Below are 55048 nucleotides of genomic sequence, written 5' to 3'. Positions count from 1 at the left end.
TCCTGATACCGGCGCGGCTGGCCTCCACGCGGCTGCCCGACAAGCCGCTGGCCGACATCGCCGGGCTGCCCATGGTGGTGCGCGTGGCGCAACGCGCGGCGCAAAGCCAGGCCACGCGCGTCATCGTGGCGGCGGACGATGCCCGCATCCTCGCGGCCTGCCAGGCGCATGGCGTGCAGGCCCTGCTCACGCGGCCCGACCATCCCAGTGGCAGCGACCGCCTGGCCGAGGCCTGCGAACAGTTGGGCCTGGCAGGTGACGACATCGTGGTGAACGTGCAGGGCGACGAGCCGCTGATCGACCCCGCGCTGATCGATGCCGTGGCCGCCCTGCTGCCGGCCCGCACGGACGCCAGCATGGGGACCGCCGCCCATGCCATCGGCACGCTGGCCGACTACACCAACCCCCATGTCGTGAAGGTCGTGCTCGATGCACGCGGTCTCGCGCACTACTTCAGCCGGGCGCCCATTCCGCATGCACGCGACCATGCCGGCGCTGCCTGGTGGACGCAGGGGCCCGATGGCGCGGCCACCGGCGTGCCGCCAGGGTATGCGCCGCTGCGCCACATCGGCCTCTACAGCTACCGCGCCGCATTCCTTCGGCAGTTTCCGGCCCTGCCGCCCGCGCCCACTGAAGCGGTCGAGGCACTGGAGCAGTTGCGGGCGCTGTGGCACGGCCACCGCATCGCCGTGCATGTGACCGCTTCGGCACCAGGCCCCGGCGTGGACACCCCCCAGGATCTGGAACGCGTGCGAGCGCTGTTTTCCTAGCGTTTTCAGAGTCCCCGCCGTGTCAGGAAAGCGCGTGGACCCGCGTGCTATCCTTGCCCGCGATCAGAGCGCCGCATCCCGGGCCGGAGGCAAGCCCGTGGACAGTGGCGCCAGCCGAATTCAACACTTAGAGGACATCCATGAGACTGATTCTTTTGGGCGCACCCGGCGCCGGAAAGGGCACGCAGGCCGCATTCATTTGCCAGAAATACGGTATTCCGCAAATCTCCACCGGTGACATGCTGCGCGCCGCCGTCAAGGCAGGCACGCCGCTGGGGCAGCAGGCCAAGGCCGTCATGGATGCGGGGGCGCTGGTCAGCGACGACCTCATCATCAATCTCGTGAAAGAGCGCATTGCACAGCCCGACTGCACGTCCGGCTTCCTGTTCGACGGATTTCCTCGCACCATCCCGCAGGCCGACGCCATGAAGGCCGCGGGCGTCAAACTCGACTATGTGCTCGAGATCGACGTGCCCTTCGATGCCATCATCGAACGCATGAGCGGCCGCCGCTCTCACCCGGCCAGCGGTCGCACGTACCACGTCAAGTTCAACCCGCCCAAGGTGGAAGGCAAGGACGACGTGACCGGCGAAGACCTCATCCAGCGCGAAGACGACAAGGAGGCCACCGTCAAGAAGCGCCTGGATGTGTACAGCGCCCAGACCCGTCCGCTGGTGGAGTACTACTCCAGCTGGGCCAAGGCCGATCCGGCCGGCGCTCCCAAATACCGCGCCATCAGCGGCACGGGCAGCGTGGAAGAGATCACCCAGCGTGCGCTGGCCGCACTGGCCGGCTGATTGCCGACTGAACCCGCACGGCACCTCGGCCGTGCCTGGAACGCCCCGCCCTCTGCGGGGCGTTGCCATTTCAGGGGCGCCGAGGCCGGGCGAGCAGATCGAGCAGCAGGCTGATGCGGGCCTTCACCGGGCTCAACCCCTCCGAGTGGGGCAAGGCGTCCCCCGGCTTGGGCAGCACCCGGCCCAGCGGGCAGCGGGTGGCCACGCGCACGTCCACACCGCTCTCGTGCGCGCGCTCCAGCGCTTTGGCCAGGGCATGGTGCAGCGTGCCGTTGCCCGTCGCCGCCACCACGAGGCCATCCACGCCGTCGAGCACCAGCAGGTCGACGATACGGCCGTCGGCACCGACATGGTTCATGAGCACCTCCACCCGCGGCCACAGGTAAGTGTTGGCGATGTGGTGAAGCGCATCCAATCGCGGAACCGAAGGGGCCGGCCAGCCATGGGTGAGACGAACCGCGCCCTCCTCCACCCAGCCCAGCGGCCCGGCGTCTCCTGAACTGAAGGCATCCACGCGATAGGGGTGCACTTTCTGCACGTTGCGCGCGGTGTGGATCGTGCCTGCCACCACCGCCAGCACCCCGCGCGCCCTGGGCGTGGCCGCTACCGCCACCGCATCGAGCAGATTCTGCGGACCGTCCGGCGCGATCGCCGTTGCCGGCCGCATGGCGCAGGCCAGCACCACGGGGCGTTCGGCAGTGTCCAGGACCGAGTCCAGGAACCACGCCGTCTCCTCCAGCGTGTCGGTGCCGTGCGTGACCACCACCCCGCGCACATCGGGATCGGCCAGCAACTGCGTGCATCGGTGGGCCAGTTGCCGCCATACGGCGAAATCCATGTCCTTGCTGTCGATCTGCGCGATCTGCTCGGCTTCGATCCGGCCACGGGCCGCCTGCGCCAATCCAGGAATCGCCTCCAGCAACTGCCCTACGCTCACCTGCCCGGCGGTATAGCCGATGTTGTCTCCGGCCTTGGCGGCCTTGCCCGCGATGGTTCCGCCGGTGCCCAGCACCACGATTTTTCCTGTGCCCACTTGCACGCTCCAAAAAACTGGTTAAAAATACAGTGACTGGATTAAAAAACAGGCCTCTACCTGCCTATCCGTTCAGCACCGGAGTCACTCATGTTCGACAGTCCCAAGCTCACCGCCCGCCAGCAGCAGATCCTCGATCTGATCCAGACCGCCATCTCCCGCACCGGCGCGCCCCCCACCCGGGCGGAAATCGCCGCCGAGTTCGGCTTCAAGTCCGCCAATGCGGCCGAAGAGCACCTGCAAGCCCTGGCCCGCAAGGGCGTCATCGAACTGGTCAGCGGCACATCGCGCGGCATCCGGCTGCGCAGCGACACGGTGCGCTCCATCAATGCCGCCCGCGGCACCCAGTTCAACCTGCCCATTCCGGGCCTGTCGCAGCTGTCGCTTCCCCTGGTGGGGCGGGTGGCGGCAGGGTCGCCCATTCTCGCGCAGGAACACGTCGACCAAACCTACAGCGTGGAGGGCAGCCTGTTCCAGCACAAGCCGGATTACCTGCTCAAGGTGCGCGGCATGTCCATGCGCGATGCGGGCATCATGGACGGCGACCTGCTCGCCGTGCAATCCACCCGCGAGGCGCGCAACGGCCAGATCATCGTGGCCCGGCTGGGCGACGACGTCACCGTCAAGCGCCTGCGCCGCACGGCCACCGCCATCGAGCTGCTGCCCGAAAACCCCGACTACCCCGTCATCACCGTGCATCCGGGCGAGCCTTTCGAAATCGAAGGGCTCGCAGTGGGCCTGATCCGCAACACCATGCTGATGTAGCCCGCTGCACACCGCCGCAGGTGGCGGGCGTCTGGCGGCCAGGGGCAAGAAGCCCTGGTCAGCCAACCCTGCGGCAGTGTGTTTTTCCTCGGCAATCCTGCCTGTGTTCAACCCCCTCGCACTTCGCTGGAGTTTTCACATGGGATTTGCCCTGCTCGCTTTTTCTTCCTTTTCGCAACCGCTGAATGCTTTGGCACGGTGGCTGCGCGCGCCCGCCTGCCGCCCTCCGCGCCAGGACCGCAGGGCCGTCGCAGGCCAGCCAGGCGGCGGCGCCAGCGGCAGAGGCACGGTGCATGCCGTTACCCCGGGCCTCCATGCCGACGCCATCGGCCCGTCCGCCACACGGCCGGCTGCCATCGAACCGCTGCCATGCACCGCCTTGGAAATTGCGGCGGCAGAGGGCCTGCCGTGTCCTCCAGCGCTCGCGCCCCTGCCACGGCGCTTCGTGGTGGTTCGGCCGCGGCAGGCACCGCCCGACCAGCCCTTTTCAGCATGTCCCCCCACACTGGCGGTAACCCCGTCTGTACGGTCATGGCCCAGCACCAGCGCCAATGACAGTGGGGCATTTGCGGGTTGCAGCCGTCCCAGGCCTGCTGCGCGCCCGCTGCGGGTGCTGGATCGCCGCGGCCCCGGTGCGGCGGCGCGCGTGCTGATCTCCGGCCGCATGGCCGATGTGTGCGCGGAACTGGACCGCCTCGTGCGGGCCGAGGCGGCCTTGCAGGCGCCGCATTGAGGCTGCACATCCCAGCCGCAATCAAAGCCCGGCAACCCTGAAGCACCCGGAGGTGCCTGGTGGGTGCCTGGTGGGTGCTCGGGGGAAGCCGCTCCGCGATGAATGGGGCTGAGCAGGGTTGGGCAAGTCTTCCACCATGGGTCCCCGTGCCCCGCCGCCCACCGTGCCGATGTCGATGCGAAGCGCCGCGCAGCCTGGCTGCCGGCCTCAACTGTTGAGTTGCGCCCAGAGCTTGTCCAACCGCTTCACGCTCACCGGCTGCGGGGTTCGCAGTTCCTGGGCGAAAAAGCTCACCCGCAACTCTTCCAGCAGCCAGCGCAGCTCCTGCATGCGCGCATCCACCGCGCCCTTGCGTTCGGCCACCAGGCGCCAGTAGCGCTGCTCCTGCGGGCGCAGTTCAGCCAGCTTGGTGGCGTCGCGCGCCGGATCGGCGCGGTATTTGTCCAGCCGCAGCGTGATCGCCTTGAGGTAGCGGGCAAAGTGCGCCAGTTGCGCCCACGGTGCCGCAGCCAGGAACGCCTTGGGCATGAGGCGCTGCAACTGCTGCTGCGCGTCCTGCACGGCTTCGGGTGCGTTCTTGGTGTCCTTGATCTTGCGCGCCGCGGCGGCGTACTCCAGCAAGATCGTGCCGGCGAGCCGCGCGACCTCGTTGGCGATCAGGGTCAGCCGGCCGCGTCCCTCGTCCACCCGGCGCTTGAACGCGGCCTCATCGGTGGGCAACGGGTCGAGCAGGAAGGCCCGGTCCAGCGCCACGTCGATGATCTGGCTGCGCAGTTCTTCCTGCGTGCCCAGCGGCATGTAGGCCACGGCCATCTTCTGCAGGTCGGGAATGTTCTTTTCCAGGTACTTGAGCGCGTCCTTGATCTGCAGCGCGAACAGACGGCGCAGGCCCGCACGGTGCCGGGCGGCGGCCAGTTCGGGCTCGTCGAACACCTCGATGGTGACGGCATCGCCACCGTCGATGAGCGCGGGAAAGCCGATCAGCGTCTGGCCGCCCTTGCGGATCTCCATCAGCTCGGGCAGCTCGCCAAAGGTCCATGCGGTGTGGCACTGGCCGGCGGGCGCCTGCCGGGCCGAAGCGGTCGGCGCCGTTACCGCCGCAGGGCCGCGGCCCCCCGCTGCAGCGGGAGGCGCTTCATTTTTGATAGCAGAATGCCCTAGTACTTCTTGCGCTGGAGCCTGTTTTTCTTCAAAACCCTTGGCATCGCCGCCCAGCTTGAGCCCCGCCAGGGCCTGGAAGGCGCCGCGCGCCTTCGCACCCCATTCGGCCTTGAGGGCACCCAGGTTGCGCCCATGACCGAGCTGGCGCCCGTGTTCATCCACCACGCGGAAGTTCATGAACAGGTGCGGGCTCAGCATGTCGAGCTTGAAATCGGCCCGCTTGACGTCGAGCGAGGTCTCATCGCGCACCTGCTTGAGCAGCACCTCGACCAGGCTGCCGTGGCCGAAGCGTTCGGGCGTGCCGAGCAGCCCGGCCAGCCGGGCGGCGCTATCGGGCAGCGGCACGAACCGGCTGCGGGGGCGCTGCGGCAGGCTCTTGAGCAGGGCCTGGATCTTGGGCTGCAGCATGCCGGGCACCAGCCATTCGCAGCGCTCGTCGCTCACCTGGTTGAGCACGAACAGCGGCACGGTAACCGTGATGCCGTCGCGCGCATCGCCCGGCTCGTGCAGGTAGCTCGCCGCGCAATCCACGCCGCCCAGCCGCACCGTGCGCGGGAAGGCATTGCCGGTGATGCCCGCGGCCTCGTGGCGCATGAGTTCTTCGCGCGTCAGCTTGAGCAGGTCTGGGTTCGACGCGCTCGCCTCGCGGTACCACGCCTCGAAGCTGTGCCCGCTGCACACGTCGGCCGGCAACTGCTGGTCGTAGAAGGCATAGATCAGCTCGTCGTCCACCAGCACGTCCTGTCGGCGCGACTTGTGTTCGAGCTCTTCGACCTTGGCGATGAGCTTGTGGTTGGCGGCCAGAAAAGGCAGACGGGTTTCCCACTGCCCGCCGATGAGCGCCTCGCGGATGAAGATGTCGCGCGCCGCGTACGGGTCCACCTTGCCGAAGTTCACCCGCCGGTTGTTGTAGATGACGATGCCGTACAGCGTGGCGCGCTCCAGCGCGTTGACCTCGGCCGCCTTCTTTTCCCAATGCGGGTCGAGCAGCTGCTTCTTGAGCAGGTGCCCGCCCAGTTGCTCGATCCACTGCGGCTCGATGGCCGCGATGCCCCGGCCGAAGAGGCGTGTGGTCTCCACCAGCTCGGCCGCGACGATCCAGCGCCCGGGCTTCTTGGACAGGTGCGCGCCCGGGTGCTTGTAGAACTTGATGCCGCGTGCGCCCAGGTACCAGTCGTCCTCGTCGCTCTTGACGCCGATGTTGCCCAACAACCCGGCCAGCATGGACAGGTGGATCTGCTCGTAGCTGGCAGGGCGGTCGTTGATGCGCCAGCGGTGTTCGGTCACCACGGTCAGCAATTGCGTGTGGATGTCGCGCCACTCGCGCAGTCGGCGCACGCTGATGAAGTTCTGGCGCAGCAGCGATTCGTACTGGCGGTTGCTGAGCTTGTGGGTGGGCGCAGCCGCTGCGGCCTCGGTGGCCGTCGGCGGAGCCACGGCCGCCGCGGCCATGCGCTGTGCCACGGGCAGCACGGCCTGCGAGGGCGCGCCCTTGCGCGCGGCCTGCTTTTGCATGCGCGCCGACGGCAGGGTGGGCGCGCCACCGCGCGCTTCGTTGATCCACTTCCACAGCTTGAGGTAGCCGCTGAATTCGCTCTTTTCGTCGTCGAACTTGGCGTGGGCCTGATCAGCCTGCTGCTGTGCATCCATGGGGCGGTCGCGCACGTCCTGCACGCTCAGGGCGCTGGCGATGATGAGCACCTCGTCCAGCGCCTGGCGCTCGCGCGCCTCCAGGATCATGCGGCCCACGCGCGGGTCGAGCGGCAGGCGCGACAGCTCCTGGCCCATCGGCGTGAGTTCGTTGGAGTCGTCCACCGCGCCCAGCTCGCCCAGCAACTGGTAGCCGTCAGCGATCGCACGGCCCGAAGGCGCCTCGATGAATGGGAACTGCGCCACGTCGCCCAGGTGCAGCGACTTCATGCGCAGGATGACGCCGGCCAGCGAGGACCGCAAAATTTCTGGGTCGGTGAACCGGGGCCGGCCGTTGAAGTCGGCCTCGTCGTAAAGCCGGATGCAGATGCCGTTGGCCACGCGGCCGCAGCGGCCCGCGCGCTGGTTGGCGGCGGCCTGGCTGACGGGCTCGACCATCAGCTGTTCCACCTTGCTGCGGAAGCTGTAGCGCTTCACGCGCGCGGTGCCGGCGTCAATCACGTAGCGGACGCCGGGCACGGTGAGCGAGGTCTCGGCCACGTTGGTGGCCAGCACGATGCGCCGGCCCGTGTGCCCGTCGAAGATGCGGTCCTGCTCGGCCTGCGACAGCCGCGCGAACAGGGGCAGCACCTCGGCGTTGCGCATCACCGGCTGGTGCGCCAGGTGCTTGCGCAGGTGGTCGGCGGCCTCGCGGATCTCGCGCTCGCCGGGCAGGAAGACGAGGATGTCGCCGCCCGCGTTGCCGGCCCACAGCTCGTCCACGCCGTCGGCGATGGCTTCGTTCAGGCCGTAGTCGCGCGACTCTTCGAATGGACGCCAGCGTTGCTCGACCGGAAAGGTCCGGCCCGACACATAGATGATCGGCGCGGGAATCAGCTCCGCGCCCTGCGGCCCGGCTGCCTGCGCCGCATCGCCCTGCGGCCCCTCGCCGGACCTGGAGCGGCCGGTCAGGCGCCGCGGCAGCGCGAAGTGCTTGGCAAAGCGGTCGGCATCGATGGTGGCCGAGGTGACGACCACCTTCAGGTCGGGCCGGCGCGGCAGGATCTGCCGCAGGTAGCCCAGCAGGAAGTCGATGTTCAGGCTGCGCTCGTGCGCTTCGTCGATGATGAGCGTGTCGTAGGCCTTGAGCAGCGGGTCGGTCTGGGTCTCCGCCAGCAGGATGCCGTCCGTCATGAGCTTGACCGAGGCGTCGCGCGACAGCCGGTCCTGGAACCGCACCTTGTAGCCCACCACGTCGCCCAGCGGGGTCTGCAGCTCTTCGGCGATGCGCTTGGCCACGCTGCTGGCGGCGATGCGGCGCGGCTGCGTGTGGCCGATGAGCTGGCCTTTCTGTCCCGGCGCGGCGTTGCATTTGCCGCGCCCCAGTGCCAGCGCGATCTTGGGCAGTTGCGTGGTCTTGCCCGAGCCGGTCTCCCCGCACACGATGATGACCTGGTGCTCCCGCATCGCCGCCATGATTTCGTCGCGCCGCGCCGAGACGGGCAGCGACGGCGGGAAGGTGATGCGCAACGGCGCGCTGGGCGCCCCGGCGGTGGAGGAAGAAGGGGAAGAAGAGGAAGGCGCGGATTCGGTCATGAAGGGCTGCATTATCCGAGCCCGCCGTTGGCCCTGCACAACAAGGGCCGCCAGGGGCCGCGGCACGCCTTGCCATGCCCGCGAAGCCGCTTCGATAATCGCGCCTTCGCTTCACCAGCGCCGCAACGAGCACCCTTGCGGCGCACCTTTCAGGAGCTGTCTTTCCATGCCTTATTTGTTCACCCCCCCTCACTGAACACGGTTCCTCGCCCCGGCTGAACCGTGTCGCTCACACACCGTTCAGCCAAGGTGGCTGCGCTCCCCCGCCCCATTCGAATGGGGGGTGCGCCGCACGAAAGCCCTGGCTTGCTCAGCCGGGGCTTTTTGCTTTTCAGGAATCGCACATGAGTGCTCAGAAACGTTCCCGCGCCTTCCAGCAAGGCCGGGTCAAGGCCTTGCGCCGCATGAAGCAGCCGATGGTGCTGCACCTCGAAGCCAGCGCACCGCCGCGCAACCCGGTGGCCCGCGCGCTGGCGGCGCGCGGCACCAGCGCCGCGGCAGGCAAGCACATCCGCAGCCAGGGCGCGCAGCGCCGCGCCGACCGCATGGCGCTGCAGCGTGCCGTGCGCCGCGGCGAGGACGGCTGATTCGCCGGTGCTTACCGGGCACCAGGCCGGCAGGGCACCGTGGACCGGACCCTTTCGTGGAAAAATGACGCGACCGGGTCCGGCCCACACCCCCTCTCCTCCTCGCTGCCCTTCGCAGCCGCACACATGCCCGCCACAGCCCTCGCCACTCCCGCCCTTGCCGAACACGCCACCCAGGCCAGAGCCACCGGGCCTGCCGACCGGCGCCGGCACGTCGTGGTGATCGGGGCCGGCATCGTGGGCACGGTGTGCGCGATCGAGATGCTGCGCTCCGGCCGCCAGGTCACGCTGCTCAACCCCCATGCCCCCGCCGGCGAAGAAGCCACGAGCTACGGCAATGCGGGCTGGCTGTCTTCCCATTCCATTCTTCCGCCCGCAGGGCCCGGCATGTGGAAGCAGGTGCCTGGCTACCTGCTGGACCCGCAAGGCCCGCTCACCGTGCGCTGGGGCTACCTGCCCCGCGCCCTGCCGTGGCTGTGGCGCTTCTTGCGCTCGGGCCGCACGCCCGCGCACGTGGCCCGCACCGCGCATGCCCTGCGCCAGTTGCTGCGCGATGCGCCGGCGCTGCATGCCCGGCTGGCCGGCGAAGCCGGCGTCCCGCATCTGGTGGCCCAGCGCGGCCTGCTGCACGCCTACCGCTCGCAGGCGGACTTCGAGGCGGATGCGCTGGGCTGGCGGCTTCGCGGCGAGGAAGGCATCGCGTTCGAGACGGTGGAAGGCGCCAGCCTGCGCGCACAGGAGCCCGACCTGGCCCCGGCTTACGGCTTCGGCGTGCGCGTGGCCGAAGCCGGCCACTGCGCCAACCCCGGCGCCTACCTCGCTGCCCTGGTGGCCCATGCGCAATCCCTCGGCGCGCGCTGGGTCACGGGCCAGGCCACCGGGCTGCACATCGAGGCAGGCCGCCTGCACGCCGTGTGGACCGACCAGGGCGACCTGCCCTGCCAGGGTGCGGTCATCGCGGCGGGCGCCTATTCGCGGCCGCTGGCGCTAGCCGCCGGCGACCGTGTGTGGCTGGACACCGAGCGCGGGTACCACGCGATGCTGGACGTGCAGGCCCGCGCCGGGGAGCCCGCGCCCGCCGGCCCCCGCACCTCCACGATGGTGATGGACCGTAAGCTCATCGTGCACCAGATGGCGCACGGCCTGCGGGTGGCGGGCCAGGTGGAGATCGCCGGCCTAAACGCCGCACCCGACTGGCGCCGCGCCCGCATCCTGCTGGGACACCTATTCGATCTGTACCCTTCGCTGCCCCGCGCCGCGCTGGAGGACGGCGCCCGCTTCTGGATGGGCCGGCGTCCGAGCACCAGCGACGGACTGCCCTGCATCGGACCCGCCAGCGCCTGCGCGGACGTCATCCATGCCTATGGCCACGGCCATGTGGGCCTGGGCGCTTCGGCCCGCACGGGACGGGTGGTGTCCCAATGCATGGACGGGCAGCCTCCGGAGATCGACCTGGCGCCGTTCCGTCCGCAGCGATGGCGACGATAATTCGGCCGCAGCGGAAAACGCCCCGCCCTCCCCACGCAACCTGCGCCGCTCCGCAGGGTGCAGTCCCCGCTCTCTTCACCCTTTCGCCATGTCCGCCGTCTTCAACTTCACTTTCGTCCCCTGGTTCCGCTCGGTGGCGCCGTACATCCACAAGTTCCGCCACCAGACCTTCGTGATCGGGCTCACGGGCGAGGCCATCGCGGCCGGCAAGCTCCAGGCCATCGCGCAGGACCTGGCCATGATCCAGGCGATGGGCGTGAAGATCGTGCTCGTGCACGGCTTTCGCCCGCAGGTGAACGAGCAGCTCGCGGCCAAGGGGCATGCCGAGAAGTATTCGCACGGCATCCGCGTCACCGATTCGGTGGCGCTCGACTGCGCGCAGGAGGCCGCGGGCCAGTTGCGCTACGAGATCGAGGCCGCCTTCAGCCAGGGCCTGCCCAACACGCCGATGGCGGGCTCCACGGTGCGCGTGATCTCCGGCAACTTTCTGACGGCGCGGCCCGTGGGCATCGTGGACGGGGTGGATTTCCAGCATTCGGGCCTGGTGCGCAAAGTGGATGTGGCGGGCATCCGGCGCTCACTCGACATGGACGCGCTGGTGCTGCTGTCGCCCTTCGGCTTCTCGCCCACCGGCGAGGCCTTCAACCTGACGATGGAAGAGGTCGCGACCTCCGTGGCGATCGCGCTCAAGGCCGACAAGCTGGTCTTCGTGTGCGAAGTGCCCGGCATCCGCATGAACCCCGACGAGCCCGAGAGCGACGACAACCCCATCGACACGGAGCTGCCGCTGGCCCAGGCCCGGCAGATGCTGGCCCGCGTGCCGCCCAGCCAGCGGCCGACAGACACCGCGTTCTATCTGCAGCACTGCGTGAAGGCCTGCCAGAACGGCGTGGAGCGCAGCCACATCATTCCTTTCGCGGTGGACGGTGCGCTGCTGCTGGAGATCTACGTGCACGACGGCATCGGCACCATGGTGGTCGATGAGAAGCTGGAAGAACTGCGCGAGGCGACGCCGGACGACGTGGGCGGCATCCTGCAGCTGATCGAGCCGTTCGAGAAGGACGGCACGCTCGTCAAGCGCGACCGCACCGAGATCGAACGCGACATCGCCAACTACACCATCATCGAACACGACGGCGTGATCTTCGGCTGCGCGGCGCTCTACCCCTATCCGGAGGGCAGCACGGCCGAGATGGCGGCCGTGACGGTGTCGCCGCACAGCCAGGGCACGGGCGACGGCGAAAAGCTGCTCAAGCGCATCGAGCAGCGGGCGCGAGGCATGGGCCTGACCAGCCTGTTCGTGCTCACCACGCGCACCATGCACTGGTTCATCAAGCGCGGTTTCCAGCCCGTGGACCCCGAGTGGCTGCCCGAGGCCCGCAAGCGCAAGTACAACTGGGACCGCCGCAGCCAGGTGCTCGTGAAGAAACTGTAGGCGGCGGCCCGGCCTGCGGCCACACCGCTCAGGCAGCGACCGCCCGGGCCACTTGGCGCGCCACCTCGGCAATGGTGGCATCGCGCTTTTCCGGCGTGGCGGTGGTCTGGGTGATGTAGCAGGTGACCACGATGGGCGCACCGCCGCCGGGCGGCCACAGCACGCCGATGTCGTTGGACGAACCCTGGTTGCCCGTGCCCGTCTTGTCGCCCACCCGCCAGCCCGGCACGCCGGCACGCAGCCGCTTGTCGCCCGTCTTCGTGGCCACGATCCATTCGACCAGCTGGGCACGCGAGGCCGGGCTCAGCGCATCGCCCAAGGCCACCTTGCGCAGCGACTGCAGCATGGCCTGCGGCGTGGTGGTGTCGCGCGGATCGCCCGCGATGGCCTCGTTCAGCGTGGGCTCGGTGCGGTCCAGCCGCGTCACCGTGTCGCCCAGGCTCCGCGCGAAGGCGGTGAAGCCCTGCGGGCCGCCGTGGCGCGCCAGCAGCAGGTTGGCCGCGGTGTTGTCGCTCAGCGTGACGGTGCCTTCGCACAGCTCGCCGACCGTGATGCCGACGTCGCCCACCCGCTTTTCCGTCACCGGCGAATAGGCGACGAGCGCCGACGCGTCGAAATGCACCCGGCGGTCCAACGCCTCCTGGCCCCGGTCGACCCGCTCCAGCATCCAGGCAGCCAGCAGCAGCTTGAAGGTGCTGGCCATGGGAAAGCGCTCGTCCTGGCGCCAGCCCAGCGACAGCCCGGAGCCGGTGTCGAGCATGGCGACCCCGAGCCGCGCCTTGGGGTGGCCGTCCAGTGCCGATTCGAGCCGCTGCATGGCGGCCTGCCAGGCCACCTCCCGCCCGTTGCGCTGGCCCGCAGGCGCGGCGGCATGGGCCGGGCCGGCCCACAAGGCGGCCGTCGAAGCGGCGGCCACGGCGGCGAAGAGATCAAAGGAAAACTGGCGTCTTTGCATGGAATGAACCTGTCGTTGAAAGCAAGAAGACCCGAACGATAGAGACATGTCGGCCAGAGCACCATCGACAATAATCGGGAAGAGCCCCAAGAAAAACTGCTTGCCACTTGCCCGCCTGATTCCGACGCCATGCACTTGCCCCTCAATGCCCTGCGCGCCTTCGAGGTCTCGGCGCGCCACCTCAATCTCACCCGTGCGGCCCAGGAGCTGTGCGTGACCCAGACCGCGGTGAGCCAGCACATCCGCAACCTCGAAGAGCGCCTGGGCAAACCGCTGTTCCGGCGCCTGCCGCGTGGGCTGGCATTGACGGACGAAGGCCTGGCCCTGCTGCCGGTGCTGGCCGATGCGTTCGGCCGCATTGCCGGTGCCCTGGAACAGTTCAGCGACACCCGCCCCCGCGAAGTGCTCACCGTCGGCGCCGTGGGCACCTTCGCCGTGGGGTGGCTGCTGCCGCGGCTGCGCGAGTTTCAGCAGGCGTGCCCCTTCGTGGACCTGCGCCTGCTCACGCACAACAACCGGGTGGACATCGCGGGCGAGGGACTGGACTGCGCCATCCGGTTCGGGGACGGCGCCTGGCATGGCACCGAGGCCGACCGCCTGCTGGAAGCGCCGCTGTCCGCCATGTGCGCGCCCTCCATCGCCCCGCGGCTGCGGGCGCCGGCCGACCTGGCGCACGAATCGCTGCTGCGTTCGTACCGCGCGGACGAGTGGGCCGCCTGGTTCAGCGCGGCCGGTGTGCCCTGCCCGCTCGTGCGGGGCACGGTGTTCGACTCCTCCCTGGCCTTGGCCGAGGCCGCCGCGCAGGGCGCGGGCGTGGCGCTGCTGCCGGTGCGGCTTTTTCAAAGGGAGTTGCAACAGGGGCGGCTCGTGCAGCCCTTTGGCACGCACATCGCATTGGGTGCCTACTGGCTCACGCGCTTGAAATCCCGCCCGCCCAGTGCTGCGCTGCAGGCCTTTCGCGGCTGGCTGCTGGCCGGCTGCGGCAGTGCATCGAGCAACCCGGCCTGATCGGCCGCCCGCGCCCCGGCCGTTCCAGATGCCCCGCTATCATCGCCACCCCATGCCCGAGATCCTCACCGCCGCCCTCTACCATTTCGTCGATCTGCCCGACTGCGCCACACTGCAGCCACCACTGCAATCCGTGTGCGAGGCCCATGGCGTGCGGGGCCTGCTGCTGCTGGCGCCCGAGGGGATCAACGGCACGATCGCAGGGGAGCCCGCAGGCGTGCGGGCCGTGCTGGCCTGGCTTCGTGCCGATGCGCGGCTGGCCGGCCTGCGCCACAAGGAGGCGCTGGGCGACCGCATGCCGTTCTACCGCATGCGGGTGCGGCTCAAGCGCGAGATCGTCACCCTGGGCGTGACCGGACTGGACCCGGCGCGCAATGCCGGCACGCACGTGCCGCCGGCGCAATGGAACGCCCTGATCGACGACCCCGAGGTGGTGGTGATCGACGTGCGCAACGACTATGAAGTGGGCATCGGCAGCTTCGCCCGGGCCATCAACCCGCGCACACGCAGCTTCACGGAGTTTCCGGCCTGGGTGGAGCAGCAGCGCGCGCCGGGCGGCGTGCTGGCACACCGGCCCAAGGTGGCCATGTTCTGCACGGGCGGCATCCGGTGCGAGAAGTCCACCGCCCTGCTCAAGTCGCAGGGCTTCGACGAGGTGTTCCACCTGGACGGCGGCATCCTGCAGTACCTGGAAGACGTGCCCGCCGAAGACAGCCGCTGGCACGGCGATTGTTTCGTGTTCGACGAACGCGTGTCGGTGGGCCACGGCCTGTCCACGGGCCGGCACCAGTTGTGCCGGTCCTGCCGCATGCCGCTGGGCGAGGCCGAACTCGCATCGCCCCAGTACCGCCCCGGCGTGAGCTGCCCCTATTGCCATGGCACGCGCACGCCCGAGCAGGAGCGCGCCCTGGCCGAGCGCGAGCAACAGATGGAGCTCGCGCGGCAGCGCGGGCAGGACCACATCGGTGCGCGCCTGGGCTCCTCCGGTGTGGCGCAGTCCGATGGTCAACCCTCGGACGCGCCCAGCGGCCTGCCCGTGCTGTATTCCTTTCGCCGCTGCCCCTACGCCATGCGGGCCCGCATGGCGATCGCGGCCAGCGGGCAGGCCTGTGAATTGCGCGAGGTGGTGCTGCGCGACAAGCCGCAAGCCCTGCGGGACGCATCGCCCAAAGCCACGGTGCCCGTGCTGGTGCTGCCCGATGGCCAGGTGCTGGAACAAAGCCTGGAGATCATGCGCTGGGCGCTCGCTCGCCACGATCCACAGGGCTGGATGGCCGAAGATGCCGCAACGGCCCGGGACGCCGATGCGCTCATCGCGGCCTGCGACGGCACCTTCAAACAGGCCCTGGACCGCTGCAAGTACCCGAACCGCTGTCCGCAGCAAACCGGCACGGGGGACGGCGTGGAGGACGCGCCAACGCCCCAGGCCACCGCCACCGCGTTCCTGACCCAGTGGGACGAGAGGCTGGCGCAACACGCCTTCCTGTGCGGCCCGCGGCCCACGCTGGCCGACGTGGCCATCATGCCGTTCGTGCGCCAGTTCGCAGGCATCGACGCCACGGACTGGCAGGCGGGCCCCTGGCCCCATGTGCGAAAGTGGCTGGCAGCATGGGAGGCCAGCACGGCGTTCACGCAGGTGATGGACAAGATGGCGCCCTGGGCGCCCGGAACCCGGGGCCCGGTGTTTCCCGCCCAGGAGCCCATGGCAGCGCCGGCACCGATCTGACGGATTTGCAACGCCCAAGAAAAAGGCGCCTGTTCAAGGCGCCTTTTTCATTCAACGGGGTTCAGGCGGGTTTCAAGCCGCAGCCAGCGGGCGGCGATTGGCGCCCCCTCGCCCGCCGCGGGCCAGCAGCACCAGCAGCACGACGGCCATGAGCACGAAGCAGATGAACGACCAGTTGGCGATGGCGCCTCCGAGGAAGGTCCAGTCCACCGCGGCGCAGTCGCCCGAACCGCGGAAGATCATGGGGATCGCGCGGCCGATGGGGAAGTGCTCGATCATTCCGTAGAAGTCGCGACCGCAGGTGGCGATCTCGGGCGGGTACCACTGCAGCCAGCTTTGCCGCGCCGCCACGAAGGCGCCGAATCCCGACGACAGCAGCGCCAGGACGGCCCACGACATCCACCAGCCCCGGGTGCCCCGGGCGCTGGCCAGGGCCGCAAACACGGCGACGCCGATGAGCGCATAGCGCTGCACGATGCACATCGGGCAGGGCTCGAGCCCCACGACATGCTGCAGGTACATGCCAAAAGCCAGCATGGCCACGCAGGCCGCCGCGATGAGGCCCAGCACGCGGCGGGGCGCGGCATCCAACCAGTTCAACACCATTGTTCTTGTCCTTGAAGGCCGCGGTCGGCAGCCCTCGAAGGCTGCATCAGATACCGGCGGCGTGGTCCAGAAAAACGCGGGCGCGGCGCGGTGTGACCACCAGCGTTTCACCCTCCCTGAAACCCATCTCCCGGTACTGCTGCGCAGGAATCTGCGCTTCGATCACCGAGTCGGGGCTCGCATTGTCCGCTGGTTTGTGGTCGGCATCAGGAATAAGTTCCAGGCGCGCGATCGGCCCCACGACGATGGCACGGCTGAGCTGCGCGACGATGCCGCGCGGGCGCCCGTCGGCGTCCACGCCCTCGCCGGGCGAGTAGCGCTGCACGTCCAGGTCGTGCGGACGCACATAGGCAAAGGCGCTGGCGTTCTGGGCTCCCGCATGCTCGGGCGAATCGATGGCCATGCCCTCCACGTGCACCAGCCCTTCGTGGGCGCGGCCGCGAAACAGGTTCACGTCGCCCAGGAATCCATACACGAACGGGCTGGCTGGCTGGTCCCACACCTCCTGGGGCGAGCCGCTCTGCTCGATCCGGCCCTGGTTGATGACCACCACGCGGTCGGCCACTTCCAGGGCTTCCTCCTGGTCATGGGTCACGAAGATGCTGGTCACGTGCAGTTCGTCGTGCAGGCGGCGCAGCCACCGGCGCAGCTCTTTGCGCACCTTGGCATCGAGCGCGCCGAAGGGCTCGTCCAGCAGCAGCACCTTGGGCTCCACCGCCAGGGCGCGCGCAAGGGCGATGCGCTGGCGCTGGCCGCCGGACAGTTGCGACGGATAGCGGTCGGCCAGCCAGTCGAGCTGCACGAGCTTGAGCAGGTCGGTCACCTTCTGCTTGATCTGCGCATCGCTCGGGCGCTCGCCGCGCGGCTTCACGCGCAGGCCGAAGGCGACGTTCTCGAACACCGTCATGTGCCGGAACAGCGCGTAGTGCTGGAAGACGAAGCCCACGCCGCGGTCGCGCACGTGCACGTCGGTGGTGTCCTCGCCCGAGAAGTGGATGGTGCCCACGTCGGGCGTCTCCAGCCCCGCGATGATGCGCAGCAGCGTGGTCTTGCCACAGCCCGAGGGGCCGAGCAGCGCGATGAGTTCGCCGGACTGGATGTCCAGGCTCACGTCGCGCAGTGCCTGGAAGCTGCCGAACTGCTTGCTGATGTTGCGGATTTCAATGCTCATGGTGTGCTTTCGTTCAGCGCGCGCCCACGGCGGCGGGTGCGGGGCGCTCGGGCGGCAGCGCGGCCGCGGCCTTGCGCTCCTGCTCGTTGCGCCATTCGGCGATGGACTTGATGACCAGCGTGACCAGTGCCAGCAGGGCCAGCAGCGAGGCCGCAGCGAACGCCGCCACGGACTGATATTCGTTGTAGAGGATCTCCACGTGCAGCGGAATGGTGTTGGTCTGCCCGCGGATGTGGCCCGAGACGACCGACACCGCGCCGAATTCGCCCATGGCGCGCGCATTGCACAGGATCACGCCGTACAGCAGGCCCCACTTGATGTTGGGCAGCGTCACGTACCGGAAGGTCTGCCAGCCGCTCGCGCCCAGCACGATGGCCGCCTGCTCCTCGTCGCTGCCCTGGGCCTGCATGAGCGGAATCAACTCGCGCGCGATGAACGGGAAGGTCACGAAGATCGTCGCCAGCACGATGCCCGGCACGGCGAAGATGATCTTGACGTCGTGCGCCGCCAGCCAGGGGCCGAACCAGCCGTTGGCGCCGAACATCAGCACGTACACCAGGCCGGCCACCACGGGCGAGACGGAAAACGGCAGGTCCACCAGCGTGGTCAGGAACGCCTTGCCCCGGAACTCGTACTTGGCGATGGCCCAGGCCGCCGCCACGCCGAACACCAGGTTCAACGGCACCGCGATGGCCGCGGTGATGAGGGTCAGCCGGATGGCGGCCCATGCATCGGGCTCCTTGAGCGCCGCCACGTAGGCACCGAGGCCCTTGCGCAGCGCCTCGGTGAACACGGCGGCCAGCGGCAGCACGAGGAACAGCAGCAGGAACGCGAGCGCGATGCCGATCAGCGTCCAGCGCACCCAGGGGGCCTCGGTCGTGCCAGCCTGGGCGCGGCGCACCACGTTGCGCCCCCCGGAGTTGGAAGCGGTGGAAGTCATGCCGGGGCTCCTGCGTGGCGACGCTGCCAGGCCTGCAATGCGTTGATGACGAGCAGCAGCGCGAAGGAGATCACCAGCATCACCACCGCGACCGCCGTGGCGCCCGCGTAGTCGTACTGCTCCAGCTTGCCGATGATGATGAGGGGCGTGATCTCGGAGATCATGGGCATGTTGCCCGCGATGAAGATGACCGAGCCGTATTCACCCACCGCCCGCGCGAACGCCATGGCAAAGCCCGTGAGCAGCGCCGGAGTGATCGCAGGCAGGATGACGCGCGTGAAGATCTGCCAGCGCGTGGCGCCCAGGCTGGTGGCGGCTTCTTCCAGCTCCTTCTCGGCATCTTCCAGCACCGGCTGCACCGTGCGCACCACGAAGGGCAGCCCGATGAAGATCAGCGCGATCACCACGCCGGCGGGCTTGAACGCCAACTGGATGCCCAACGGCTCCAGGTACCGTCCGACCCAGCCGTTGCCGGCCAGCAAGGCGGTGAGCGAAATGCCCGCCACCGCCGTGGGCAACGCGAACGGCAGGTCCACCAGGGCATCGACGATCTTCTTGCCCGGAAAGCGGTAGCGCACCAGCACCCAGGCGATCAGCAGGCCGAACACGAGGTTGACCACCGCCGCGATGAACGACGCGCCGAAGGTGAGCCGGTAGGACGCCAGCACGCGCGGCGCGCTGATGGCGGTCCAGAACTGGTCCCAGGTCAGCGTGAAGGTCTTGAAGACCAGCGCCGACAGCGGGATGAGCACGATGATGCTCAGGTAGAAGATGGTGTAGCCCAGCGTCAGGCCGAAGCCGGGCAGAACCCGCTTCGGGCTGCGCCGGGCCCCGCCCGTGGACGCCACGGCGGCGCCGGGCAAGGCAGAGGTCGCAGCGTTCATGTCTTACTTGGCGCCGGGGGTGTAGAGCTTGTCGAACTGGCCGCCGTCGTTGAAGTGCACCTTCTGTGCCTCGCCGAGGGAGCCGAAGTACTTGGCCACGGTGAACAGCTTGACGGGCTTGAACAGGTCGGCGTGCTTTTTCAGCACCGCTTCGGAACGCGGACGCAGCGCGTGGCGGGCCGCGATCTCCTGAGCCTCATCGGAGTAGAGGTAGTCCAGATAGGCCTTGGCCAGTTCGCCCGTGCCTTTCTTGGCGACGGTGCGCTCGACCACCGCGACGGGGTTTTCAGCCAGCACGCTGCTGGAGGGGTACACCGCATCGACCTTGCCCTTGCCGAATTCGCGCTCGATGGACAGCACCTCGGATTCGAACGTGATCAGCACATCGCCCGTGTTGCGCTGCAGGAAAATGCTGGTGGCATCGCGCCCGCCCTTGCCCAGCACGGGGACGTTCTTGAACACCTGGCCCACGAACTCAGCGGCCTGGGCGTCGGTGCCGCCCTTCTCGCGCACGCTGCCCCAGGCCGCCAGGTAGGCGTAGCGGCCGTTGCCGCCGGTCTTGGGGTTCACCACGACGACCTGCACGCCGGGCTTGGCGAGATCGTCCCAGTCCTTGATGTTCTTGGGGTTGCCCTTGCGCACCAGGAACAGCATGGTCGAGGTGGTAGGCGATGCATCGTTGGGAAAGCGCTTGGCCCAGTCCTTGGCGACCACGCCGTTGGTGGCTAGGAAGTCGATGTCGGTCGTGGTGTTCATGGTGACCACGTCGGCGTCGAGGCCGTCGTTCACCGCACGGGCCTGGGCGCTGGAGCCGCCATGGGCCTGGTCGATCTTCACGTCCTTGCCGGTGGTCTTCTTGTAATGGGCGGCGAAGGCGGGGTTGTAGTCCTTGTAGAACTCGCGGGCCACGTCATAGGAAGCGTTCAGCAGCGTGGACGTCTGTGCCGACGCGACGCCGCCAGCGATCAGGGCCAGCACGGCCAGAAGAGTCTTGAGTTTTGTCCGGGAAGTCATGTCTGCGCCCTCGTTACTGAAAAAGTGAAACCGATTGTGGGCGGCGGCGCTTAAAACTCAAAAGAATATATTCTTGTTAATTAATCGATTTCCAGAATATAGAACCCCGGCAAAACCAAGGGGTGGCATGGCGGATTTCAGCCAAAAATGCCTCCAGCGCAATGGGTACCAAGGCGTTTAGCTACAAAAACAATAGCAACCTTGTCAGGCGGCGGAGCGGGTCTCCGTGGCACCCTGGCCGAGGCCCCACTCCGCGCCATCCACCAGCGAATGCAGCAGTGCCCAGCCCAGGGGCCATTCGCCATGGCCCGAGTCCACGTTCACATGCCCCGCCTGCGGCAGGCGAACGAACTCGCTGCCCCAGGCCCGCGCGTAAGCGCCGGCCAGGCGGATGGGGCAGTAGGGATCGTTGCTGCTCGCCACCAGGATGCTGCGGTACGGCAGCGGCGCATAAGGCACGGGGGCGAAGTCGCTCAGCACCGCCCGGCGCTCCGGATCGGCCGGGGCGACCAGCAAGGCGCCCTGCACCCGCGCTGCGGCCGGCTCGCCCATGTGCGTCGCGGTGATGCAGCCCAGGCTGTGCGCCACCAGCACGACCGGGTGCGGCGCCTCCAGCACGGTGCGCTCCAGCGCCGCCACCCAGGGCGCCCGCGCGGGCGTGACCCAGTCGTCCTGCACCACGCGCCGTGCGCCGGGCAGCCGCTCCGCCCACAGGCTCTGCCAGTGGCCGGGTCCGGAATCGCGCCAGCCCGGGACGATGACCACCGAGACCGGGCTGCCCGCAGCGGTGCGTGCGGACGGGGCCGCCTGCGGCGCTGCGCCGTCGAGCCGGCCGACCGGCCGCCCGGATGCGGACGAAGACGTGGATGCGCTGCTGCTCATGGCCGGCGGGGCACGGTGGCCAGGGCATGGAACAAGGGAAGGATTCGAACCCCACAGGAGGTGCGGAACGACAGTGCAGTGGCCATGGAACAGGCTCCTCAACGGTGGATGCGGCCCATTCTGCGATTCCGCCCTTAAAACCCAAACGAATATATTCTTTTGAATTAATCGCGAATTGATCTTAAGAAGCGATCGATGCCGCGCTGCCGAGGCCCTCGGTATCGGATGCCGGCGTCGCCGTCGTCGCGCCTTGCAGCGTCTCGCCCAGAAAGTCCAGAAACCGCCGGACCGCGGGCGTCAGGCCGCGGCGGGAGGGAAACACCGCGTGCATCACACCGCGCTCCGGGGCCCAGTCAGGCAGCAGATGCACCAGCCGGCCACTGCGCAACTCGTCCTGGCACATGTAGTCGGGCAGCCAGCAGATGCCCACGCCGCCCTGCGCGGCCAACTTGAGCGTGAGCAGGTCATCGGCCACATAGCGCGGGCTGTGCTGCCACACCGCCTCCTGCCCTCCGGGGCCCACCAGCCGCAGCGAAGCACGGCCGTCGGCGGCCGACATGGCGATGCTGTCCATGCGTGACAGTTCCTCCAGCGTGTGTGGCGTGCCCTGGCGCGCCAGCTGCGCGGGGCTCGCGACCAGCAGCAGGTCGCCCTCGCCCAGCCGCTTGATGACCATGCTGCCGCTGTCGTCCAGCTTGGCCCGCACGCGCAGTGCCACGTCGACGCCCTCCTCCACCAGGTTGACCACGCGGTTGCTCACTTGGATCTCCACCCGCACGAGCGGGTACCGCGCCATGAACACCGGCATCATGTCGCCGAGCAGGGTCTGGGCGATCGTGACGGGGCACACCACGCGGATCGTGCCGCGCGGCTCGGCCTGGACGTGGGCCACCGTGTCGGCCGCCGCCTGCGCCGATTCGCGCATGGCCTGGCAGTGGCGCAGATAGGCCTCGCCCACCTCGGTGAGCGACAGCTTGCGCGTGGTGCGCTGCAGCAGCCGCACGCCCAGGTGTGCCTCCAGATCGGAGACGCGGCGCGACAGGCGCGACTTGGGGATGCCGAGCGCCCGGCCCGCGGCGGCGAACCCGCCGCGCTCGACCACCTCGGCGAAATACAGCATGTCGTTGAGATCTTGCACCGTCATCCCTCGCAGATTGTTCCACCTATAGAACAATCTATCGCAAAGTGGCCGGCTTATCAATCAATGCGCTCATCTGCACAATCTATCCAACGCTGCACACCGGGTGCGGCCCCCATCCTGAGGAGAACCTTCCATGCAACTGCTGCACATCGATTCCGCCATCACCGGCGAACAGTCCGTCTCGCGCCAACTCACCGCCCGCACCGTGGCGGCGTGGGTCGCCGCCCATCCCGGCACGCAAGTGCAGCACCTGGATCTGGTCGCCCAGGCACCGGCCCATTTCACGATGGAGGCCATGGCGCCGCGCACCAGCCAGACCGAAGACCTGAGTGAAACACAGCGCCGTGAAAACGCCGTGTCCGAACAGCTGGTGAGCCAGTTCCTGGAGGCCGATGTGATCGTGGTCGGCGCGCCGCTCTACAACTTCGGCGTTCCCACGCAGCTCAAGGCCTGGATCGACCGCATCGCCCAGCCGGGCCGCACGTTCACCTACACCGCCGCTGGCCCGCAGGGCCTGGCCAAGGGCAAGACGGTGATCGTCGCCTCCAGCCGCGGCGGTGTGTATTCGACGAGCGATGCCGGCCGCGCCATGGAACACCAGGAGAGCTACCTGCAGACCGTGTTCGCCTTCTTCGGCATCACCGACGTGCGCTTCGTGCGCGCCGAAGGCGTGGCCATGGGACCGGACGCCAAGTCCAAGGCCCTGGACAGCGCGGATTCCGACATCCGGGCACACGTGGCGCAATCCCGCCAGGAAGCCGTGGCCGAAGCCGCCTGATCCACCGGACAACTGCGCAGTCACCAGGAAGCCGGCCTTGCGCCGGCTTTTTTGCGTGCGCCGCAAGGCGCCTACAGCGCACGCGTCCAGGTCTCGCCCACCAGGGACTGGCCGTAGGCGGTGTAGGGTTCCGAGGCCACGAGCGTGAAGCCGCGCTGCGCATACAGGTGGCGGGCCGCGGCCAGGCAGCTGTTGGTCCACAGCGTCATCTCCGCGTAGCCCTGGCCCCGCGCGAAGGCGATGCACTCGTCCACCAGCCGGCCGCCCAGTCCCATGCCCCGCGCCTGGGGCGCCAGGATCAGCATGCGCAGCCGGGCGGTGGTGTCGGACTCGCGCACCACGAAGGCCGCCCCCAGGCGTTCGCCATCGACCTCGGCGATCCAGCACCGGTCGAACCCGGGCTGGAATTCGCGCACGAACCGCGCGGCGATCTCGGCCACCATGGCCTCGAACGCCTGATTCCAGCCGTATTCGCGCCAGTAGATTTCGCCATGCATCTGCACCACCCAGCCCATGTCACCGGGCACCGGGTCGCGCAGCACCACGAGGCGGGGGCGGCTGGGCGGCTCGGGAGACAGCAGCGTCTCCAGGCGCTGCATGGCGGCCAGCGCGTCGGCCTGCTGCGTGGGCGACAAGCGCGCCAGGATCGCCGCCGCCTCGTCGCGCGAGCGCTGCTGCAGCGGGGCGAACGCGGCGTGTCCGGCGTCGGTCAGGCGCAGCAGGCTCTGGCGCGCATCCTTTGCGCCCGGGCGGCGCTCCAGCCAGCCGGCCTTCTCGAACCGGCGCAGGATGCGGCTCAGATAGCCGGCGTCCAGGCCCAGGTCCCTGGCGATGTCGGTGGCGACGGGCTCGGTGCGGTGGGCCAGCTCGTAGAGCACGCGCACGTCGGTCAGGGACAGTTCGCTGCCCAGATAGGCGTCGAGCACGCCGATGCGGCGCGTGAAGAACCGGTTGAACTGCCGAAGCGCCTTGACCGCGGCCGCGGGGACGGGCACAGGCGCGGGAGCGACCTGGGGATCTGACGCCATTTTCATTTGCCTTCATCAAACAATTGGTTGACTTTAGCAATCAAAAACACGAAAGGCAAATAAAAAAGTCCGGCCGCCCATGGCGGGGCGGCCGGACTGGAGGCGCTGAAGACCAGCGGCTGGTCAGAGCTTGGCGTGCTGCTTGACCCAGGCCACGTACTTCTCGACCCAGCCCTGCAGGAACTGGCGGCTGGCCTCGCCGATGTTGCCGTCGTCATCGAACAGGCCATCCTTGGCTTGAACGAAGGCTTCGGGCTGGCCCAGCGTGGGCACGTCGAGGTAAGCCAGCACGTTGCGCAGGTGCTGCTGGGCCATGGCCGTGCCGATGGCGCCGATCGATACCCCGATCACGCCGGCCGGCTTGCCGCCCCAGGCGCTCTGCCCATAGGGGCGAGATGCGTGGTCCAGCGCGTTCTTGAGCACGCCGGGAATCGACCGGTTGTATTCGGGCGTGACGAACAGCAGGCCCTGCGACTGGGCGATCTCTGTCTTCAGGCGCAGCACGGCGGGAGCCGGATGGGCGTCGTCGTCCTGGTTGTACAGCGGCAGGTCGTCGATGCGCAGCTGCGTGAAGTGGAAGTCCGGCGGTGCGAGCCGGGCCAGCGCCGTGGCCAGCTTGCGGTTGAACGAGTCCTTGCGGAGACTGCCGACGATGACGGCGATCTGGTATTGGTCCATGAGCACTCCTTGTGAAACAGCCAAAAGACGGGACGGCGCGGGGCCGCAACGGGCCATGATAGACACGGCCTGCGGCGTTCCAGCGCTGCGCGCGGCGCCTTCAGGGCCCGCTTTCGAGGAACGCCAAAGCGCCATTTGCTATTATTTTTGTAGCTATATGCCCTAGTATTGATTGCGCTGGCGCCCTTTTCAAGCAAAACACCCCCGGCGCTGCAGCGCAGCATCCGGGGGTGCGGGGCCTGGCGCAAACGCGCGCTTGTCCTACCCGGCGCGGCGCTGGCCGGCGAGGCGGCGCACCACATGCACCAGCCGGTCGATCTCGTCGAACGTGTTGTAGAACGCGAGCGACGGCCGCACGGTGGTCTCCACGCCGAATCGCCGCAGGATGGGCTGCGCGCAGTGGTGTCCGGTGCGCACGGCGATGCCTTCGTCGTTCAGCGCCTTGCCCACTTCCTCGGTCGAGTAGCCGGCCAGCACGAACGACATCACGCTGGCCTTGTCGTCGGCCGTGCCGATCAGCCGCACGCCCGGGATGGCGCGCAACTGCTGCATGCCGTACACCAGCAGCTCGTGCTCGTAGCGCGCGATGTTCTCGATGCCCACGCGGTTCACGTAGTCGATCGCCGCGCCCAGGCCCACCGCGTCGGCAATGTTGCCCGTGCCGGCCTCGAACTTGTTCGGGATCGGCTGGAACACGGTCTTCTCGAACGTCACGTCGGCAATCATGTTGCCGCCACCCTGCCACGGGGGCATGTCTTCGAGCACTTCGCGCCTGCCCCAGACCACGCCGATGCCGGTCGGCCCGAACACCTTGTGGCCCGAGAACACGAAGAAGTCCGCGCCGATGTCCTGCACGTCCACCCGCATGTGCGAGACCGACTGCGCGCCATCGACCAGCGCCTTCGCGCCCGCACGGTGGGCCAGCGCCACGATCTCCTTGACCGGCACCACGGTGCCCAGCGCGTTGGAGACCTGTGTGACGGCGACGATCTTCGTGCGGTCGTTCAGGAGCTTCTGGTATTCATCGAGCAACACCTGGCCGGAGTCGTCCACCGGAATCACGCGCAGCCTCGCCCCCTTGGCGGCAGCGAGCTGCTGCCAGGGCACGATGTTGGCGTGGTGCTCCAGATGGCTGACGATGATCTCGTCGCCCTCGCCCACGTGCTGGCCGCCCCAGCTCTTGGCCACCAGGTTGATGGCCTCGGTGGTGCCGCGCACGAAGATCACCTCGTTCACGTCGGGCGCGTTGATGAACGTCTTCACGCGCTGGCGGGCGCCTTCGTAGGCGTCCGTGGCGCGGGCGGCGAGTTCATGCGCCGCGCGGTGGATGTTCGAGTTCTCGTGCGCGTAGAAGTGGCTGATGCGGTCGATCACCGCCTTCGGCTTGTGCGTGGTGGCCGCGTTGTCGAACCACACCAGCTGGCGGCCGTTCACGCGCTCGGACAGCACGGGAAAGTCGCGCCGGATGGCGTGCACGTCGAACGGCGGGTGCTGCCCCTGGCCCGCCAGCGGCACCGTACCGTGCGGCGCGGGCTTGGCAGGGGTGACATAGCCGCTGGGCAGCACCACCGCGTCGACGAAGTAGAACTTCGGATCGGACGACGGCGCAGCCGCCAGGCCGGCCGGTGCGGCCGGGGCCTGGCCCGCATGCGCTGCCTGCGGCTGCGCGAACGGCAGGCGCGCCAGTGCATCCAGCCGGTCGCCGGACGGCGGCGTGGGCACCGGCGCGCCCCGGAGCGATGGCTGTGCCTGGCGCTCGCCGACGAAGTAGTACGGCGAGGCCGCAGAGGCAGGCGCTACCGGATGGGCGGCGGCCTGCGACGCGCTCGCGCCCGAGGCCTCGGGCACGCCCAGCACCCCGCTGCCAAGGCGCGGCTCGTAGGCCGGCAGCGTGCTCACCACCGTGTCGGGCAGGCCGTTGGCCGCCGTGGCGTGCGGCAGCAGCGCGGGGGCGCGGTGGCCGAGCGACAGCACCTGCGTGGGCGAAGCCGGCAGCAGGTTGGTGCCGGGCACCTGGCCCTGCGGGATCGGCGTGCCGGGCACGCTGGGCCCGAAGCCGGCGGGGCTGGCCAGGGGCGAGCCGGGCGGTGCGATGTTGGCCGGCGCCTGCACGCCCGGCGGCACGGCGCCCAGGCCGGGCACGGACGAAGGCGGCACCGAAGGCAGGCCGCCCGCGGAGTGCACGCCCGCAGGCGATGCCGCCTCGCCCGGCAGCGCCGCGAACAGGGCATTGGCCATGCGCGCGATCAGCGCCGGGTCGATGGGGGCGCCGGACGCGTCGGCGCCCGGCGAGAAGGAAGCGAGGGTCATGGCCGCTCCTTGCGCTTCACTTGTAGGTGTCCGGGTAGTCGTGGTACTTGTTCACCTCGACATCGTCCAGCACGGCCAGCGCATCGCTGGTGAGCACGGCCAGCGAGCAGTACTGCGAGATCAGGTAGGACGCGATGGCGTGGTTGTTGATGCCCATGAAGCGCACCGACAGGCCCGGCCCCTGCTCGCCCGCCAGGCCCGGCTGGAACAGGCCCACCACGCCCTGGCGCTTGTCGCCCACGCGTAGCAGCAGGATCTTGCTCTTGCCGTCGGCCACCGGCACCTTGTCGGACGGAATGAGCGGAATGCCGCGCCACGTGATGAACTGCGAGCCGAACAGGCTCACCGTGGGCGGCGGCGTGCCGCGGCGCGTGGCCTCGCGGCCGAAAGCGGCAATGGCGAGCGGGTGGGTCAGGAAGAAGGCGGGCTCCTTCCACACCTTGGTGAGCAGCTCGTCCAGGTCGTCCGGCGTGGGGGCGCCGGTGAGCGGGAAGATGCGCTGCGCATCGGTCACCTGGGCCAGCAGGCCGTAGTCGGGGTTGTTGATGAGCTCGCTTTCCTGGTTTTCCTTGATCGTCTCGATCGTCAGGCGCAGCTGCTCCTTGATCTGGTCGTGCGGGCTGCTGTACAGGTCCGACACGCGGGTGTGCACGTCCAGCACCGTGCTCACGGCGTTCAGGAAGAATTCGCGCGGGTTTTCTTCGTAATCGACGAAGGTGCGCGGCAGTTGGTTTTCTTCTTCCTTGGCCGTGCAGGTGACGCGGATGGATTCCGGGTTCTTGACCTTGTTCAGGCGGTAGATGCCCGCCTCCACCGGCACCCATTGCAGCAGGTGCGTGAGCCAGCGGGGGCTGATGGTTTCGAGTTGGGGGACCGTCTTGGTCGCGTTGGCCAATTGCCGTGCGGCGTTGTCACCCAAGGCGGTCGTACCGCCCACAGTTGCAGACATGGAGAACTCCGTGCGTTGTTGAAGAAAGCCTGGGCAGTGTCAAAGCTTCCAGCGCATCGCTCAACAGGCTATAGCCGTCAATTGCAGTCCCCGCACGAGATTCGCATGGCCGATCGACTCGCCCCGCGTGACCAGCGCCGAGGGCCGCACACCCAGGGCGCCGGCCAGCTTTTCCACTGTGAGCAGCGAGGCGATGGCGGCGCCCCGCTCGATCTCCCCGACGTAGGAGCGGTTCAGGTCCGAATGCTCGGCCAGCCGTTCCTGCGACCAGCCTTGCGCCTCGCGCGACTGGCGCACCGCGACCCCGAAGTTCTTGATCAGTACAGACATGCGTTTCCCTGTTTCTTTTTGCTGATGCCTTGACAGCGCCGCGCCCTGTTTTCGGGCGCTGCGCCGCACCTACCCTTCTCGCGACACCGCCTGCGTGACGTTGCCGCCCGGCGGCACATCGTGGGTGACCCACACGTTGCCGCCGATGACTGCCCCACGCCCCAGAGTGACCCGGCCCAGCACGGTCGCGCCCGCATAGATGACCACGTCGTCCTCCACGATCGGATGGCGCGGCAAACCTTTTTGCAGAGTCCCGTCGGCATCCGTGGGAAAGCGCTTGGCGCCCAGCGTGACGGCCTGGTACAGGCGCACGCGCTCGCCAATCACCGCCGTCTCGCCGATCACGACGCCCGTGCCGTGGTCGATGAAAAAACCCGCGCCGATCTGCGCGCCCGGATGGATGTCGATGCCGGTCTGGCCGTGCGCCAGTTCGGCCACGATGCGCGCCAGCAGCGGCAGGCCCAGCGTGTAGAGGCGGTGCGCGATGCGGTGGTGGATCATGGCCAGCACGCCCGGATAGCACAGCAGCACCTCGTCCACGCTGCGCGCGGCGGGGTCGCCCTGGTAGGCGGCGAGCACATCGCTGTCCAGCAGGCGGCGAATGTCCGGCAGCGATGCGGCGAACGCCTGCGCGGCCTCCAGCGCCTGCGGCTCGATGGCCGTGCCGTCGCCCGTGCCCTGCTGGCGCGCGACGTAGCGCAGCTCCAGCCGGATCTGCGCCAGCAAGGTGTGCAGCGCCAGGTCGAGCGTGTGGCCCACGTACCAGTCCTCGCTTTCCTGGCGCAGGTCGTGCGGCCCCAGACGCATGGGAAAGAGCGCGCCCTTCAGCTGCTCCAGCGCCTGTGCCAGCGCATCGCGCGACGGAAATTCGCGCCCGCCGGGTTCCTGGGAGCGCTTTTGGGAATCGCGCCATTCGTGGCGGACGGCGTGCAGCGACTGCACGATGTGATCGATCTCGAAGACAGCCATCAAGGCCTCCTGCCTGGGATGAAAAAATGGCGGCCCGCAGCGGGCCGCTGGTGGGGCCGCGAGGCCGCCATCAGTCCTGCACCCAGGGCAGGCGGTGATGGCGCCAGCCATCCGACGCGCCGCGTTGCTGGCGATCGTCGATCTCGCCTTCGAAGCCCTCGGTCACATTGAAGACATTCTGCAGGCCCGCCTTGGCCGCAGCCTCGGCTGCCAGCACCGAGCGCTTGCCGCTGCGGCACAGCAGCAGCACGGGGGCATCGCGCGTGGCCGCCTTGGCGATGGCGGCCTCCAGTTCGCGCACGAAGCGGGGGTTGCGGGTGAGCGCCGTGCCCGTGGCCCAGGCCACGTGCAGGCTACCCGGCACATGGCCGACGAACTTGCGCTCCTCGCCCGACCGGACATCCACCAGCAGGGCCTGGCCCGAGGTGAACAGGTCCCACGCGACCGTGGGCGGCACGCCGCCGGCGTGGGCCAGGCCCGAGGCCTGGGCGTCGTTGTGGGCGGCTTGCAGTGCGGGGGGCAGTTCGGTGTCTTGCACAGCGGTGGACATGGATCGTTCCTTTGGACCTGTGTGAATGGGTGGCTGCAGCCGTCCGTTTGGTGGGGCCTGGCCGTCCAAGCCAATGTAGAACCGCTCCGGCGCGAATCCAACGAATAAAAAATCGGTTTCTCCATCGAAAAACATCTAAGCAGCCCGTTGACTCGTTGACGGCCCACCTCGGCGCCCCGCACCCATGAAAAAAGCCGCCAGCACCGGGAAGGCGCTGGCGGCTTGATCGAACGCGGGCCGATCAGAAGCCCGGCAGCACGGCGCCCTTGAATTCCGTCTGGATGTACTGGCGGATTTCTTCCGACTGGTAGGCCTTCACGAGCTTGGCGACCCAGGGCTTGTCCTTGTCGGCCTCGCGCACGGCGATCAGGTTGACGTAGGGGCTCTTGGCGCTTTCCTGCGCGATGGCGTCCTTGGCGGGGTTCAGGCCGGCGGACAGCGCGAAGTTGGTGTTGACCGCTGCGGCGTCCAGATCGTCCAGCGAGCGGGCCAGTTGCGCGGCATCGAGTTCGACGAACTTCAGCTTCTTGGGGTTGGCGACGACGTCCAGCGGCGTGGCCTTCAGGCCGGCCCCTTCCTTGAGCTTGATGAGGCCCTTGTCCTGCAGCACCAGCAGCACGCGGCCGCCGTTGGTCGGGTCGTTGGGAATGCCGAACTTAGCGCCTTCCTTCAGGTCTTCGAGCTTCTTGACCTTCTTGGAATACAGGCCGATCGGGAAGTTGACCGTGTAGCCCGCCGACACGAGCTTGTAGCCACGGTCCTTGACCTGCGCGTCCAGGTAGGGCTTGTGCTGGTAGCTGTTGGCATCCAGGTCGCCGGAAGCCAGCGCCGCATTGGGCTGCACGTAGTCGCTGAACTCGACGATCTGGAGCTTGAGGCCGTCCCTTTCAGCGACCTTCTTGACCTGCTCGAAGATCTGCGCGTGCGGGCCGGCGGTGACGCCGATCTTCAGCGGCTTGTCCTGGGCCAGAGCGCCGGTCTGGAAGCCGGCGGCCAGGGCCAGGGCGAGGGTCGATTGCAGCAGGAAACGCTTGTTCACGAAAAACACCTTTTGAGAAGAGATGTCCGCATCTTAGGGTTTGCCTTATAAAACCCATAAGAATACGTTTTCATTTCCTTACTACGGGTGGACATAAAAACAAGGGCAGATGGCGCTGCTATAAATCCTGCATGCCCTCCCATCCCACCTCTGCTCCGGATTTCGACTTGCCCACCGTGCGTGCGCTGGAAGAACGCGCTTTCAATGCCTGGCCCGCCCGCCAGACCGTTTTCCACCAGGGCTGGGTGTTCCGCCTGTCCGGCGGTTTCACCAAGCGGGCCAATTCGGTCAATGCGCTGGAGCCCGGAATGCCGTTCGACGGCGTGCGCGAGGCGGCGCAAGCGCTCTACGCCAGCCAGGGCCTGCGGCCCGTGTTCCGGATCTCGCCGCTGGTGAGCGCCAGTGCCGAACAGTCGCTGCAGGACGCGGGCTATGCGCTTTTCGAGCCCACGTGGGTCATGCAGGCGCCACTGCCGGAGGGCGCGCCGCTGCAGCCCTCGGTGGAAATCGCGCAGGCGCCGACGGCCGAATGGCTGGACGGGTTCGCCGCCGCCAACGGCGTGGCAGCGGCACACCACGCCACGCACCATGCCATGGTGCAGTCGATCGCCCTGCCCTGCGCCTTCGCCACCGTGCGCCAGCACGGCCGCGCCGTGGGCTTCGGCCTGGGCGTGCGCGAGCGCGGGGCCGTCGGCTTGTTCGACATCGTGGTGGCGCCCGCGCACCGCGGCCAGGGCCATGGCAGAGCGCTGGTCCAGGCGCTGATGCAATGGGGCCGCACGGGCGGCGCGGAGTCGGCCTACCTGCAGGTGCGCGGCGAGAACGCCACGGCCCGGCGGCTGTACAGCGCGCTGGGGTTCACCGACACCTACCGCTACCACTACCGGGTGCCGGCAGACCCTGGGTCCAGCCCTTGATGCGGGCGGCCGCCGGACCACGTGATCCGGCCCGCGCGCCCTCCCTGCAGGCCGCTCAGCGGTGGCTCAGCCGGCGCACCGCCCAGTCGCCCAGGCTCTGCACAGCCTGCACGAAGAAGATCAGCACCACCACCACCGCCAGCATCACGTCGGGCAGGAAACGCTGGTAGCCGTAGCGGATGCCCAGGTCGCCCAGGCCGCCGCCGCCGATCGCGCCGGCCATGGCTGAGTAGCCCGTCAGGCTGACGAAGGTGATGGTCAGGCCCGCGACGATGCCGGGCAGCGCCTCGGGCAGCAGCACCTTCCAGACGATCTGCCCGGTGGTGGCGCCCATGGCCTGGGCCGCCTCGATCAAGCCGTTGTCCACCTCGCGCAGCGAGGCTTCCACCAGCCGCGCCACGAACGGCGCCGCAGCCAGCGTCAGCGGCACCACGGCCGCGGCCGTGCCGATGGACGAGCCGGTGATGAGCCGCGTGAACGGGATGATCGCCACCAGCAGGATGATGAACGGCGTGGAGCGCACGGCGTTCACGATCCAGCCCACTGTCTTGTTCAGCGGGCCGTTTTCCAGCACGCCGCCGCGGTCGGTCAGCCGCAGGAACACGCCCAGCGGGATGCCCAGCAGCGCGCCGACCACGCCCGAGATGCCTACCATGATGACCGTCTCCCACAGCGAGGTGGCAAACAGCTCCAGCATCATTTCCGAAAAATTCTCGAACATCTCAGGCCCCGCTCTCTTCGCTCGCTTGCACTTCCTGCACCACCACCCCTTCGGCACGCAATTGCGCGATCGCCGTGGCCAGCCGCGCGGCGTCGCCGCTGGCATACACCGCGAGCGAGCCGAAGGTCTGGCCCTGGATCTCGTCGATCTGCCCGTGCAGGATCGACAGGTCCAGCCCGTGCTCGCGGATCAGGCGCGACAGGATGGGCTGGTAGGCGCGCTCGCCGGCATACGACAGGCGCAGCAACTGGCCCACGCCGCCCTGGCCCGCAGCCCGCAGCTGCGACGCCAGGTGGCGCACGTGGTCCAGCACGCTGGCGGGCAGTTCCTGCGGCACGATCTCGTCGATCAGGCTTTTGGTGATGGGCTGCTGGGGCCGGGTGAACACGTCCAGCACCGGGCCCTGCTCCACGATGCGGCCGGCATCGATCACGGCCACGCGGTCGGCCACCTGCTTGATGACCTGCATCTGGTGGGTGATGAGCACCACCGTCAGGCCCAGCTCCTGGTTCACCTGGCGCAGCAGCGCGAGGATGGAGCGGGTCGTTTCCGGGTCGAGCGCCGAGGTGGCCTCGTCCGACAGCAGCACCTTGGGCCGGCTGGCCAGTGCCCGGGCGATACCCACGCGCTGCTTTTGCCCGCCGCTGATCTGCGCCGGATAGCGGTCGCGCAGGGCCGACAGGCCCACCATCTCCAGCAGCGGATCGACCCGGCCGCGGATGGCGGCCTTGTCCATGCCGGCCAGCTCCAGCGGCAGGGCCGCGTTCTCGAACACCGTGCGTGAGGACAGCAGGTTGAAATGCTGGAACACCATGCCGATCTCGCGCCGCGCCTCGCGCAGTTGCGCATCATTGAGCCGGGTCAGGTCGCGCCCCGCCACGATCACCTCGCCCCGGGTGGGCCGGTTCAGCAGGTTGATGACGCGCACCAGCGAGCTCTTGCCCGCGCCGCTGCGCCCGATGATGCCGAACACTTCGCCCGGCGTGATGTGCAGGTCGATGCCGCGCAGCGCCTCCACCGGCCCCTGCGAGCCCTGGTAAATCTGGGTGATACCCCGTAAATCGATCATGAAAATGCCATGGCGCCACCGGGGCCCGCAGGCCGCGGCGGCGCTGAAAAGGAAAAATGCGGATGCGGGAATGTACGGGCTTGCACCCCAAACGCCAACGACCCTGAAATTGGGTGCTAAGACATTGCGGTTATGTAGCCGCGCCGAAGTCGTGGCAAAACGATCTTTTCCCGCGCTGGGGTTTCGGGCCGTTCGGGATGGCCGGGTGGTGGATCGCAGCGGGCCTCGACCCACGCCCGCCCGGCACCGGGTGGATTCAATTGCTATTTATTTTATAGCAATATGCCCTAGTGGATATTGTGCTGGAGGCATATTTCATCCAAAACTCCAGCCAAGGCCCCGGCTCACGCCTGGCCCCGGTTGAACCCCGTATCGAAAGTCTGCCGCACATCCAGCCGCTGGCGCAGCAGCCCTGCGGCCAGGTAGAAGTCGGCCGTGCGCTGCTGGTCGGCCACCACCGCGGCGTCGATGTCCACCCATTTCGTCGCGCGGCGCTCGAACTGCAGTTGCGCCGCCTCCACCGGGATGCCGATGATGCGCGACAGCGATTCAGCGAACGGCCGGGCGTTACGGTACGACCAGAGTTGCGCGCGCTCCACGCGCTCCTTGAAGTCGTGCAGGGCCTCGCGTTTGGTATCCAGCGCCCCCTGCGTGGCCGCGAGAAAGCTGAGCCCGCTCGACAAACCCCGCCCGTTGACCAGCACGCGCGCATGCCCGCTCGTCTCGGCCAGCGCCGTGTAGGGCTCCCAGGTGGCCCAGGCATCGACCGAGCCCTGGGTGAGCGCGAGCTTGGAGTCGGCCGGCGGGATGAACCGCACGTCGGCGTCCGCACCCTTCAGGCCCGCGGACTCCAGCGCCTTGAGCGTGACGAAGTGGCCGATGGAGCCGCGGTTGGTGGCGATGCGCTTGCCCTTGAGGTCGGCCGCCGTCTTCAAGGGTGAGTCGGGCCGCACCAGCACCGCCGTGCCGTACGGGTCGGAGCGGTTGGCGGCGAATGCCCGCACCTGGCTGCCGGCCGCCAGGGTGAAGAGCAGCGGCGCGTCGCCGATGGGGCCGAAGTCCACTGCGTTCGCGTTCAGCGCCTCGGCCAGCGGGGCGGCGGCCGGGAACTCGCTCCACTGGATGTCGTAGGGCAGGCCCTTCAACTCGCCCGCCGCCTCCAGCAGCGCGCGCAGCCCGCCCTTCTGGTCGCCCGCGCGCAGTGCGATCCGCTGCTGCGCGTGCCCCAGCACGGGCGAGAGAAAGGACGCTGCGGCCACCGAGGCCGTCATGAAGCGGTGGAAATGTCGCCGTTGCAAGGCCATGGAAGCTCCGTGTTCTGAAAGGGAAGAAAAAAGGCAGAGGAAAAGGAAGGAGGCGGCGCCAACGCGCCCCGCGCGCCAGCGATCACAGCCCCAGCGCGCGGCGCCCGGCGGCGAGATACACGCTGTCGTCCTGCGGGGTGTGCACGCGGCCGCACAGCACGTCGCGCAGGTGGCGCTCCAGCGGGTTTTTGCGCGCCAGGCCGTGGTTGCTGGTCAGCGCCAGGGCCGACTGCACCGCTTCGATGGCGTTGTGGGTGGTGGTGGCCTTGACCAGCCCGCTCTCCTCGGAGGGCAGCGGAGCGCCGGTGTCGAGCGCGGCGGCCAGCCCGGCGATAAGCCGGTCGTTGGTGAACAGCAGGCCTTCGATGCGGCCCACGGCCTCCTGCGCGCGCGCCAGCGTGGCCAACGGCGCGCCCAGGCTGGCGGGCTTGCGGTCCTGCAGAAAACCCACCAGCCAGTGGCGCGCCGCGCGGGCCACACCGGTGTAGAGCGAGCCCAGCATCACCGCCATCTCGGCCTGCATGGCGGGCTCGCCGCGCGCCCAGTCCTTGGGCAGCCGCAGCTCCAGCACGTGGTCGGCAGGCACCGCCACCTCATCGAACAGCACATCGTGGCTGCCGCTGGCCCGCAGGCCCAGGTGGTCCCATGTGGGCTCGATGCGCACACCGGGCTGGCCGGCCCGCACGAGGAAGGAGCCCGTGCGCGGTTCGGCATCGTCCGTGCGCGCCCACACCACGTACCAGCGCAGCGCCGGCGCGCCGGTGCTGTACACCTTGTGCCCGCTGAGCCGCCAGCCCTCTGCCGTGCGCCGCGCCACGGTGGCCGGCAGCCCGCCGCGCGCGGGCGAGCCCAGCTCGGGCTCCACCCGCAGCGCGTTGATGAGCGACACGCCCTGCACCGCTTCGTGCACCAGCTGGCGGGCCCGTTCCACCGGCCAGGCATTGCCCGGCCGGCCCATGCCGCGGTGCTGGATGTACTGCATCGTCAGCACCAGGGCCGTGGCGGGGCAGCCTTGCGCCACCGCGCCGATCACCTCGCCCAGTTGCACGGCACTCGCGCCCTGCCCGCCCAGGGACCGGGGCGCGGCCAGCGCCAGCAGCCCGGCCTGCTGCAGATCGGCGAAGTTCTGGTGCGGAAAACTGGCCTCGCGGTCGTGCGCCGCCGCGCGCGCGCCGAACTCGGCGGCCAGCGTGCGGGCCCGCTGGCCGGCGGTGAGCGGTGCGTTCACTGCAGCACCCCGGGGTCTTCGCGCACCACGGTCTCGAACAGGCTCTTGAACGTGAAATGCGCCCCGCCCGGCCCGCCGATCTGCCCATGGGTGTGGCGCGCCACCTCGTGCCGGATCGGCTGCGGCGTGCCGGCGGCCTCGGCCAGCAACTGGGTGTGGCAGGCGTTTTCCAGCGCGATGTACCACCACGCGGCCGACTCCACGCTGGGCCCGGCCGTGAGGATGCCGTGGTTCTTCAGGATGACCGCCTTGCGCGCGCCCAGCGCCTCGCTGATGCGAAAGCCCTCGTCCGTCTCCCACACCACGCCCGTGAAGTCGTCGAACAGCGCATGGTCTTCGTAGAAGATGCAGGCGTCCTGCGACAGCGGATCGAGCGTGCGCCCCAGCGTGGACCATGCCTTGCCGTACGTGGAGTGCGTGTGCGCGGCGGCCACGATGTCGGGCCGCGCCTCGTGCAGCGCGGCGTGGATGGCGAACGCCGCGCGGTTGAGCGGCCCCTCGCCGATGGCGATCTCGCCGCGCGCGTTCACCAGCAGCAGGTCCGACACGCGGATGCGCGAGAAATGCAGGCCCAGCGGGTTCACCCAGAAGTGGTCGTGCCACTCGGGATCGCGCGCCGTGATGTGGCCCGCCAGCCCGTGGTCGAAGCCATGCCGCGCGAACAGGCGAAACGCCACCGCGAGCTGCTCCTGCCGGTGGCGGCGCTCGGCCTCGACCGTGGGGCGCGGCGGCGGCGCGTCGAACCAGTCCTTGCGCTGGGGATCGGGGCGGCGCTGCAGCGCGGCGGTCGGGAGCGAGAGAACGGCAGACATCGTGGGATGGGCTTTCGGTCGGGAACGAGGGATGGGACTGCGCCCACCTTAGGAGCGTGCGGCGCCCCCACCAACGAAGAAAAGCGCGTGAACACATGCGGTTTCGGCATGAGGCGCACCCCAGGGGCCGGCGCGGCTTTTCCGCATGAGCTTGCTACGGATCCATCGTTGGCGGTGGCGCCCGTCGGCCGCACGCTCGGGCCTTCGATCCAACCGCCCGAAGCGAGAACCCGCCATGCGCCCCGACACCGCCACCCATCCCCCGTCCCCGCAGCGCCGCGCGCTGCTGCAACGCTCGCTGGCCGCCGGCGCCGCCGCCGCGCTGGGCCTGCCGGCCCTGGCGCGGCCATCGGCCGCGGGGCCCGACCTGTCCGGCGTCACCTTGCGCATCGGCACCTACAAGGGCCTGTGGCGCCCACTGATCAGCGCGGCCGGCCTGGCCAACACGCCTTACCGCATCGAGTGGCGCGAGTTGAACAACGGCGTGCTGCACATCGAGGCCATCAACGGCGATGCGCTGGACCTGGGGTCGGGCAGCGAGATTCCCGCGCTGTTCGCGGCGCGGCAGAAGGCCCAGGTGCGCTTCGTGGCCGTGACGCGCGAGGACCTCAACAACCAGGTCACGCTGGCACGCAAGGACGCGCCCATCCAGCACATCGCTGATTTGAAAGGCAAGCGCGTGGGCTACGTGCGGGCCACCACATCGCACTATTTTTTGAGCCGCCAGTTGGCCGAAGCGGGCCTGTCGTTCGCGGACATCACGCCGGTCAGCCTCACGCCGTCCGATGGCCTGTCGGCCTTCGACCGGGGCGACCTGGATGCCTGGGCCATCTACGGCTACAACGGCCAGATCGCCCGGCTGCGCTATGGGGCTCGGGTGCTCAAGACCGGGGTGGGGTACCTCTCTGGCAACTTTCCGCTCTACGCCAACCCGCGCGCGGTGGCCGATCCGCTGCGCCATGCGGCATTGGCCGACTACCTGCAGCGGCTGCGCCGCGCCTACCTGTGGGCCAATGGCAACTACCTGGACTACGCGCGGGCCCAGGCGGCCGAAACCCGGGTGCCGGTGGGCGATCTGATCGAGCTGTGGAACAACCGCAGCACCGACTACGAACTTCGCCCCGTAACCGATGCCGTGGTGCAGGGCCACCAGTCCGTGGCCGATGCTTTCCTGCAACTGGGCGTGCTCGACGGCAAGGCCCAGGTGGCGCCGCTGTGGGACCGCAGCTTCGGCCCGGTGCTGGCGGGCGCGGACCCCGCCGCCGCCTGAGCACCGCGCTCCACACGCTCAGATCGCTGCGGCGGTGGCGGCCCCGCGGCCCGGCAGGCACCGCACGGCCAGGGCCGCAGCCGAGGCGGCGGTGGCCAGCACCACCACCCCCAGCCAGCCCCATTGCGCCAGCGCCAGGCTGCCCAGCGCCGCACCGGCCGACATGCCCACGAACATGCCGGTGAACAGCAGCGCGTTCAAGCGGCTGCGGGCGGCGGGCTCGATGCCGTACACGATGGTCTGGTGCGCCACCAGTGTGGCCTGCACCCCGAAGTCGAACCCGATGGCGCTCGCCACGATCAGCCCCAGCTGGGCTTGCGGCGGCAGCCAGTGGGCCAGGCCCATGGCGGCGAACGAGATCACGGCCAGCCCGGCGCCGAGCCGCGTCACCCGCTCCGGGCCGCTGCGGTCGGCGATGCGGCCGGCCAGTGGCGCGGCCAGGGCGCCCGCCGCCCCCGCCAGCCCGAAGGCCCCGGCCGCCGCGCTGCCCAGGTGGAACGAGCCGTGCAGCATCACCGCCAGCGTGGACCAGAACGCGCTGAACCCCATCGACAGCAGCCCCTGCGCCCAGGCCGCGCGGCGCAGCGCCCCGTGGCGGCGCCAAAGCGCCACCATCGAACCGATCAGCGCGCGGTAGGGCAGCGTGGTCGTGGGCTCGAACTTCGGCAGGCCACGCCATGCGGCCACGCCCACGAGCGCGATGGCGCCCGCCGCCGCCACGTACACCGCGCGCCAGCCGAAATGCTCGGCCACGAAACCGCTCACCACGCGCGACAGCAAGATGCCCAGCAGCAGCCCGGTCATCACCGTGCCCACCACCTTGCCGCGGTGCGCCACGGGCGCCAGGGTGGCCGCGGCCGGCACCACGTCCTGGGCCAGCGTGGCGGACAGCCCCACAGCCAGGCTGGCGGCCAGCAGCCAGCCGATGCCCGGCGCGAAGCCGCTCAGCAGCAGGGCCAGGGCCAGGACCGCCGCCTTGGCCAGGATGATGCGGCGGCGGTCGTAGCGGTCGCCCAGCGGGGCCAGCAGCAGGATGCCCAGCGCATAGCCCAGTTGCGTGAGCGTGGGCACCAGGCCCACCGCCCGGTCGCCGGCGTGGATGTCCGCGCCCAGCACGCCCAGCATGGGCTGGCTGTAGTAGAGCGAGGCCACGCTCAAGCCCGCGGCCGTGGCCAGCAGCAATAACAGCGGAGCCGGCACGCCCGTGGAACCACCACCGGGGGCTGCATGCGCGTTGGGAATGGAAGACATGGGGAAGACCCTTGAATGAAAAGCGATGGGGCGGAGTGTGTGCGATGCAACCCCGTCTGGGTAGTGGGCTGCGGCGCAGATCTGCTATACGCTTGGCGCATGAAGCGAGCCGCCACCCCATCTGCCGCCACACCCCTTGCCGGCGTGGACCGCATCGAACTGATGCAGACCTTCGTGCGCATCGTCGAGGCCGGCAACCTGTCGGCCGCCGCGCAGCAGTTGGGCACCACACAACCCACGGTGAGCCGGCGTCTGCAGGCGCTGGAGCGGTCGCTGGGGCTCAGGCTGCTGCAGCGCTCCACCCATGTCATGAAGCTCACCGAAGACGGCGAGCGCTGCTTCGCGCATGCCAAGGCGCTGCTGGACGACTGGCGCGCGATGGAGGCCGACCTGCGCGGCGCGCACGATGCCCCGCGCGGCACGCTGCGCGTGCTGGTGCCGCATGCCTTCGGGCAGGAGCAGCTCATCGCGCCGTTGGTGGACTACCTGCGGCAGTATCCCGAGGTGTCGGTCGAGTGGCTGCTGCACGACCGCCGGCCCGACTTCATCGCCGAGGGCATCGACTGCGCGGTGCAGGTCGGGGCGGTGGACGACCCCTCGGTGGTCGCCATCCACCTGGCCGAGGTGCCGCGCATCGTCGTCGCGGCGCCTCAGCTGCTGCCGGGCGGCGCCGTGCCCGAGCACGCGAGCGCGCTGCGCGACCTGCCCTGGCTGGCCCTGCGCACCTACTACCAGCGCGAGGTGTCCCTCACCCGTATGCCCGACGGCGTAGTGGAGCGCTTCGCCATCCACCCGCGCATGGGCACCGACAGCCTCTATGCCCTGCGCAGCGCGGCGCTGGCGGGCCTGGGCGCGGCAGTGGCCTCCGCCTGGGCGGTGGAGGCCGACCTGCGCCAGGGCCGCCTGCGGCACCTGGCGCCCGCGTGGCAGGCGGCGCCGCTGCCGGTGTACCTGGTGTATCCGCATGCCCGGTTCTATCCGGCGCGGCTGCGGCGGTTTCTGGATGCGATGCGCGCCACATTGCCCACGCTGAGTGGAATGCGGGCGCCGAGTACGGCCGGTTGATGTTCGGGATGGCAGCTCTGGCCTAAAACCGCAGCATCACCGATCTGCGCGAGCTACGGCGGCCCCAAATCTGGCGCTGCGGGGTGACGCGTTCCTGCCGTTGCCGCACCGTGCCGATCCGAAATGAACAGGACTGGGGATTCTTCAGAGCACAGGCATACAGCGCACTCTCGCAGACTTCGCCAAAGTGCCCTTGGCCCGCCGGAACCCCGCTGCCAGTGCGGCAATGCTGGCCCGGAAGGCAGCGCCGGATTGGGCTCGGCAGTCGGCGCCGTGGCAGACCGTCGTGGTGCCAGGCAGCACCTGCGTTTCGTATTCGATGGTGCCGCAATAGCAACGACCTTCCACCTTCATGGTTGGCTCATCTGCCCGCCGAAGCTCATCTGGCATTGGGTGGGAGCAGCCCATGAACGGCTACGGTATCGTCGCTTGCCATGGCAAACCGAAGCTACCTCTATTCAACCGACCACCGACCCGGCGCGGAACCCGTTGGCATGCCGCACCAGCCGAGAGGAATCTCCGAGTGGAATTACGACATTCCGCTCGTCTTCAAACTGCTGGTATCAGGCAACGTCACGATCTCCCGTTCTGCTATCTGGCCTGATGCGGGCGAGATCGCACTGATGGGCGGGTATGACGAAGGCGTGGTTCGCCTCGACGCCTTTCTAGAGCGCATCACCCTGGCCGAGGCACAGCCCCTGGTGGAACAAGCCAAGGCTTTTCTGAAAGCGTCCACCAACCGGGGGCGGTATTTTCTTCTGGAGCCCGGCGAAATCCTGGAGATGAACGACGAGCCCCTCTCCGAGCAGAACCTTCGGCTGCACGACAGCATCCGGAAAATGGAGGCAGAGGTTGAAGCTGCGCTTGAAACGCTGACCATCCTGCCTCGTGCTGCACGGGCTCGGCAGGGCTTTCTTGCCAGAGTATTCGGGCGCACGCCCCGGGCGCGCGAGCCTGCCGTCGACCCGCTGGCGAGCGTGCGAAGCGTCGGGCTCGGACATTGGTCCAACCAGCTCTACTACACGTTGGACCACTCAGGTGCGGCCTCCGAAGCGCTCGGCAAGTGACGGTGCCGCCCAAAGCTGTCTCTTGACGTCGCAGGCCGCACTCTGTAGACCGCACCCATTGGATTAACGGCCGTCGAATCGGCTTCCAAGTCATTGCTGTGGTGGCTAGGAGTTTGCTGCGCGGTGTTGGCTGTCGAAGCGCTGCCGAGCTTCTCGGAAACGGTCCGCATTTTCCACAATCCATGTCCACAGCGGGACCATGCGTACAAGCAGCTCCATCCCCGCATCTGTCAATTCGTACTCGACTTTGGGCGGCACCTCTTCGAAGTCGTGACGGAGCACCAGCCCATCACGCTCCAGTTGCCGCAAGGTCAGCGTCAACATGCGCTGGGTCACCCCGTGCATGCGCCTGCCAATCTCAGCGTGGCGCAGCCTGCCGTATACGCCAAGCGTGTGGACGATACCGAGGGACCAACGGCTTCCGGCGTGTGCGAGCACCTCTCGCCGCACCCCATCGTCATCGTCCCGCAAGCCGTCACACACGGTCTGTGCGTACTGAAGAATTTCGTCTCGATTCACTGTGGTTTTGCTCCCCGGTATCACGCGTGTGCCTTCTTACATTGCCTGCGATGCGTGGCTAGACTGGCCCAACTCTCTCTTCAGTGGGCAGCACGATGAACCAATCAGATCCTAACGCGACGTCTCAAAACATTCTTGTCCTCGGGGCCGGTGAACTCGGCCTTCCGGTGCTTCGCAACCTGGCACGTCGCGCGAAGGACGTGGATGGGGCGAAGATCAGCGTGCTGCTGCGCGCCAGTGCCGTCCAATCCACCGAGCCAGGCAAGCAGCGGGATGTTGCAGAGATCCGAAACCTCGGTATCGAGATCGTGGTGGGCGATCTGGTGAACAGCTCCATTGATGAGCTTGCCGTGGTGTTCGCGCACTACGACACGGTGATCGGTTGTGCGGGCTACGCCGCCGGGATCGATACGCCGATCAAACTCGCGCGGGCCGCCTTGCAGGCGCGCATTCCAAGGTACTTCCCCTGGCAGTTCGGGGTGGATTTCGACGTGATCGGTCGCGGCAGCCCGCAGGACATTTTCGACGCCCAATTGGATGTGCGAGATTTGCTGCGTAGCCAGGACCAGACGGAGTGGGTCATCATCTCCACTGGCATGTTCATGAGCTACCTGTTCGAGCCGGAATTCGGCGTCGTTGACCTGCAGAACAACGCAGTCCATGCCCTGGGCAACCTTGACACTGCGGTGACGGTGACCACGCCCGACGATATCGGAGCTCTGACAGCTGCTGTCGTGTTCGCCCAACCGCGCATCCGCAACGAGATCGTGTTTCTCGCTGGCGACACCGTGACATACGGCGAGGTAGCGGACAAGCTGCAAGCAGCTCTTGGCCGCCCCTTCAGCCGGTCGCAGTGGACTGAACAGTATCTGCTCGACCAGTTGGCGCGCGAGCCGCAGAACATGATGCGAAAGTACCGAGCGGCATTTGCCCAAGGACGGGGCGTCGCATGGGACAAGAGCGGGACGTTCAATCAGCGCCGCGCCATTTCCGTGACCGACGTGTCGTCGTGGATCAATGCAAACCTTGCATTCGGCCGCCGAGAGTAGTCGGGTTGTCGCATCTGCTCGATGCGTTGCATCAATGACTGGGCTCCCCCCCCCCGTTTCCAGAACGCGGCGCCCATGCCCGGGCGACCGCTTTGGGCTCCATCGTTGCCTCCAAAAATCAGCTCGGCGGCCAAAGGAGCGGCGCAAAGCCGTCATGGGTCTGCGCGAGGCCATCGACTGCAACGGCCCGAAGCGGCCTTGCCGCCAACGCACCAGCGAACCTGATGGGGCTTAGCGGGGCCGGCTCGGCTCCGACATGGGGTGCACCTGCTGGCGCACCGCCTCCAGCAACAGTGTTGCCAGACGGCTCGCCGGGGCTTCGGAATGGGCCTGCGCGCGATACAGCAAAAGTGAGATCTGCGGCAGCGCCGGCAGCGAGAGTTCTGCGCGATCGAGCGCGCGCACATGCGATGGCAGCCCGAACGGCGTGCGGACCGTGAGTCCCAGCCCGGCCGACGTGGCGGCCCACAGCGCGGCCAGGCTCGCACTGCCGAAGGCTCGGCGCCACGGCAGGCCGGCACGGTCCAGCGCGGCGATGACGATCTCACGCAATGGGCATGGCGCGTCGAGCATGATGAGGGGCAGCGGCTCCGTGGTTTTCGGCTGGCGTGCCGCGGAGCCACGGTGTTCTCGCTCTGTCCACCATGGGGCCTCGACCCGCCCGGGCGTGGTCGGGCCGATCCATAGCAACGGAAGCCGCGCCACGCGCTCGGCGTACTGCGACAGCGGCTGGTCGCCCACGTCCCATGCCAGCGCCAGGTCGAGATGGCCGAGTTCGAGTCGCTCTCGCAACTCGCCACTGCGCGCCACATAGGCTTCGATGCGCACCTTGGGATGGGCGCGGGCGAAGCGCCCCAGCACGTTTGGCAGCAGCGTCTCGCCGAAGTCCTCCTGCAATCCCAGTCGCACCCAGCCTTGCAAGTCGGCGCCACGAAGGGCCGCACCGGCTTCGTCGTTCAGTTCGAGCATGCGATGGGCGTAGGCCAGGAGCGTTTCGCCCGCATCCGTGAGCACCAGGCCACGCCCCTTCTTGCGAAACAGCACCGCACCGGCCTGTGACTCCAGTTTTTTCAGCTGCGCGCTCACGGCGGAGGTCGAGCGCCCCAGCCTGTCGGCCGCGCGCGCATAGCTGCCCAGCGCAATACCGGTGGAGAAAGTGCGCAGTACGTCGAGATCGAACATCACCTGGCTCATGAGGCAACTCCTTTTCATCATCCTGTTTTCCAGGACGAATGGTGCACTAGTTTCTGATTTTCAAAACACTCGAACCGGCGGAAACTGCGTTGCACCATGACCTCAACGACTTCCCCATCGACGGATTTACCTGGCCACCGCTGGAAGGTGCTGACCGCAGGCGTCGCCGCCAACGCGGCGTTTTCCGTGGCTTTCAGCGGCATTCCGATGACTGCGGTGCTCATGCGCACCGGCTACCGGCTCGACAACGCCGCACTCGGTCTCGTGCTCGGCCTCATGGGCTTGGGCATTGCGATCAGCGAGCTGCCGTGGGGCATGCTGACCGACCGCTGGGGAGACAGGCCCGTGTTACTGACGGGTCTGGGCAGCACCGCGCTCGCCCTCATGGCGATGGCGCTCTGGGCCGCGCCGAGTGCGCAGCACATCCCCGACCTTGCCTGGCTGGGCGCGGGGCTGTTGCTGGTCGGCCTGCTAGGTGGCAGCGTGAACGGCGCGAGCGGCCGTGCGGTGATGACGTGGTTCGACTCCAGCGAGCGCGGGTTCGCCATGAGCATCCGCCAAACCGCCGTGCCGCTGGGCGGCGGTGTCGGAGCGCTCGTGCTCCCGTACGTGGCGCTGCACTTCGGCTTCGCGGTGCTTTACGGCCTGCTGGCGGCGCTCTGCGCCCTGAGCGCAGTCATGGGCTGGGCCTGGGTGCACGAACCGCCGGTCGTGCAGCGCTCCGATGCGCGCGTGGCGGAATCAGCGCCCGCCTTCCACATCAATCCCCTGCGCAATCGGCGTGTCTGGCGCATCGTGCTGGGGATCGGCATTCTCTGTGCGCCGCAGTTCGCGGTGCTGTCGTTCGGCACGGTGTTCCTGAACGACTTCGGCCATGCGGGCCTTGCAACGATCACCGCCACCATGGTGTTCACGCAGGTCGGTGCAATGGTGGTGCGTGTGTGGAGCGGCCGGTGGACCGACCGCCGTCGCAACCGGCCTGCCTATCTGCGCGCCTGCAGCGCGCTCAGTGCGCTGCTGTTCGCCGGGCTGGCGGCACTCGTACTGGTGGCGGGCACGCACGCCGCCGACCCATTGGCGATGCGCGTCGCGCTCGTGGGGTTGCTCGGCGTGAGCGGTGTTTGCGTGTCGGCATGGCACGGCGTCGCGTACACCGAGCTCGCCACGCTGGCCGGTGCGGCGCGTGCAGGGACCGCGTTGGGCATGGCGAACACCAGTGTGTTTCTGGTGTGTTTCGTCACGCCCCTCGCGATCCCGCACCTGCTCACCTTGCAAGGCTGGCCGGTGGTGTGGCTCGCTGCCAGCGGCTGCGCGCTGGTGGCCATGCCGTTGCTGGTGCCCCGTGCCGCGGCCGCAGCCGCAGCCGTCAAAAACACGGTCGTGAAAACGGAATGGAGACGGTCCACCTAAGCAGGCAGCCGCCCCTGCCAACCCGGGTCATTCCGGGTCAGATCGACAGCGCGGCGCAGGTTCACGCCACCTTCAACGCGGCGCGATTGGCATTCACCCGATCCCGCTCGGCCACCTTCGCCCGCACCAGCGGCAACAGTTCGCGGCCGTACTCGATGGCATCCACCAGGGGGTCGAAGCCCCGGATCAGGAACGTGGTGATCCCTAAGTCGTAGTACTTGAGCAGCGCGTTGGCCACCTGCTCGGGCGTGCCCACGAGTGAGGTCGAGTTGGACCGACCGCCGGTCTCGCGCGCGATGGCCGTCCACAGCCGTTCGTCCACGCGGTCGCCCTTGGCTGCATCGGCCAGCAGGCGCTGCGCGCCCTCGCTCTGCTGCGGGCCGGTGCCGCGCGCGTGGCCCTGGGGCACACCCAGGCGGCGGGTGGTTTCCAGGATCTGGTCCGCGCGGGCCCAGGCCTCTTGCTCGGTGCGGCCCAGGATGGGCCGGAACGAGATGCTGAACTCGATGTGCCGGCCATGCTGCGCGGCCTCGGCGCGCACCTGGCGCACCAGGTCGCCGGCCTGGGCGAGCGACTCGCCCCACAGGGCATACACGTCGGCATGCTTGCCGGCCACCTTCAGCGCGGGCGCGGAGGCGCCGCCGAAGTAGATGGGTACATAGGGCGCCTGCAGCGGCTTGACCTCGGACGCAGCGCCCTTCACCTGGTAGTAGGTGCCGTGGTGATCGAAGGGGCGGTCCTCGGTCCACACGCGCCGCAGCAGCGTGAGGTATTCGTCGGTGCGGGCATAGCGCTCGTCGTGGCCCAGGAAATCGCCGTCGCGCTGCTGGTCGGCATCGGAGCCGCCCGATATGTAGTGCACCGCCACGCGTCCGCCGGTGTAGTGGTCCAGCGTGGCCAGCTGGCGCGCGGCCAGGGTCGGCGCCACGAATCCGGGGCGGTGCGCCAGCAGGAAGGCGATTGTCTGCGTCGCCGAGGCGGCGTAGGCCACGGTCAGCAGCGTGTCGGGGCCGGTGCCGCTGGCCGGCACCAGGATGCGGTCGAAGCCCGCGTGCTCATGCGCCTGGGCAAAGGCCCGCACGTACGCCGGGTCCACGGCCGGGCCCTTGCGGGCGATGGTTTCTGACACCTCGTGCGGCTGGATCATGCCGATGAACTGGACACCCATGGAGACTCCTTGAAGGAACGTGAGACAGACAGCGAGCCACCGATGATGGGCATCGCGCCCACCCGCGCCAACGAAGAAAAACGCCTGTGGTCATTCGGTTTCTGCAAGGGGGCGCCGTCGGTCCGGGGCGCTGGGGGAAAGAAGAAAAACATGCATGCATATGAAAAACCCGCTTCCCTTGCCGGCGGCCGGGCTGGTGCAATGGCGGCATGCCAACCGCCCCCTCGCCCACCGCCCCCGTGAACACCCCGCCCAACACGGCCCGCCTGCGCCACTTCGTGCAGCAGATCGCCGCCCTGCTGGAGCCCCGCCCGGCAGAGCCCGACCTCCTCGCGCGCGGGAGCGCCCTGCTGGCCGACCTGGTCTCGCACGACGACTGGCTGCCGCCGGAATATGCCCAGCCCGATCCCGAGCGCTACCAGCAATACCTGCTGCATGCCGATGCGCTCGGGCGCTTTTCGGTGGTGAGCTTCGTGTGGGGGCCGGGCAAGGCCACGCCCATCCACGACCACACGGTGTGGGGCCTGGTGGGCATGCTGCGCGGCGCGGAGCTGTCGCAGGCCTACGGGCAGGACGGCGATGGCCGGTGGCAGCCCCGCGGCGCCCCCCACCGGCTGCAGCCGGGCGACACCGAAGCCGTCTCGCCCACCATCGGCGACGTGCACCGCGTGAGCAACGCGCTGGCCGGCGAGACATCGATCAGCATCCACGTGTACGGCGCCAACATCGGGGCCGTGCAGCGGTCGGTGTACCGCGAGGACGGTTCCGTGCGCCCTTTCGTCTCCGGCTACAGCAACGCCACCCTGCCCAACCTCTGGAACCAGCCGCTCGCCGGCCCGGCCTCCCACACCGCTTCCTCCGCCTGCGCCGCCCCATGAGTGCCATGACCGATACCACCGCCTTTGCCACCACCCGCCCCCAACAGGTCCGCCAGGCCCTGCTCGACCAGCAGGAGATCGCACTGCTCGACGTGCGCGAAGAGGCCCCGTTCGCCGAAGGCCACCCGCTGTTCGCCGCCAACCTGCCCGCCGGACGGATCGAGCTGGACGCCTGGACCCGCATTCCCCGCAGGACCACGCCCATCGTGGTGTACGACCACGGCGAAGGCCTGGCCGAGCCCGCGGCGCGCACTCTGCGCGCGCTGGGCTACACCGACGTGTCGCTGCTGGAAGGCGGCCTGCAGGGCTGGAAGGAGGCCGGCGGCGAGCTCTTCATCGACGTGAACGTGCCCAGCAAGGCCTTCGGCGAACTGGTGGAGAGCGAACGCCACACGCCCTCGCTGCCGGCCGAGGAGGTGCAGGCGCTGCTGCAGGCCAAGGCCGACGTGGTGGTGCTGGACGCGCGCCGCTTCGACGAGTACCAGACCATGAACATCCCGGGCGGCATCAGCGTGCCCGGCGCGGAACTGGTGCTGCGCGCCCAGGCGCTCGCGCCCGATCCGGCCACCCGCATCATCGTGAACTGCGCCGGGCGCACGCGCAGCATCATCGGCACGCAGTCGCTGGTGAACGCGGGCCTGCCCAATCCCGTGGCCGCGCTGCGCAACGGCACCATCGGCTGGCTGCTGGCCGGCCAGACGCTGGAGCATGGCGCCGACCGCCGCTTCCTGCCTGTGCCGCCGGAGCAGCGCGCTGCTGCCGCCGCCCGCGCCCGTGCGGTGGCGGACCGCGCCGGCGTGCGCCGGGCCAGCCCGGCCGATCTGACCCGCTTCGCCGCCGAGGCCGGCCGCACCACCTACCGCTTCGACGTGCGCACGCCCGAGGAGTACGAGGCCGGGCACCTGCCCGGCTTTCGCAGCGCGCCGGGCGGCCAGCTCGTGCAGGAAACCGATCATGCGGCGCCCGTGCGCGGCGCCCGCATCGTGCTGGCCGACGACGATGGCGCCCGCGCCAACATGACCGCCTCCTGGCTCGCCCAGATGGGCTGGGACGTGTGGGTGCTGGACGGCGCCGATCCCGCCGCCGCGCTGGAGACGGGCCAGTCCCCGCCGCTCGCGCCCGAGCCTCACGGGCCGCTGACCTGGGTCGCGCCGCGGCAGCTCGCCCGCTGGCTGCGCGAGGAGCCCGAGGGGCACACGGTGGTGCTGGACTTCACCGCGAGTGCCGCCTATGTGCGGCGCCATATTCCGGGCGCCTGGTTCGTCCTGCGGTCGCAACTGGCCCAGGCGCTGGCGCACATACCGGCCGGCAGCCGCTACGTGCTGACCTGCGGCACCAGCGCCCTCGCCCGCCATGCCGCCGAAGCCGTCGCCCGGCTGACCGGTGCGCCCACCGCCGTGCTGCAGGGGGGCACGCAGGCCTGGATCACTGAAGGCCTGCCGTTGGAGCAGGGCGAATCGCGCCTGGCCTCCCCACGCATCGACCGCTACCGCCGCCCCTATGAAGGCACCGACGCCCCGCGCGAAGCCATGCAGGGCTACCTGGACTGGGAGTTCGGGCTGGTGGAACAACTGGCGCGCGACGGCACGCACGGCTTTGCGGTCGCCTGAAGGGATTGCTATTTAATTAATAGCATTAAAGGCATGAAACCCTAGGGCATCGGGCCCAAAAGGCTTCAGGCTTTCAGCCCTGAGTTCTGCCGCCGCCTGCGGCGCCAATGCAGGGCCTCAACACCGCCTCGAAGTCGTTCATCGCCTGCGCCGCGCCCAGGTCGGCGAGGTAGGCACCGCCGGCCTTGAGGGTCAGCGTGGCCTCGCCGCCCCCGGGCGGGCGCTCGATGCGCATGCGAAAGCCGCTGCGGTTCCACTCCGGAAAGTGGCCCGACTCCAGCAGGCCCTGTGCATCGTCCCTGCGCATGATCCCCGGCCACGCACTGCTGGCCTCGGACATGCGCGCCAGGCTGGCCGCGGCGCAGTCGAACAGGCGCGGGGTGGGCAGGTCGGCGGGCACGGCCAGAACCCGCGATGCGCTCGGCGGATAGCCGGCCGCGCCGGTCAGCGCGCAGCCCGAAAGCACGCAGGCCAGGCCGGCCGCCATGCCCATGGCGGGCCATCGCATCCTGCAACGGAGTGGCGTCGCGCTGTCTGGCATGGCAGTTCCTTCGGGTGAGAGATTTCGGGACCCTAATGGACCATGCCGGGCCATTCCAGCCAACCCCCCCTTCGGTGGGGGGGCACGAAATCGCCATGGCGCGGGGGCGGCGGGCCCAGGCGGAGCGGCTCACTACAATCGGCCCGCCATGCACAACCGCCACGATCCCCGCGTCCTGCCCATGCGCGACGGGGTGAGCCCCAGTTGCGTGGCGCTGCCCTCGACTGGCGAAGGCAGCCTGCTGGACTTCCTGGTGGAGCGCTTGCCTGCCGTGGGCCGTGAAGGCTGGCTGCAACGCATGGCCGCGCGCGAAGTGGTCGACGAGTTCGGCGTGCCGGCCACGGCCGAGCGGCCCTTCGCCCCCGGCATCCGGCTGTACTACTACCGGGCCCTGGAGCAGGAAACCACCATTCCCTTCGAGGAAGCCGTTCTCTACCGGGACGACCACATCCTCGTGGCTGACAAGCCGCATTTCCTGCCCGTGGTGCCCACGGGCCGCTACCTGCAGCACACGCTGCTGGTGCGGCTCAAGCGCCGCCTGAACCTGCCCGACCTCACGCCCGTACACCGCATCGACCGCGACACGGCCGGGCTGGTGCTGTTTTCGGTGCAGCGCGAAACGCGCGGTGCCTACCAGGCCCTGTTCCGCGACCGCCGCATCGCCAAGACTTATGAAGCCGTCGCGCCGTGGCGCGACGACCTGGCCTTTCCCCGCGAGCACGCCAGCCGCATGGAGGAAAGCCCACAATTCTTTCGCATGCAGGAAGTGCCGGGAGAGCCCAACACGCTCACGCGCATCGAGGTGCTGCAGGTGGCCGGTGGCTGGGCCCGCTACCGCCTGTCGCCCGTGACGGGCAAGCGCCACCAATTGCGCGTGCACATGGCCGCGCTGGGGCTGCCGCTGCGCGGCGACGCGTTCTATCCCGTGGTCAACGATCCGCCCGAGGGCGACTTTTCGCAGCCGCTGCAGTTGCTGGCGCGGTCGCTGGTGTTCGACGATCCGGTGACGGGCGCCGCGCGGCGTTTCGACAGCGCCCGCGAACTGCGGCCGCTGGGCGGAGGGGTGGATCGATCGAATCGCGCCCCGCCATGCCTATAATCCGCACCGCTGCGGGTGTAGTTCAATGGTAGAACGGCAGCTTCCCAAGCTTCATACGAGGGTTCGATTCCCTTCACCCGCTCCACTTCTGGCAACCTGCTGATCCATCGCGATTCCATCGATGTAAAAGTCTGAGTTCCGCTCAGTATTCATTCATCGGTTGGAAATTGGCGAGTGAAGTCTCCACACGCCAATCATCGGCATCCGCTTGTTCAGCGCTTCGAACGAAGCGCGCTCTTTCCTTCCATCCCGCCCGCGTATCACTGTGTCATCGCAAATGACCAGTCAACGATCGAAGCCCGTACCGCCTGCAGGCCAGCATCGATCGATGACGAATTCAGGCATGGAATGCCTTCTCGTGGTAGAAATATTCTTTCACAGGCAAACCCAGGGCCCATCGCGCTGCGTTCTGCTTTCCCAACGTTTCAGCTGACCTTGATGACGCCTTGAATTCAAGCCCTGACCTTACGCTTTGCGACCGAGAGCCCATCCAAATCCCAGGCGCCATACAGTCTCATGGCCATATGCTGGTGCTGGACGGAGATACTTTGGCCCTGCGGGCGTGGAGTGCAAACTGGGCAGGCCTTGCTGTGGCAGCCTTGGCGAAACTCGAACAAGAAGCGCTTCGTTCGGTTCCGCCGGATGGCACTTCAGTGCAGGTCGGGGTGCTGGAGTTTGCACAGGAAAGACACATCTGCTGGGCTCACCGACACGCCACGCAGTTGATCGTGGAGTGCGAACCGCAGTCCAAAGTGATGCGTCCGGAAGAGCCGATCTACGGTGTGGCGCGTGATTTTCTTCCAAAACTTCAAGCGGCTGAAACGGTAGATGATCTAACCCAGCTGGCTGCGCAAGAGCTTCAGCGATTGACGGGGTTTGGCCGCAGCCTGATCTATCGGTTTGATCACCAAGGGCATGGAGAGGTGCTCGCGGAAGTCGTGCTGCCCGGTTACGACAGCTACCTGGGTCTTCGCTTTCCGGCAACCGACATTCCGCAGCAAGCCCGCGCTCTCTACCTGGCCAACCGCTTCAGGCTGATCCCGGATGCCAACTATGAGGCAGTGCCACTGCTGGCAGCTGAAGAGGGTTCGATTGCACAAGGCATCGACTTGTCGTATGCGTTTCTGCGCAGCGTATCGCCAGTGCATCTCGAGTACATGCGAAACATGGGCACGCTTGCGTCCATGTCGTTATCCATCGTGGTCGATGGCAAGCTGTGGGGATTGGCGTCTTGCCATCACCATGAGCCCCGCAATCTGGATGCGGGCATGCGCGCTGCGTGCAGCCATCTGGGGCAGTTGCTGTCGATGCAAATCGAAGGAAAACAGGCCAATGCCGAGGTGGCGGCACGATTGGAGTTACGCAAGCTCACCCTGCAACTCGTCTCTCAATTGTCTGACAGCGATGCCAGCCTGCGCAGCATCGTGCACGAGCCGGCCCTGCTGCTGCGCATGTCCCGGGCCACAGGTGCTGCAGTGGTGCTGGACGACCAAGCATGGACTGCCGGCGATACGCCTGCGACGGACATGCTGCTTGAGTTGGCAGGGTGGATCGCAGGGATGGGCCGCGACGTCTACGAGAGCAGTGAGTTGGCGGCCCATTTCCCAATGGCCGCCCAGTGGCAGTCCACCGCAGCGGGCGTATTGGCCATTTCCATTTCCCAAGTGCATCGCCATGTGATTCTGTGGTTCCGGCCGGAGATCGTGCAGACCGTCACCTGGGCCGGAGACCCGCGCAAGGACCTGCACCCTGATGCGGCAGGACGGATCCATCCGCGCCGCAGTTTCGACAACTGGGTTGAACAGATCAGCGGCCGATGCCTGCCATGGTCCGGGGCGCAAGTCAGCGCTGCTGGCGAATTGCGCCAAGCCCTGATCGGTATCGTGCTACGGCGCGCCGAAGAATTGGCGGCCATCGCGAGCGAGTTGGGCCGGGTCAACAAGGAGTTGGAGGCTTTTTCATACACCGTGTCCCATGACCTGCGCGCTCCAATGCGCCATATCGCAGGTTATGTGGACTTGGTGATGGACACGGAGGGCAAGGTTCTGAGCCAGCGTGCCCACCGCTACATGGGACATGTCAAAGACGCAGCGGCTTTCGCTGGGCAACTGGTGGACGCCCTGCTGGATTTTTCACGCATGGGTCGGACGGCGCTGAAACTCAAACGGGTAGATAGCAACGGCCTGGTTGAAGGCTTGGTGCGCGAGATCTCTCGGCATGAGCGCGATCGCAAAATCGAATGGCAGGTGGAAGCCAATCTGCCTGTATTGGTTGCAGACCCATTGTTGTTGCAAGTGGCGGTACGCAATCTGATTGCGAATGCCGTCAAATACAGCCGTGATCGCAATCCAGCTGTTGTCACGGTAAGGGCCGTGAGAAACCCCGAAGGCGAAGGCCTGGAGGTACAAGATAATGGTGTCGGCTTCCAGATGCAGTACGTGACCAAACTGTTCCAGGTTTTTCAGCGTTTGCACCAGACAGAGCAGTTCGAAGGTACCGGCATCGGGCTGGCCAACGTCAAGCGGATCGTGGAGCGGCACGGCGGGAAGGTGTGGGCCCATGGCGAGCCAGGCCAAGGTGCGTCGTTCGGTTTCGTCTTGCCCGAGTCCGGGCAAAATGCGCTTCTTACTTCACCCATCGGAAATACATCCGATCATGCTTAAACCTATTCTTCTCGTCGAGGACGATCTACGCGACCAGGAATTGACGCTGCTGGCCCTGGAACGAAGCCAACTCGCCAACGACGTGGTAGTGCTTCGCGATGGTGCCGAGGCATTGGACTACTTGCGTCGCGAAGAAGCCCACGCCAGCCGTGACGAGGGCAATCCGGCCGTGATCCTGCTCGACTTGAAGCTGCCGAAGGTCAATGGACTGGAGGTACTGGAGGCCGTGCGAAAGAGTCCGGTACTACGCAGTATTCCTGTGGTGATGCTGACCTCATCCCAGGAAGAGAGCGATCTGCTGCGCAGCTACGAGTTGGGCGTCAACGCTTATGTCGTCAAGCCCGTGGAATTCAAGCAATTCGTTTCCGCGATTGCCGATTTGGGAGTGTTTTGGGCCGTTCTCAACGAACCGCCGCCCGGCTCCCTGCGTGCGACCCGCCGGTATGAGTGAACTCGCAGAGTCCATCCCGCTCGCAGAGCGGCCTTTGAGTGTGCTATTGCTGGAGGACTCCGCTTTCGACGCAGAACTGCTTCAAGAGTCCTTGCTGCATAGTTATCCGCATGCCAATTTGCAATGGGTCAGGGACGCAGAGAGTTTTTCAGAAGCGTTAGGGCGAGGTGGATTCGATCTGATCTTGTCAGACCATGATTTGGGAGGCTACAGCGGCACCGATGCGCTTCGCCTGGCGCACCAGCGGGTACCGATGATTCCTTTCATCTTCGTGTCCGGAGTCATCGGCGAAGACAATGCCGTCGAACTGCTCAAGCAGGGAGCGACTGACTATGTGAGCAAGGGCCGCCTGTCTCGATTGGCGTCTGTGCTGGAACGCGCTTTAAGGGAAGTGGCAGAGCGATCGGCTCGAATTGCGGCAGAGACAGAACTGAGAGACGCGAAGGAAAAAGCCGAGCAATTGACGATAGAGCTTGCCGATCGTGTTCGAGAAATAGAGACGGGACAAGCCCGCCTGCGAGCCGCAACCGATGCAGGAGACTTGGGTGTCTGGCAACTCGATCTGACTGCGCAAGAGCTGATTGCGTCCAACCATTGCAAAAGCAATTTCGGACGTGATGAGTCTTTGCCTTTCACTTATGAGGAGTTGCAGAACGCAGTACATCCCGATGATCTGATGCGGATGCGCGAGGCGGTGGCTCAAACCATTGCGACTGGCAAAGACTACCGAATCGAATATCGCATCCTTCGCCCGGATGGACAATTGGCATGGGTCAGGATACTAGGGCGCCTGGAATATGACGCGGCAGG

52 protein-coding genes and 1 tRNA gene (2 of these 53 cut by a window edge) are annotated in these 55048 nt (G+C 68.1%); 23 read left to right on the top strand and 30 right to left on the bottom strand.

Annotated features, from left to right (window positions below):
- A protein-coding gene (gene kdsB, locus AVTE2539_RS18705; protein WP_284412923.1) for a 3-deoxy-manno-octulosonate cytidylyltransferase crosses the window boundary here: on the top strand, positions 1–770 show its 3' portion. 28 nt of this gene lie to the left of the window's left edge; the window shows 770 of its 798 coding nt (coding positions 29–798); its start codon lies off the left edge, out of view; its stop codon occupies positions 768–770.
- Positions 771–910: 140 nt separating this feature from the next.
- Positions 911–1567 carry an adenylate kinase gene (gene adk, locus AVTE2539_RS18700; protein WP_284412921.1) on the top strand — a complete coding sequence of 219 codons (657 nt, stop codon included), beginning with the start codon at positions 911–913 and terminating at the stop codon, positions 1565–1567.
- Between the two features lie 70 nt (positions 1568–1637).
- Here adk and AVTE2539_RS18695 read toward each other — a convergent pair whose 3' ends face one another.
- Entirely contained in the window at positions 1638–2606 is a 969-nt protein-coding gene (locus tag AVTE2539_RS18695; protein WP_284412919.1) for an asparaginase, read from the bottom strand.
- An 84-nt stretch (positions 2607–2690) separates the two neighbouring features.
- On the opposite strand from AVTE2539_RS18695, the gene lexA reads away from it, so the two are divergent.
- Complete coding sequence (gene lexA / locus AVTE2539_RS18690) at positions 2691–3365, top strand: transcriptional repressor LexA (protein WP_284401200.1); 675 nt, start codon at positions 2691–2693, stop codon at positions 3363–3365.
- 610 nt (positions 3366–3975) lie between these two features.
- On the top strand, positions 3976–4098 hold the full coding sequence (locus tag AVTE2539_RS18685) for a hypothetical protein (RefSeq protein ID WP_272569070.1): 123 nt from the start codon (positions 3976–3978) through the stop codon (positions 4096–4098).
- 207 nt (positions 4099–4305) lie between these two features.
- Here AVTE2539_RS18685 and hrpA read toward each other — a convergent pair whose 3' ends face one another.
- Positions 4306–8496 carry an ATP-dependent RNA helicase HrpA gene (gene hrpA / locus AVTE2539_RS18680; protein WP_502868943.1) on the bottom strand — a complete coding sequence of 1397 codons (4191 nt, stop codon included), beginning with the start codon at positions 8494–8496 and terminating at the stop codon, positions 4306–4308.
- Between the two features lie 332 nt (positions 8497–8828).
- Here hrpA and AVTE2539_RS18675 point away from each other — a divergent pair, with 332 nt between their 5' ends.
- The 3 genes from AVTE2539_RS18675 to argA all read left to right on the top strand — a co-directional run bounded on the left by AVTE2539_RS18675 (position 8829) and on the right by argA (position 11994).
- On the top strand, positions 8829–9071 hold the full coding sequence (locus AVTE2539_RS18675; protein WP_284412915.1) for a hypothetical protein: 243 nt from the start codon (positions 8829–8831) through the stop codon (positions 9069–9071).
- Between the two features lie 126 nt (positions 9072–9197).
- Entirely contained in the window at positions 9198–10559 is a 1362-nt protein-coding gene (locus AVTE2539_RS18670; RefSeq protein ID WP_284412913.1) for an NAD(P)/FAD-dependent oxidoreductase, read from the top strand.
- Positions 10560–10647: 88 nt separating this feature from the next.
- Positions 10648–11994, top strand: coding sequence for an amino-acid N-acetyltransferase (gene argA / locus AVTE2539_RS18665; protein ID WP_284412906.1), 1347 nt, complete (start codon positions 10648–10650; stop codon positions 11992–11994).
- A gap of 28 nt (positions 11995–12022) precedes the next feature.
- Here the strand turns inward: argA and bla are convergent, their stop codons facing one another.
- A complete protein-coding gene (gene bla / locus AVTE2539_RS18660) occupies positions 12023–12949 on the bottom strand; it encodes a class A beta-lactamase (protein WP_284412903.1) in 927 nt (308 codons plus the stop codon).
- Between the two features lie 129 nt (positions 12950–13078).
- Between bla and AVTE2539_RS18655 the strand changes: the two genes are divergently transcribed.
- Together AVTE2539_RS18655 and trhO are read left to right on the top strand one after the other, a co-directional pair.
- Entirely contained in the window at positions 13079–13957 is an 879-nt protein-coding gene (locus AVTE2539_RS18655) for a LysR family transcriptional regulator (RefSeq protein WP_284403928.1), read from the top strand.
- A 52-nt stretch (positions 13958–14009) separates the two neighbouring features.
- A complete protein-coding gene (trhO, locus tag AVTE2539_RS26310) occupies positions 14010–15683 on the top strand; it encodes an oxygen-dependent tRNA uridine(34) hydroxylase TrhO (RefSeq protein ID WP_349817209.1) in 1674 nt (557 codons plus the stop codon).
- Positions 15684–15755: 72 nt separating this feature from the next.
- Here trhO and AVTE2539_RS18640 read toward each other — a convergent pair whose 3' ends face one another.
- The 7 genes from AVTE2539_RS18640 to AVTE2539_RS18610 form a co-directional block, all read right to left on the bottom strand.
- Positions 15756–16289 (bottom strand): disulfide bond formation protein B, encoded by a 534-nt coding sequence (locus tag AVTE2539_RS18640; protein ID WP_284412901.1) that lies wholly within the window; start codon positions 16287–16289, stop codon positions 15756–15758.
- Between the two features lie 46 nt (positions 16290–16335).
- A complete protein-coding gene (locus AVTE2539_RS18635) occupies positions 16336–17460 on the bottom strand; it encodes a sulfate/molybdate ABC transporter ATP-binding protein (RefSeq protein WP_272569061.1) in 1125 nt (374 codons plus the stop codon).
- A gap of 13 nt (positions 17461–17473) precedes the next feature.
- Complete coding sequence (gene cysW, locus AVTE2539_RS18630; protein WP_284412895.1) at positions 17474–18400, bottom strand: sulfate ABC transporter permease subunit CysW; 927 nt, start codon at positions 18398–18400, stop codon at positions 17474–17476.
- A complete protein-coding gene (gene cysT, locus AVTE2539_RS18625) occupies positions 18397–19284 on the bottom strand; it encodes a sulfate ABC transporter permease subunit CysT (RefSeq protein WP_284412893.1) in 888 nt (295 codons plus the stop codon). The genes cysW and cysT overlap by 4 nt, the downstream gene beginning before the upstream one ends.
- 3 nt (positions 19285–19287) lie before the next feature.
- Positions 19288–20298, bottom strand: a complete 1011-nt coding sequence (locus tag AVTE2539_RS18620; RefSeq protein ID WP_284412891.1) for a sulfate ABC transporter substrate-binding protein — start codon at positions 20296–20298, stop codon at positions 19288–19290.
- Positions 20299–20502: 204 nt separating this feature from the next.
- Entirely contained in the window at positions 20503–21180 is a 678-nt protein-coding gene (locus AVTE2539_RS18615; RefSeq protein ID WP_284412890.1) for an RBBP9/YdeN family alpha/beta hydrolase, read from the bottom strand.
- Between the two features lie 181 nt (positions 21181–21361).
- Positions 21362–22318: a LysR substrate-binding domain-containing protein gene (locus AVTE2539_RS18610; RefSeq protein ID WP_284413245.1), complete on the bottom strand. Its 957-nt coding sequence runs from the start codon at positions 22316–22318 to the stop codon at positions 21362–21364.
- 136 nt (positions 22319–22454) lie between these two features.
- On the opposite strand from AVTE2539_RS18610, the gene AVTE2539_RS18605 reads away from it, so the two are divergent.
- Positions 22455–23099, top strand: a complete 645-nt coding sequence (locus AVTE2539_RS18605; RefSeq protein WP_284412888.1) for an FMN-dependent NADH-azoreductase — start codon at positions 22455–22457, stop codon at positions 23097–23099.
- A 71-nt stretch (positions 23100–23170) separates the two neighbouring features.
- Here the strand turns inward: AVTE2539_RS18605 and AVTE2539_RS18600 are convergent, their stop codons facing one another.
- The 8 genes from AVTE2539_RS18600 to AVTE2539_RS18565 form a co-directional block, all read right to left on the bottom strand.
- Positions 23171–24127: a bifunctional helix-turn-helix transcriptional regulator/GNAT family N-acetyltransferase gene (locus tag AVTE2539_RS18600; protein WP_502868942.1), complete on the bottom strand. Its 957-nt coding sequence runs from the start codon at positions 24125–24127 to the stop codon at positions 23171–23173.
- A 123-nt stretch (positions 24128–24250) separates the two neighbouring features.
- A complete protein-coding gene (locus tag AVTE2539_RS18595; protein WP_284412884.1) occupies positions 24251–24805 on the bottom strand; it encodes an NADPH-dependent FMN reductase in 555 nt (184 codons plus the stop codon).
- 261 nt (positions 24806–25066) lie between these two features.
- The gene (locus AVTE2539_RS18590; RefSeq protein WP_284412882.1) at positions 25067–27115 is read right to left on the bottom strand and encodes a family 2A encapsulin nanocompartment cargo protein cysteine desulfurase; all 2049 of its coding nucleotides are present in this window, start codon (positions 27113–27115) and stop codon (positions 25067–25069) included.
- Positions 27116–27131: 16 nt separating this feature from the next.
- Positions 27132–28064, bottom strand: a complete 933-nt coding sequence (locus AVTE2539_RS18585; protein ID WP_272547788.1) for a family 2A encapsulin nanocompartment shell protein — start codon at positions 28062–28064, stop codon at positions 27132–27134.
- 60 nt (positions 28065–28124) lie between these two features.
- Positions 28125–28394: a helix-turn-helix domain-containing protein gene (locus tag AVTE2539_RS18580; RefSeq protein WP_272569047.1), complete on the bottom strand. Its 270-nt coding sequence runs from the start codon at positions 28392–28394 to the stop codon at positions 28125–28127.
- 69 nt (positions 28395–28463) lie between these two features.
- Complete coding sequence (gene epsC / locus AVTE2539_RS18575) at positions 28464–29363, bottom strand: serine O-acetyltransferase EpsC (RefSeq protein ID WP_284412879.1); 900 nt, start codon at positions 29361–29363, stop codon at positions 28464–28466.
- Between the two features lie 70 nt (positions 29364–29433).
- Positions 29434–29913, bottom strand: a complete 480-nt coding sequence (locus AVTE2539_RS18570; RefSeq protein ID WP_284412877.1) for a rhodanese-like domain-containing protein — start codon at positions 29911–29913, stop codon at positions 29434–29436.
- A gap of 241 nt (positions 29914–30154) precedes the next feature.
- Complete coding sequence (locus AVTE2539_RS18565; RefSeq protein ID WP_284412875.1) at positions 30155–30952, bottom strand: MetQ/NlpA family ABC transporter substrate-binding protein; 798 nt, start codon at positions 30950–30952, stop codon at positions 30155–30157.
- 131 nt (positions 30953–31083) lie between these two features.
- On the opposite strand from AVTE2539_RS18565, the gene AVTE2539_RS18560 reads away from it, so the two are divergent.
- Entirely contained in the window at positions 31084–31869 is a 786-nt protein-coding gene (locus tag AVTE2539_RS18560) for a GNAT family N-acetyltransferase (RefSeq protein WP_284412873.1), read from the top strand.
- A gap of 55 nt (positions 31870–31924) precedes the next feature.
- On the opposite strand, the gene AVTE2539_RS18555 is transcribed toward AVTE2539_RS18560, so the two are convergent.
- The 5 genes from AVTE2539_RS18555 to AVTE2539_RS18535 all read right to left on the bottom strand — a co-directional run bounded on the left by AVTE2539_RS18555 (position 31925) and on the right by AVTE2539_RS18535 (position 37003).
- Positions 31925–32590 carry a methionine ABC transporter permease gene (locus AVTE2539_RS18555; RefSeq protein ID WP_272547794.1) on the bottom strand — a complete coding sequence of 222 codons (666 nt, stop codon included), beginning with the start codon at positions 32588–32590 and terminating at the stop codon, positions 31925–31927.
- Position 32591: 1 nt separating this feature from the next.
- Positions 32592–33659, bottom strand: coding sequence for a methionine ABC transporter ATP-binding protein (locus AVTE2539_RS18550; protein ID WP_284412871.1), 1068 nt, complete (start codon positions 33657–33659; stop codon positions 32592–32594).
- Between the two features lie 344 nt (positions 33660–34003).
- The gene (locus AVTE2539_RS18545) at positions 34004–34963 is read right to left on the bottom strand and encodes an ABC transporter substrate-binding protein (RefSeq protein ID WP_284412869.1); all 960 of its coding nucleotides are present in this window, start codon (positions 34961–34963) and stop codon (positions 34004–34006) included.
- Positions 34964–35045: 82 nt separating this feature from the next.
- Positions 35046–36191, bottom strand: coding sequence for an acyl-CoA dehydrogenase family protein (locus AVTE2539_RS18540; protein ID WP_284412866.1), 1146 nt, complete (start codon positions 36189–36191; stop codon positions 35046–35048).
- On the bottom strand, positions 36188–37003 hold the full coding sequence (locus AVTE2539_RS18535) for a class II aldolase/adducin family protein (protein ID WP_284412864.1): 816 nt from the start codon (positions 37001–37003) through the stop codon (positions 36188–36190). Before AVTE2539_RS18535 ends, AVTE2539_RS18540 begins: the two co-directional genes overlap by 4 nt.
- Before the next feature lie 235 nt (positions 37004–37238).
- Between AVTE2539_RS18535 and AVTE2539_RS18530 the strand changes: the two genes are divergently transcribed.
- Complete coding sequence (locus tag AVTE2539_RS18530) at positions 37239–38273, top strand: ABC transporter substrate-binding protein (RefSeq protein WP_284412862.1); 1035 nt, start codon at positions 37239–37241, stop codon at positions 38271–38273.
- 18 nt (positions 38274–38291) lie between these two features.
- On the opposite strand, the gene AVTE2539_RS18525 is transcribed toward AVTE2539_RS18530, so the two are convergent.
- Complete coding sequence (locus tag AVTE2539_RS18525) at positions 38292–39524, bottom strand: MFS transporter (RefSeq protein ID WP_284412860.1); 1233 nt, start codon at positions 39522–39524, stop codon at positions 38292–38294.
- A gap of 99 nt (positions 39525–39623) precedes the next feature.
- On the opposite strand from AVTE2539_RS18525, the gene AVTE2539_RS18520 reads away from it, so the two are divergent.
- Entirely contained in the window at positions 39624–40589 is a 966-nt protein-coding gene (locus AVTE2539_RS18520) for a LysR family transcriptional regulator (protein ID WP_284412858.1), read from the top strand.
- A gap of 144 nt (positions 40590–40733) precedes the next feature.
- On the opposite strand, the gene AVTE2539_RS26365 is transcribed toward AVTE2539_RS18520, so the two are convergent.
- On the bottom strand, positions 40734–40943 hold the full coding sequence (locus tag AVTE2539_RS26365; RefSeq protein ID WP_502868941.1) for a GFA family protein: 210 nt from the start codon (positions 40941–40943) through the stop codon (positions 40734–40736).
- Positions 40944–41023: 80 nt separating this feature from the next.
- On the opposite strand from AVTE2539_RS26365, the gene AVTE2539_RS18515 reads away from it, so the two are divergent.
- Positions 41024–41656, top strand: a complete 633-nt coding sequence (locus AVTE2539_RS18515; RefSeq protein WP_284412856.1) for a DUF7822 domain-containing protein — start codon at positions 41024–41026, stop codon at positions 41654–41656.
- Positions 41657–41761: 105 nt separating this feature from the next.
- On the opposite strand, the gene AVTE2539_RS18510 is transcribed toward AVTE2539_RS18515, so the two are convergent.
- The gene (locus AVTE2539_RS18510; RefSeq protein WP_284412854.1) at positions 41762–42175 is read right to left on the bottom strand and encodes a winged helix-turn-helix transcriptional regulator; all 414 of its coding nucleotides are present in this window, start codon (positions 42173–42175) and stop codon (positions 41762–41764) included.
- A 95-nt stretch (positions 42176–42270) separates the two neighbouring features.
- Here AVTE2539_RS18510 and AVTE2539_RS18505 point away from each other — a divergent pair, with 95 nt between their 5' ends.
- Complete coding sequence (locus AVTE2539_RS18505; protein ID WP_284412853.1) at positions 42271–43224, top strand: aromatic alcohol reductase; 954 nt, start codon at positions 42271–42273, stop codon at positions 43222–43224.
- A gap of 231 nt (positions 43225–43455) precedes the next feature.
- On the opposite strand, the gene AVTE2539_RS18500 is transcribed toward AVTE2539_RS18505, so the two are convergent.
- Both AVTE2539_RS18500 and AVTE2539_RS18495 read right to left on the bottom strand, forming a co-directional pair.
- Positions 43456–44418, bottom strand: a complete 963-nt coding sequence (locus AVTE2539_RS18500; protein WP_272569032.1) for a LysR substrate-binding domain-containing protein — start codon at positions 44416–44418, stop codon at positions 43456–43458.
- A gap of 17 nt (positions 44419–44435) precedes the next feature.
- Positions 44436–44642 (bottom strand): hypothetical protein, encoded by a 207-nt coding sequence (locus AVTE2539_RS18495; RefSeq protein ID WP_284413264.1) that lies wholly within the window; start codon positions 44640–44642, stop codon positions 44436–44438.
- Here AVTE2539_RS18495 and AVTE2539_RS18490 point away from each other — a divergent pair.
- Positions 44641–45828 (top strand): MFS transporter, encoded by a 1188-nt coding sequence (locus AVTE2539_RS18490; protein ID WP_502868940.1) that lies wholly within the window; start codon positions 44641–44643, stop codon positions 45826–45828. The genes AVTE2539_RS18495 and AVTE2539_RS18490 overlap by 2 nt on opposite strands.
- Before the next feature lie 61 nt (positions 45829–45889).
- On the opposite strand, the gene AVTE2539_RS18485 is transcribed toward AVTE2539_RS18490, so the two are convergent.
- The gene (locus AVTE2539_RS18485; RefSeq protein WP_284412851.1) at positions 45890–46996 is read right to left on the bottom strand and encodes an LLM class flavin-dependent oxidoreductase; all 1107 of its coding nucleotides are present in this window, start codon (positions 46994–46996) and stop codon (positions 45890–45892) included.
- A gap of 209 nt (positions 46997–47205) precedes the next feature.
- On the opposite strand from AVTE2539_RS18485, the gene AVTE2539_RS18480 reads away from it, so the two are divergent.
- Positions 47206–47874 carry a cysteine dioxygenase family protein gene (locus AVTE2539_RS18480; protein WP_284412849.1) on the top strand — a complete coding sequence of 223 codons (669 nt, stop codon included), beginning with the start codon at positions 47206–47208 and terminating at the stop codon, positions 47872–47874.
- The gene (locus AVTE2539_RS18475; RefSeq protein WP_284412847.1) at positions 47871–49484 is read left to right on the top strand and encodes a rhodanese-related sulfurtransferase; all 1614 of its coding nucleotides are present in this window, start codon (positions 47871–47873) and stop codon (positions 49482–49484) included. Before AVTE2539_RS18480 ends, AVTE2539_RS18475 begins: the two co-directional genes overlap by 4 nt.
- Before the next feature lie 73 nt (positions 49485–49557).
- Here the strand turns inward: AVTE2539_RS18475 and AVTE2539_RS18470 are convergent, their stop codons facing one another.
- Positions 49558–49992 carry a hypothetical protein gene (locus AVTE2539_RS18470; RefSeq protein WP_284412846.1) on the bottom strand — a complete coding sequence of 145 codons (435 nt, stop codon included), beginning with the start codon at positions 49990–49992 and terminating at the stop codon, positions 49558–49560.
- A 181-nt stretch (positions 49993–50173) separates the two neighbouring features.
- On the opposite strand from AVTE2539_RS18470, the gene AVTE2539_RS18465 reads away from it, so the two are divergent.
- From AVTE2539_RS18465 to AVTE2539_RS18445, 5 genes are all read left to right on the top strand, one after another.
- Complete coding sequence (locus tag AVTE2539_RS18465; protein ID WP_284412844.1) at positions 50174–51124, top strand: pseudouridine synthase; 951 nt, start codon at positions 50174–50176, stop codon at positions 51122–51124.
- A gap of 11 nt (positions 51125–51135) precedes the next feature.
- A tRNA-Gly gene (locus AVTE2539_RS18460) sits at positions 51136–51209 on the top strand.
- A gap of 361 nt (positions 51210–51570) precedes the next feature.
- Positions 51571–53787, top strand: a complete 2217-nt coding sequence (locus AVTE2539_RS18455) for an ATP-binding protein (protein ID WP_284412842.1) — start codon at positions 51571–51573, stop codon at positions 53785–53787.
- Entirely contained in the window at positions 53780–54238 is a 459-nt protein-coding gene (locus AVTE2539_RS18450) for a response regulator (protein ID WP_272569024.1), read from the top strand. Before AVTE2539_RS18455 ends, AVTE2539_RS18450 begins: the two co-directional genes overlap by 8 nt.
- Positions 54231–55048, top strand: partial view of a response regulator gene (locus tag AVTE2539_RS18445; protein WP_284412840.1) — the 5' portion only. It continues 1804 nt past the right edge of the window; 818 of the gene's 2622 nt are visible here — the first part of the coding sequence; it begins with the start codon at positions 54231–54233; the stop codon falls past the right edge of the window. Before AVTE2539_RS18450 ends, AVTE2539_RS18445 begins: the two co-directional genes overlap by 8 nt.

Source organism: Acidovorax sp. SUPP2539, assembly GCF_030158975.1.
Lineage (GTDB): Bacteria > Pseudomonadota > Gammaproteobacteria > Burkholderiales > Burkholderiaceae_C > Paracidovorax.
This window is presented reverse-complemented; position numbering and strand designations above follow the sequence as displayed.

What these genes read in the sequence shown, in the direction of transcription:
- AVTE2539_RS18560 (WP_284412873.1), top strand. Translation starts at nt 31,084, where the DNA reads ATGCCCTCCCATCCCACCTCTGCTCCGGATTTCGACTTGCCCACCGTG.
- AVTE2539_RS18585 (WP_272547788.1), bottom strand. Translation starts at nt 28,064, where the DNA reads ATGTCTGCAACTGTGGGCGGTACGACCGCCTTGGGTGACAACGCCGCA.
- AVTE2539_RS18480 (WP_284412849.1), top strand. Translation starts at nt 47,206, where the DNA reads ATGCCAACCGCCCCCTCGCCCACCGCCCCCGTGAACACCCCGCCCAAC.
- trhO (WP_349817209.1), top strand. Translation starts at nt 14,010, where the DNA reads ATGCCCGAGATCCTCACCGCCGCCCTCTACCATTTCGTCGATCTGCCC.
- AVTE2539_RS18605 (WP_284412888.1), top strand. Translation starts at nt 22,455, where the DNA reads ATGCAACTGCTGCACATCGATTCCGCCATCACCGGCGAACAGTCCGTC.
- adk (WP_284412921.1), top strand. Translation starts at nt 911, where the DNA reads ATGAGACTGATTCTTTTGGGCGCACCCGGCGCCGGAAAGGGCACGCAG.
- AVTE2539_RS26365 (WP_502868941.1), bottom strand. Translation starts at nt 40,943, where the DNA reads ATGAAGGTGGAAGGTCGTTGCTATTGCGGCACCATCGAATACGAAACG.
- AVTE2539_RS18555 (WP_272547794.1), bottom strand. Translation starts at nt 32,590, where the DNA reads ATGTTCGAGAATTTTTCGGAAATGATGCTGGAGCTGTTTGCCACCTCG.
- AVTE2539_RS18545 (WP_284412869.1), bottom strand. Translation starts at nt 34,963, where the DNA reads ATGGCCTTGCAACGGCGACATTTCCACCGCTTCATGACGGCCTCGGTG.
- argA (WP_284412906.1), top strand. Translation starts at nt 10,648, where the DNA reads ATGTCCGCCGTCTTCAACTTCACTTTCGTCCCCTGGTTCCGCTCGGTG.
- AVTE2539_RS18595 (WP_284412884.1), bottom strand. Translation starts at nt 24,805, where the DNA reads ATGGACCAATACCAGATCGCCGTCATCGTCGGCAGTCTCCGCAAGGAC.
- AVTE2539_RS18515 (WP_284412856.1), top strand. Translation starts at nt 41,024, where the DNA reads ATGGCAAACCGAAGCTACCTCTATTCAACCGACCACCGACCCGGCGCG.
- bla (WP_284412903.1), bottom strand. Translation starts at nt 12,949, where the DNA reads ATGCAAAGACGCCAGTTTTCCTTTGATCTCTTCGCCGCCGTGGCCGCC.
- AVTE2539_RS18485 (WP_284412851.1), bottom strand. Translation starts at nt 46,996, where the DNA reads ATGGGTGTCCAGTTCATCGGCATGATCCAGCCGCACGAGGTGTCAGAA.
- AVTE2539_RS18590 (WP_284412882.1), bottom strand. Translation starts at nt 27,115, where the DNA reads ATGACCCTCGCTTCCTTCTCGCCGGGCGCCGACGCGTCCGGCGCCCCC.
- AVTE2539_RS18580 (WP_272569047.1), bottom strand. Translation starts at nt 28,394, where the DNA reads ATGTCTGTACTGATCAAGAACTTCGGGGTCGCGGTGCGCCAGTCGCGC.
- AVTE2539_RS18635 (WP_272569061.1), bottom strand. Translation starts at nt 17,460, where the DNA reads ATGAGCATTGAAATCCGCAACATCAGCAAGCAGTTCGGCAGCTTCCAG.
- AVTE2539_RS18505 (WP_284412853.1), top strand. Translation starts at nt 42,271, where the DNA reads ATGAACCAATCAGATCCTAACGCGACGTCTCAAAACATTCTTGTCCTC.
- hrpA (WP_502868943.1), bottom strand. Translation starts at nt 8,496, where the DNA reads ATGCAGCCCTTCATGACCGAATCCGCGCCTTCCTCTTCTTCCCCTTCT.
- epsC (WP_284412879.1), bottom strand. Translation starts at nt 29,363, where the DNA reads ATGGCTGTCTTCGAGATCGATCACATCGTGCAGTCGCTGCACGCCGTC.
- AVTE2539_RS18675 (WP_284412915.1), top strand. Translation starts at nt 8,829, where the DNA reads ATGAGTGCTCAGAAACGTTCCCGCGCCTTCCAGCAAGGCCGGGTCAAG.
- AVTE2539_RS18490 (WP_502868940.1), top strand. Translation starts at nt 44,641, where the DNA reads ATGCGCACCGGCTACCGGCTCGACAACGCCGCACTCGGTCTCGTGCTC.
- AVTE2539_RS18530 (WP_284412862.1), top strand. Translation starts at nt 37,239, where the DNA reads ATGCGCCCCGACACCGCCACCCATCCCCCGTCCCCGCAGCGCCGCGCG.
- AVTE2539_RS18535 (WP_284412864.1), bottom strand. Translation starts at nt 37,003, where the DNA reads ATGTCTGCCGTTCTCTCGCTCCCGACCGCCGCGCTGCAGCGCCGCCCC.
- AVTE2539_RS18495 (WP_284413264.1), bottom strand. Translation starts at nt 44,642, where the DNA reads ATGAGCACCGCAGTCATCGGAATGCCGCTGAAAGCCACGGAAAACGCC.
- AVTE2539_RS18465 (WP_284412844.1), top strand. Translation starts at nt 50,174, where the DNA reads ATGCACAACCGCCACGATCCCCGCGTCCTGCCCATGCGCGACGGGGTG.
- lexA (WP_284401200.1), top strand. Translation starts at nt 2,691, where the DNA reads ATGTTCGACAGTCCCAAGCTCACCGCCCGCCAGCAGCAGATCCTCGAT.
- AVTE2539_RS18600 (WP_502868942.1), bottom strand. Translation starts at nt 24,127, where the DNA reads ATGGCGTCAGATCCCCAGGTCGCTCCCGCGCCTGTGCCCGTCCCCGCG.
- AVTE2539_RS18475 (WP_284412847.1), top strand. Translation starts at nt 47,871, where the DNA reads ATGAGTGCCATGACCGATACCACCGCCTTTGCCACCACCCGCCCCCAA.
- AVTE2539_RS18615 (WP_284412890.1), bottom strand. Translation starts at nt 21,180, where the DNA reads ATGAGCAGCAGCGCATCCACGTCTTCGTCCGCATCCGGGCGGCCGGTC.
- cysW (WP_284412895.1), bottom strand. Translation starts at nt 18,400, where the DNA reads ATGACTTCCACCGCTTCCAACTCCGGGGGGCGCAACGTGGTGCGCCGC.
- AVTE2539_RS18450 (WP_272569024.1), top strand. Translation starts at nt 53,780, where the DNA reads ATGCTTAAACCTATTCTTCTCGTCGAGGACGATCTACGCGACCAGGAA.
- AVTE2539_RS18655 (WP_284403928.1), top strand. Translation starts at nt 13,079, where the DNA reads ATGCACTTGCCCCTCAATGCCCTGCGCGCCTTCGAGGTCTCGGCGCGC.
- AVTE2539_RS18640 (WP_284412901.1), bottom strand. Translation starts at nt 16,289, where the DNA reads ATGGTGTTGAACTGGTTGGATGCCGCGCCCCGCCGCGTGCTGGGCCTC.
- AVTE2539_RS18550 (WP_284412871.1), bottom strand. Translation starts at nt 33,659, where the DNA reads ATGATCGATTTACGGGGTATCACCCAGATTTACCAGGGCTCGCAGGGG.
- AVTE2539_RS18470 (WP_284412846.1), bottom strand. Translation starts at nt 49,992, where the DNA reads ATGCGATGGCCCGCCATGGGCATGGCGGCCGGCCTGGCCTGCGTGCTT.
- cysT (WP_284412893.1), bottom strand. Translation starts at nt 19,284, where the DNA reads ATGAACGCTGCGACCTCTGCCTTGCCCGGCGCCGCCGTGGCGTCCACG.
- AVTE2539_RS18500 (WP_272569032.1), bottom strand. Translation starts at nt 44,418, where the DNA reads ATGAGCCAGGTGATGTTCGATCTCGACGTACTGCGCACTTTCTCCACC.
- AVTE2539_RS18670 (WP_284412913.1), top strand. Translation starts at nt 9,198, where the DNA reads ATGCCCGCCACAGCCCTCGCCACTCCCGCCCTTGCCGAACACGCCACC.
- AVTE2539_RS18525 (WP_284412860.1), bottom strand. Translation starts at nt 39,524, where the DNA reads ATGTCTTCCATTCCCAACGCGCATGCAGCCCCCGGTGGTGGTTCCACG.
- AVTE2539_RS18520 (WP_284412858.1), top strand. Translation starts at nt 39,624, where the DNA reads ATGAAGCGAGCCGCCACCCCATCTGCCGCCACACCCCTTGCCGGCGTG.
- AVTE2539_RS18570 (WP_284412877.1), bottom strand. Translation starts at nt 29,913, where the DNA reads ATGTCCACCGCTGTGCAAGACACCGAACTGCCCCCCGCACTGCAAGCC.
- AVTE2539_RS18620 (WP_284412891.1), bottom strand. Translation starts at nt 20,298, where the DNA reads ATGACTTCCCGGACAAAACTCAAGACTCTTCTGGCCGTGCTGGCCCTG.